The 48,986-nt window shown below is 69.5% G+C and carries 47 protein-coding genes and 3 pseudogenes; 21 read left to right on the plus strand and 29 right to left on the minus strand.

Annotated elements, in window-relative coordinates; genetic code table 11:
* The first annotated feature begins 139 nt into the window (after window positions 1–139).
* From ON27_RS22565 to ON27_RS22580, 4 genes are all read left to right on the plus strand, one after another.
* A complete protein-coding gene (locus ON27_RS22565) occupies window positions 140–997 on the plus strand; it encodes a hypothetical protein (RefSeq protein WP_043731362.1) in 858 nt (285 codons plus the stop codon).
* Window positions 998–1,329: 332 nt separating this feature from the next.
* Complete coding sequence (locus ON27_RS22570; protein ID WP_043731365.1) at window positions 1,330–1,668, plus strand: hypothetical protein; 339 nt, start codon at window positions 1,330–1,332, stop codon at window positions 1,666–1,668.
* A 93-nt stretch (window positions 1,669–1,761) separates the two neighbouring features.
* A complete protein-coding gene (locus ON27_RS22575) occupies window positions 1,762–2,838 on the plus strand; it encodes an XdhC family protein (protein WP_043731369.1) in 1,077 nt (358 codons plus the stop codon).
* 221 nt (window positions 2,839–3,059) lie between these two features.
* Entirely contained in the window at window positions 3,060–3,395 is a 336-nt protein-coding gene (locus ON27_RS22580) for a hypothetical protein (RefSeq protein ID WP_043731372.1), read from the plus strand.
* Window positions 3,396–3,426: 31 nt separating this feature from the next.
* Here the strand turns inward: ON27_RS22580 and ON27_RS22585 are convergent, their stop codons facing one another.
* The 6 genes from ON27_RS22585 to dapE form a co-directional block, all read right to left on the minus strand.
* Entirely contained in the window at window positions 3,427–4,365 is a 939-nt protein-coding gene (locus ON27_RS22585; RefSeq protein ID WP_043731374.1) for a glucosyl-3-phosphoglycerate synthase, read from the minus strand.
* A complete protein-coding gene (gene folP / locus ON27_RS22590; protein WP_043731376.1) occupies window positions 4,362–5,246 on the minus strand; it encodes a dihydropteroate synthase in 885 nt (294 codons plus the stop codon). Before folP ends, ON27_RS22585 begins: the two co-directional genes overlap by 4 nt.
* A 244-nt stretch (window positions 5,247–5,490) precedes the next feature.
* The gene (locus ON27_RS22595; protein WP_083887740.1) at window positions 5,491–7,260 is read right to left on the minus strand and encodes a long-chain-acyl-CoA synthetase; all 1,770 of its coding nucleotides are present in this window, start codon (window positions 7,258–7,260) and stop codon (window positions 5,491–5,493) included.
* A gap of 4 nt (window positions 7,261–7,264) precedes the next feature.
* The gene (locus ON27_RS22600; protein ID WP_043731379.1) at window positions 7,265–7,837 is read right to left on the minus strand and encodes an LOG family protein; all 573 of its coding nucleotides are present in this window, start codon (window positions 7,835–7,837) and stop codon (window positions 7,265–7,267) included.
* Entirely contained in the window at window positions 7,831–8,640 is an 810-nt protein-coding gene (locus ON27_RS22605) for an LOG family protein (protein WP_043731471.1), read from the minus strand. The genes ON27_RS22600 and ON27_RS22605 overlap by 7 nt, the downstream gene beginning before the upstream one ends.
* Window positions 8,641–8,784: 144 nt before the next feature.
* A complete protein-coding gene (gene dapE / locus ON27_RS22610) occupies window positions 8,785–9,888 on the minus strand; it encodes a succinyl-diaminopimelate desuccinylase (RefSeq protein ID WP_043731475.1) in 1,104 nt (367 codons plus the stop codon).
* Window positions 9,889–10,107: 219 nt separating this feature from the next.
* Between dapE and dapD the strand changes: the two genes are divergently transcribed.
* Window positions 10,108–11,055, plus strand: coding sequence for a 2,3,4,5-tetrahydropyridine-2,6-dicarboxylate N-succinyltransferase (gene dapD, locus ON27_RS22615; protein WP_043731381.1), 948 nt, complete (start codon window positions 10,108–10,110; stop codon window positions 11,053–11,055).
* 242 nt (window positions 11,056–11,297) lie between these two features.
* Here dapD and ON27_RS22620 read toward each other — a convergent pair whose 3' ends face one another.
* The 5 genes and pseudogenes from ON27_RS22620 to ON27_RS22640 form a co-directional block, all read right to left on the minus strand.
* Window positions 11,298–11,600 (minus strand): putative quinol monooxygenase, encoded by a 303-nt coding sequence (locus tag ON27_RS22620; protein WP_245560057.1) that lies wholly within the window; start codon window positions 11,598–11,600, stop codon window positions 11,298–11,300.
* Between the two features lie 172 nt (window positions 11,601–11,772).
* Window positions 11,773–12,057 (minus strand): hypothetical protein, encoded by a 285-nt coding sequence (locus ON27_RS22625; RefSeq protein WP_051046894.1) that lies wholly within the window; start codon window positions 12,055–12,057, stop codon window positions 11,773–11,775.
* Window positions 12,044–12,271 carry a hypothetical protein gene (locus ON27_RS40015; RefSeq protein WP_157227284.1) on the minus strand — a complete coding sequence of 76 codons (228 nt, stop codon included), beginning with the start codon at window positions 12,269–12,271 and terminating at the stop codon, window positions 12,044–12,046. Before ON27_RS40015 ends, ON27_RS22625 begins: the two co-directional genes overlap by 14 nt.
* 178 nt (window positions 12,272–12,449) lie before the next feature.
* Window positions 12,450–12,824 (minus strand): annotated as a pseudogene (locus tag ON27_RS22635) (PPOX class F420-dependent oxidoreductase); the annotation flags it as partial.
* A 33-nt stretch (window positions 12,825–12,857) separates the two neighbouring features.
* A complete protein-coding gene (locus tag ON27_RS22640; protein WP_083887742.1) occupies window positions 12,858–14,276 on the minus strand; it encodes an acyl-CoA synthetase in 1,419 nt (472 codons plus the stop codon).
* Window positions 14,277–14,420: 144 nt separating this feature from the next.
* Here ON27_RS22640 and ON27_RS22645 point away from each other — a divergent pair, with 144 nt between their 5' ends.
* Both ON27_RS22645 and ON27_RS22650 read left to right on the plus strand, forming a co-directional pair.
* On the plus strand, window positions 14,421–15,272 hold the full coding sequence (locus ON27_RS22645) for an oxygenase MpaB family protein (RefSeq protein WP_043731396.1): 852 nt from the start codon (window positions 14,421–14,423) through the stop codon (window positions 15,270–15,272).
* A 127-nt stretch (window positions 15,273–15,399) separates the two neighbouring features.
* A complete protein-coding gene (locus ON27_RS22650) occupies window positions 15,400–16,128 on the plus strand; it encodes a hypothetical protein (RefSeq protein ID WP_043731484.1) in 729 nt (242 codons plus the stop codon).
* A 6-nt stretch (window positions 16,129–16,134) separates the two neighbouring features.
* Here ON27_RS22650 and ON27_RS22655 read toward each other — a convergent pair whose 3' ends face one another.
* Window positions 16,135–16,767 carry a TetR/AcrR family transcriptional regulator gene (locus ON27_RS22655; protein ID WP_043731400.1) on the minus strand — a complete coding sequence of 211 codons (633 nt, stop codon included), beginning with the start codon at window positions 16,765–16,767 and terminating at the stop codon, window positions 16,135–16,137.
* Window positions 16,768–16,936: 169 nt separating this feature from the next.
* On the opposite strand from ON27_RS22655, the gene ON27_RS22660 reads away from it, so the two are divergent.
* On the plus strand, window positions 16,937–17,803 hold the full coding sequence (locus tag ON27_RS22660) for an oxygenase MpaB family protein (RefSeq protein ID WP_043731403.1): 867 nt from the start codon (window positions 16,937–16,939) through the stop codon (window positions 17,801–17,803).
* Between the two features lie 9 nt (window positions 17,804–17,812).
* Here the strand turns inward: ON27_RS22660 and pruA are convergent, their stop codons facing one another.
* The 4 genes from pruA to ON27_RS22680 form a co-directional block, all read right to left on the minus strand.
* A complete protein-coding gene (gene pruA, locus ON27_RS22665) occupies window positions 17,813–19,447 on the minus strand; it encodes an L-glutamate gamma-semialdehyde dehydrogenase (protein ID WP_043731407.1) in 1,635 nt (544 codons plus the stop codon).
* Window positions 19,448–19,565: 118 nt separating this feature from the next.
* Complete coding sequence (dapC, locus tag ON27_RS22670; protein ID WP_043731410.1) at window positions 19,566–20,687, minus strand: succinyldiaminopimelate transaminase; 1,122 nt, start codon at window positions 20,685–20,687, stop codon at window positions 19,566–19,568.
* A complete protein-coding gene (gene fdxA / locus ON27_RS22675) occupies window positions 20,684–21,007 on the minus strand; it encodes a ferredoxin (protein ID WP_043697397.1) in 324 nt (107 codons plus the stop codon). Before fdxA ends, dapC begins: the two co-directional genes overlap by 4 nt.
* A gap of 290 nt (window positions 21,008–21,297) precedes the next feature.
* Window positions 21,298–23,895, minus strand: coding sequence for a bifunctional FO biosynthesis protein CofGH (locus ON27_RS22680; RefSeq protein WP_043731413.1), 2,598 nt, complete (start codon window positions 23,893–23,895; stop codon window positions 21,298–21,300).
* Between the two features lie 436 nt (window positions 23,896–24,331).
* Between ON27_RS22680 and ON27_RS22685 the strand changes: the two genes are divergently transcribed.
* Window positions 24,332–24,829, plus strand: coding sequence for a PH domain-containing protein (locus ON27_RS22685; protein WP_051046897.1), 498 nt, complete (start codon window positions 24,332–24,334; stop codon window positions 24,827–24,829).
* Window positions 24,826–26,433, plus strand: a complete 1,608-nt coding sequence (locus ON27_RS22690) for a PH domain-containing protein (RefSeq protein ID WP_043731419.1) — start codon at window positions 24,826–24,828, stop codon at window positions 26,431–26,433. Before ON27_RS22685 ends, ON27_RS22690 begins: the two co-directional genes overlap by 4 nt.
* 227 nt (window positions 26,434–26,660) lie before the next feature.
* Here the strand turns inward: ON27_RS22690 and ON27_RS22695 are convergent, their stop codons facing one another.
* From ON27_RS22695 to typA, 5 genes are all read right to left on the minus strand, one after another.
* The gene (locus ON27_RS22695) at window positions 26,661–27,101 is read right to left on the minus strand and encodes a hypothetical protein (RefSeq protein ID WP_051046898.1); all 441 of its coding nucleotides are present in this window, start codon (window positions 27,099–27,101) and stop codon (window positions 26,661–26,663) included.
* On the minus strand, window positions 27,098–27,256 hold the full coding sequence (locus ON27_RS43945) for a hypothetical protein (RefSeq protein ID WP_169334215.1): 159 nt from the start codon (window positions 27,254–27,256) through the stop codon (window positions 27,098–27,100). Before ON27_RS43945 ends, ON27_RS22695 begins: the two co-directional genes overlap by 4 nt.
* Window positions 27,257–27,375: 119 nt before the next feature.
* Window positions 27,376–28,260 (minus strand): N-acetyl-1-D-myo-inositol-2-amino-2-deoxy-alpha-D-glucopyranoside deacetylase, encoded by an 885-nt coding sequence (gene mshB / locus ON27_RS22700; RefSeq protein WP_043731490.1) that lies wholly within the window; start codon window positions 28,258–28,260, stop codon window positions 27,376–27,378.
* Window positions 28,257–29,969 (minus strand): ABC transporter family substrate-binding protein, encoded by a 1,713-nt coding sequence (locus ON27_RS22705; protein ID WP_051046901.1) that lies wholly within the window; start codon window positions 29,967–29,969, stop codon window positions 28,257–28,259. Before ON27_RS22705 ends, mshB begins: the two co-directional genes overlap by 4 nt.
* Before the next feature lie 911 nt (window positions 29,970–30,880).
* Entirely contained in the window at window positions 30,881–32,779 is a 1,899-nt protein-coding gene (typA, locus tag ON27_RS22710; RefSeq protein WP_043731426.1) for a translational GTPase TypA, read from the minus strand.
* A 229-nt stretch (window positions 32,780–33,008) separates the two neighbouring features.
* Between typA and ON27_RS43950 the strand changes: the two genes are divergently transcribed.
* Together ON27_RS43950 and ON27_RS22715 are read left to right on the plus strand one after the other, a co-directional pair.
* Entirely contained in the window at window positions 33,009–33,185 is a 177-nt protein-coding gene (locus ON27_RS43950) for a hypothetical protein (RefSeq protein ID WP_085994939.1), read from the plus strand.
* A gap of 50 nt (window positions 33,186–33,235) precedes the next feature.
* Window positions 33,236–33,523 (plus strand): 4a-hydroxytetrahydrobiopterin dehydratase, encoded by a 288-nt coding sequence (locus tag ON27_RS22715; protein ID WP_043731428.1) that lies wholly within the window; start codon window positions 33,236–33,238, stop codon window positions 33,521–33,523.
* 402 nt (window positions 33,524–33,925) lie between these two features.
* Here the strand turns inward: ON27_RS22715 and ON27_RS22720 are convergent, their stop codons facing one another.
* Entirely contained in the window at window positions 33,926–35,125 is a 1,200-nt protein-coding gene (locus tag ON27_RS22720; RefSeq protein WP_083887743.1) for a mannosyltransferase, read from the minus strand.
* A gap of 351 nt (window positions 35,126–35,476) precedes the next feature.
* Between ON27_RS22720 and ON27_RS22725 the strand changes: the two genes are divergently transcribed.
* Both ON27_RS22725 and ON27_RS22730 read left to right on the plus strand, forming a co-directional pair.
* Window positions 35,477–36,277, plus strand: coding sequence for an Rv1157c family protein (locus ON27_RS22725; protein WP_043731431.1), 801 nt, complete (start codon window positions 35,477–35,479; stop codon window positions 36,275–36,277).
* A gap of 121 nt (window positions 36,278–36,398) precedes the next feature.
* Window positions 36,399–36,776 carry a hypothetical protein gene (locus ON27_RS22730; RefSeq protein WP_051046899.1) on the plus strand — a complete coding sequence of 126 codons (378 nt, stop codon included), beginning with the start codon at window positions 36,399–36,401 and terminating at the stop codon, window positions 36,774–36,776.
* A gap of 553 nt (window positions 36,777–37,329) precedes the next feature.
* Here the strand turns inward: ON27_RS22730 and ON27_RS22735 are convergent.
* The 3 genes from ON27_RS22735 to ON27_RS22745 all read right to left on the minus strand — a co-directional run bounded on the left by ON27_RS22735 (window position 37,330) and on the right by ON27_RS22745 (window position 40,184).
* Window positions 37,330–38,043 carry a DUF1906 domain-containing protein gene (locus ON27_RS22735; protein WP_043731434.1) on the minus strand — a complete coding sequence of 238 codons (714 nt, stop codon included), beginning with the start codon at window positions 38,041–38,043 and terminating at the stop codon, window positions 37,330–37,332.
* Between the two features lie 178 nt (window positions 38,044–38,221).
* Window positions 38,222–39,349, minus strand: coding sequence for a hypothetical protein (locus ON27_RS22740; protein ID WP_043731438.1), 1,128 nt, complete (start codon window positions 39,347–39,349; stop codon window positions 38,222–38,224).
* 229 nt (window positions 39,350–39,578) lie between these two features.
* Complete coding sequence (locus ON27_RS22745; RefSeq protein WP_043731441.1) at window positions 39,579–40,184, minus strand: CHAP domain-containing protein; 606 nt, start codon at window positions 40,182–40,184, stop codon at window positions 39,579–39,581.
* A gap of 195 nt (window positions 40,185–40,379) precedes the next feature.
* Here ON27_RS22745 and ON27_RS22750 point away from each other — a divergent pair, with 195 nt between their 5' ends.
* The 5 genes and pseudogenes from ON27_RS22750 to ON27_RS41450 form a co-directional block, all read left to right on the plus strand.
* Window positions 40,380–41,030 (plus strand): ABC transporter permease, encoded by a 651-nt coding sequence (locus ON27_RS22750; protein WP_043731444.1) that lies wholly within the window; start codon window positions 40,380–40,382, stop codon window positions 41,028–41,030.
* Window positions 41,023–42,222: an ABC transporter ATP-binding protein gene (locus ON27_RS22755; protein ID WP_043731448.1), complete on the plus strand. Its 1,200-nt coding sequence runs from the start codon at window positions 41,023–41,025 to the stop codon at window positions 42,220–42,222. Before ON27_RS22750 ends, ON27_RS22755 begins: the two co-directional genes overlap by 8 nt.
* A complete protein-coding gene (locus ON27_RS22760) occupies window positions 42,219–42,980 on the plus strand; it encodes an ABC transporter permease (protein WP_043731450.1) in 762 nt (253 codons plus the stop codon). Before ON27_RS22755 ends, ON27_RS22760 begins: the two co-directional genes overlap by 4 nt.
* Window positions 42,977–43,951 carry a glycine betaine ABC transporter substrate-binding protein gene (locus tag ON27_RS22765; RefSeq protein WP_043731453.1) on the plus strand — a complete coding sequence of 325 codons (975 nt, stop codon included), beginning with the start codon at window positions 42,977–42,979 and terminating at the stop codon, window positions 43,949–43,951. Before ON27_RS22760 ends, ON27_RS22765 begins: the two co-directional genes overlap by 4 nt.
* Before the next feature lie 27 nt (window positions 43,952–43,978).
* Window positions 43,979–44,315 (plus strand): annotated as a pseudogene (locus ON27_RS41450) (amidase family protein); the annotation flags it as partial.
* 134 nt (window positions 44,316–44,449) lie between these two features.
* Here ON27_RS41450 and ON27_RS22770 read toward each other — a convergent pair.
* Window positions 44,450–45,088, minus strand: coding sequence for a TIGR03086 family metal-binding protein (locus ON27_RS22770; protein WP_043731456.1), 639 nt, complete (start codon window positions 45,086–45,088; stop codon window positions 44,450–44,452).
* 89 nt (window positions 45,089–45,177) lie between these two features.
* On the opposite strand from ON27_RS22770, the gene ON27_RS22775 reads away from it, so the two are divergent.
* Entirely contained in the window at window positions 45,178–46,149 is a 972-nt protein-coding gene (locus ON27_RS22775; protein WP_043731499.1) for a helix-turn-helix transcriptional regulator, read from the plus strand.
* A 114-nt stretch (window positions 46,150–46,263) separates the two neighbouring features.
* Here ON27_RS22775 and ON27_RS22780 read toward each other — a convergent pair whose 3' ends face one another.
* Complete coding sequence (locus tag ON27_RS22780) at window positions 46,264–47,721, minus strand: MFS transporter (RefSeq protein ID WP_245560058.1); 1,458 nt, start codon at window positions 47,719–47,721, stop codon at window positions 46,264–46,266.
* Between the two features lie 71 nt (window positions 47,722–47,792).
* On the opposite strand from ON27_RS22780, the gene ON27_RS22785 reads away from it, so the two are divergent.
* The gene (locus ON27_RS22785; RefSeq protein WP_043731459.1) at window positions 47,793–48,275 is read left to right on the plus strand and encodes a MarR family winged helix-turn-helix transcriptional regulator; all 483 of its coding nucleotides are present in this window, start codon (window positions 47,793–47,795) and stop codon (window positions 48,273–48,275) included.
* A gap of 63 nt (window positions 48,276–48,338) precedes the next feature.
* On the opposite strand, the gene ON27_RS22790 is transcribed toward ON27_RS22785, so the two are convergent.
* A complete protein-coding gene (locus ON27_RS22790; protein ID WP_157227285.1) occupies window positions 48,339–48,560 on the minus strand; it encodes a hypothetical protein in 222 nt (73 codons plus the stop codon).
* Between the two features lie 243 nt (window positions 48,561–48,803).
* A pseudogene (locus tag ON27_RS22795) lies at window positions 48,804–48,986 on the minus strand (NADPH-dependent FMN reductase); the annotation flags it as partial.

The raw sequence follows: 48,986 nt of genomic DNA on the forward strand, positions 1-48,986 counted from the left end.
AGCGGCATGCCGGACTACCCGATGCCCAAGTTGGATAAGCCGTTGGAGCGCAACGAACGTCCGCCGATCGACACCGACGCCACCTGATTCGTCAAGTGGTCTAGACGCAATGCGCTGTTCAGCTGTCTAGACTTCGCACATGTCGGCCGATGACGTGGCGCGCGTGTTCGCGATCGAGGACAAGGTCGAGCGACTGAAGGCGGCCACCGACGGGGTGGCGGCGGCCCAGCAGACCATCAACGAACTGACCAGGATTCGGCGTGCCGTGATCCGCGAGCTTCATGCCGACGGCTGGACATTCGCCAGAATCGGTGCGGCGGCGGGGCTTTCCCGTGCCCGCATCCACCAGGTCAGTACGCAGGGGCCCGCGCCGGAAGGACTGTTCTTCGGGCACGGTTCGCTCACCGTGCTCGTCCCCGAGGTGCGCGCCGGACGGGTGATCGGCGCGCCGGATCCGGCGGCGCCGCAGCGCTTGGCCGAATTGCTGCGCGAACTCGGCTTCGGCGTCGCGGTCGAGCATTTCCTGCCCGGCCGCCCGATCGATCTGCGTCGCGACGGCCTGATCGTGTTGGGCGGCCCGGAACTCTCCCCGAGTCTGCGTCAGCTGGTCGCCGCCGATCCCCGGCTGCGCCGCGCGGTGGCCCGAATGGGCGACGCGCGCCGGGGAATCGAGGACCGAGCGGCCCGCCGGGTCTACCGGCCGGGCGGACCCGAGCCGCACGACATCGCCTACTTGGGCAGGCTTCCCCGGCCCGACGGGCGCGGCAGCATCCTGATGATCGACGGCATGCATCCGCCCGGCTCGCTCGGCGCCATCCGGCTGCTGGCCACCCGGCTGGCCACGCTGCACGAGCGGGCAGGCAATTATCTGTTCTCGGTGCTGATCTCCTGTCGTTTCGATCGCGCCACCGGAGAGCCGCTCGAAGCCGACCTGCTCACGCCGGTCTACCGGCACGATCCGGAAAACCGGTCGCACGCAGCGGGTCCGCGGCGCTGAGCCGAGACGGCGAAGCAGGACGGATCGATTCGGCCCGAAGCGTCGGCTGCGCGGCCACAACGAGTTTCAGCAAATCGTCGGCACTATCAGAGGGCGCATACCGCGCGGAGCGGCGCGCGGTGCCGCTTGTCCGCGCGAGCAGCGCTCCGCCCCGTCGAGCACCAGTTCACCGCGCTACTACATGCTGAATCGAGCATGTCCACCGCTGTGTGTCGCAGGTCACCAGCCCTCCCGTCAGCGGGTTCATACACTGATGATTGAATAGCTGCACGATAACCCTCATCTCCAGCTCCGCGAAACGGACGCGTGAAGCGTCCGGCAAGGAGGAAATCGTGAATCCGCTATTGCTCATCGGCGGCGCCGTCCTGGCGGTGGGTCTGCTCGGCCTGCTCGTCAGCGTGCTGCTGCGGCCCGCGGGGTCGAAGGCCCACCTGACCGTCGCCGATCTCCAGGCCCGGCTCGCCGACGAGCAGTCGGCCACCACACCCGAGCCGGACGAACCGGCGGCCGACCAGCCGCACACCGAAGACGACCAGACGGACGGCTCCGCGCGTCCGGACACCGACAACCCGCGCACCGACGACCCGCGCGCCGAGACTTCGAATCCGGCCGAGGCGTCCGACGCGGGAGCAGACCAGGTGCTGCTGCCCCACCGTCACCGCGCCGGATAGCTTCCGCATAACTACTCTGGCGGTACGGCGCGAATTCGCCGTAGGCCTCGGGCCCGATGCGCCGCGGACCCGCTCGGGAAAGGACCGGTCGCGGTGCGCGAGATACTCGGCCAGATGATCGCCCTGCTGCCGTACGGGCCGGTCGCGCTGGCACGCGTGGTGGACACCACCGGCCCCGGTCCCCGGGCCCCGGGCGCGGCCATGATCGTCACCGCCTCCGGCGCCGTGCACGGCTCACTGTCCGGCGGATGCGTCGAGGCCGCCGTCCTCGCCGCGGCGCAGGAAGTACTGGCCGGCGGCCCGGCCGTGACCGACCGGTTCGGCTATGCCGATGCCGACGGGCTCGCCGTGGGATTGCCCTGCGGCGGAGAGATCGAGGTGTTCGTCGAGCGGATCTCGTGTGAGCGACTCCCTCTGCTCACGACATTGCGGCGACGGATCGCCGACGGATCACCCGTCGCCGTGGGCACCACCCTGGACGCCGCACCGGAATGGCGACTGCTGGAACCCGAAGGCGCGGAACCCTGGCACGGCGTCGACCGCGACGCACGGGCGCTGCTCGCGGCGGGCCGCTGCGGCGTGGTGGGCGCCGACGAATGCCCCACCCACGGCACACCGCGCCCCCGGACGTTCGTGCAGGTCTTCGCAGCCCCGGCCCGCATGATCCTGGCGGGCGCGAACGACTTCGTGCGCGCGCTCAGCCGCACCGGCCGCCAGCTCGGCTACCGGGTGACCGTGGTGGACGCCCGCGAGACCTTCGCCACCACCGCCCGGTTCCCCGCCGCCCACGAAGTGGTCGTGGACTGGCCGCATCGGTATCTGCGCGCCGAACAGCAGGCGAGGCGGATCGACGGGCGCACCGTGGTCTGCGTGCTCACCCACGACGCCAAATTCGACGTCCCGATGCTGGCGACGGCGCTGTCGTGCCCACTTATCGGCTTTGTCGGCGCTCTCGGCTCGCGCCGCACCCACGCCGAGCGCGTCGGGCGCTTGCGCGCGGCGGGCGTCACCGACGACCAGCTCGCACGGCTGCGCAGTCCGGTCGGACTCGACCTCGACGCCCGCACGCCGGACGAGACGGCCATCTCCATCGCCGCCCAGATCCTGGCCGAGCGCGGCGGCGCGTCCGCCCTCGCGCTGGATCGCCTCGAGGGCCCCCTCCATCGCTGATCCCGGAAGTTCGACCCGCCCGGCGGATTGGATGCCGGATCGCCGGGAATACCTTGCCACAGAGCCGACATACCGCCCAGTGGCACGTCCCATTTTCATTTCGCAGCGCGGTACACGGCCGCACATTAGATTTGCTGAAAGTTAACTATGAGTAGGTGACGGTGCGTTGCGCGTCGGCCCCGCCACACTCTGCCCGGCCCACACCGAGAGGAGAAAGCGCCGTGACCGCCACCCAGATCGCCGTCCTCTGCTCGCTCGCCGGCGCCGCAGGCCTGGTCGCCACCATCGGGTTGCTGCACGGACCGGCGACCCGGCGCCGACGGCTCGGCCTCGCCCAGCACGTTGTCGCGGAGCGAATCCCCGCCCCCGTGCTGCCGACCTGCCCGATTGGCAGACCGCAGCGGATGCCCGTCGAACCGCTGACCGTGGCGGAGGCGCACGAACTCATGCAGCGCCACCGGATCTGTGAGCCCTCCGAGTGCGTCTACAAACTCGCGGCCTTCCGCACCTTGATCGAGGCGGGGTATATGCGCGACCCGCACGCGGAAGGGGCCTGAGCGATGCGCCCGCCGAGGGCGCGAGAGCGGTTCAGGCCGCCGCGCACGCGGGGCGCAGTGTGTTCATCGGCGGGCGGTCCACCAGCGACACTTCGGTGCTGTGCGCGGTGAATTCATTCCCGATCAGCGGGAATTGCGTCAGCGCCGCGCCGGAGTCCTGGACGCCGCTGCGACCGAGCACGGTGCCGAGGATCTGCCGGCTCATCACGCCGAGGTCGGCCAGCGGCCGGTTGCGATGCGTGCGCACGCCCAGATTGACCTGGCCGATCGCGGACATGCCGAGCCGGTCGTAGGTGTCGAGCAGCAGCCCGATCTCCACGCCGTAGCCCGGCGCGAACGGCACCGAAGTGAGCAGTTCGCGGGTGCCCGCGTATTCACCGCCGAGCGGCTGCAACACCTGTGCGAGCTCGGGTCGCAACGCCGCGAGCAAAGGCCGGGCGACCAATTCGGTGACGCGGCCGCCACCGTGCGCGTCCACCGCCGCACCTTGCCGCAGCGGCCTGCGATAGTAGGCCTTGGCCAGGTGCAGGTCATCGTTCGTGAGCAGCGGGCCGAGCAATTTCGGCACGAAGGCCGGATCCGGATCGATCAGGTCGGAATCGACGAAGGCGATCAGATCGCCGCTGGTCACCGCCAGCGAGCGCCACAGCACCTCGCCCTTGCCCGGCACCGGCTCCAGTTCCGGCACCGCCTGCTCCCGGCTGATCACCTCGGCGCCCGCGGCGCGCGCCCGCTGCGCGGTCGCGTCGGTCGAGCCGGAATCCAGCACGATCAGTTCGTCGACCAGCGTGCCGAGCAGGGGACGGATGCTGGCCACCACGTCGGCCACGGTGCCCTCTTCGTTCAGCGCGGGCAGCACCACCGACACGGTGCGCCCGGCTTTGGCGGAGACGAGTTCGTCCACCCGCCAGTCCGGGGTGTCCCAGGTATTGGTTGTCGCCCAGGCGGGCTCACGGTATTGGAATGTCATGCCAGACCTCGCAAGGTTCGTGCGGGGGGCCGGATGCCCTGGATCGCGGCGATCATGTCCACCACTCGCCGGGTCGCGGCGACTTCGTGGACACGAAAGACTCGGGCGCCGGCCGCTGCCGACCACGCTGTTGCCGCCAATGTGCCCTCCAGCCGTTCGGAAAGACCGACACCTAAAGTCTCCCCGATGAAATCCTTGTTGCTCAGCGCCATCAAGACTGGCCATCCGGTTTTTACAAGAACGTCGACTCCGCGCAACAGTTCGAGACCGTGATAAGTGTTCTTGCCGAAATCGTGGGTCGGGTCGATCAGGATCGAATCCCGCCGCACTCCGGCCGCGAGCGCGTTCTCCGCGGCGCGCACCACGGTTTCGGTGACTTCGCGCACTACGTCGGCGTATCGCACCCGATGCGGCCGCGTGCGCGGCACCGCGCCGCCGGTGTGGCTGCACACCAGTCCCGCGCCGTGCGCGGCGGCGACCGGAACCAGATCGGGGTCGGCTCCCGCCCACGTGTCGTTGATCAGATCCGCGCCCTCCCCCACCGCGGCCAGCGCCACCTCGGCGCGCCAGGTGTCGACGCTGATCAGTAGCTGCGGGTACTTCGCGCGAATGGCCGCGACGAACGGCACCACCCGGCGCGCCTCTTCGGCGGCGTCCACCTCGTCGCCGGGCCCGGCTTTCACCCCGCCGATGTCCACGAGATCGGCGCCCTCGTCCACCGCGCGCGCCACCGCGTCCATTGCCGCCGCGTCGGTGAAGGTGGCGCCGCGGTCGTAGAAGGAGTCCGGGGTGCGATTCACGATCGCCATCACCAGCGCTCGATCCGTCACCACCGGCCGTCCGCACAGCGTCGGAAGCGGCGCAACGGTCGAGCTGGACATGAGCTCTCCCGCCTCTCCGCGAATACCGGCCGTACCGTCAGGAGACGGGGATTCGCAGGTCATACGTCGGGTACCGGCACAGTTCCGGGCGTACCCGACGAGTTGCCCAGGTGGGTCCGAAACCCGTCGGCTCCTCCACATCTCCTGATCTGCAGACCGTACCAGTCGGGAGACGCGAGGCGGGCGCGCAGTCGTCGGGCAGGGAGGTAGACCACCGCCGCGACGTGCTGCCCGGCTCGGGCCGTCAGTTCTTCGGGGCGCGGCCTGCCGCTACGTCTGCCGCGTAGTCGTCGTAAGCGGGGACATAGCCCGCGCTGCGGCCCGCGAGTACGTACAGCGCGCTGTCGGAGTCCGGAGCGTAGCCCTGTTTGCGCAGCTCGACCTTGCGGCTCTTGAACGTCGAGGTCTGTTCCAGCTCATCGACGACACGGATGAACAGCGGAACGGCATAGCCGGGCAATTGCTCGTAGGCCACCTTCGCCAAGGCCGCCCCATCGAAGTCCGCGCCCGGGTGCAGCGTCACGGCCGCCATGCCCGCCTTGCCGTCGGTTCCGGGGATGTCCACGCCGTAGACCACCGCCTGCGCGATCGCTTCCGCCTTGCTCAGCGCGCCCTCCACCTCCGTGGTCGCCACGTTCTCGCCCTTCCAGCGGAACGTGTCGCCGAGCCGGTCCACGAACGCGATGTGGTGCCAGCCCTGTTCCCGGACCAGATCGCCGGTGTCGAACCAGACGTCGCCCGGTTCGAAACCGTCGCGCACCAACTTGGCCTCGGAGGCGGCCTCGTCGGTGTAACCGTCGAACGGGGAACGGTCGGTCACCTTGGCCAGCAGCAGCCCGACACCGCCGGTGCCGACCCGGCGCAAACGGCCGTTCTCGTCGCGCTCCGCCTTGCCGGTCTCGTCGTCGTACTTCACGACGGCGTACGGAAGCGGGCCGAAGCCCGCCGTGCGGTCCACGCCGAAGGCGTTGACGAACGCGATGTTCGCCTCGCTCGCCCCGTAGAACTCCACGATCCGCTTGATGCCGAACCGGGACTTGAACTCGTCCCACAGTTCCGGGCGCAGCCCGTTGCCGACCGCGAGCCGGACCGAGTGCTTCCGGTCGGTCGGCGCGGCGGGCTGGTTGACCAGATAGCGGCACAGCTCGCCGATGTAGATGAACGCCGTCGCCTGCTCGCGAACGACCTCATCCCAGAAACGGGACGCGGAGAACCCCCGGCCGAGGGCGAACGTGCCGCCGGAGGCCAGCACCGCGGACAACGCGACGGTGAGCGCGTTGTTGTGATACAGCGGCAGGCAGCAGTACAGCGTGTCGTCGCCGCGCAGGCGGATGCCGAGGCCGCCGAGCCCGGCCATGCTCTTGGTCCAGCGCAGATGCGTCATCACGCTGGCCTTCGGCAGACCCGTGGTGCCGGAGGTGAAGATGAGGAACGCCCGCTCGCGCGCGGTCACCTCCGCGCAGCTCGGCGGATCGGTGTCGGCGGCGCCGCGGGCCGCCTGCTCGAGTTCGTCGGCGGGGAGAACGTGGGCGGGCGGCTCGGGCAGCGAGTCGATCGCGTCGGCGCATTCGGCGCCGACCACGTTGAGCACGCTGTCGAGCAGGCCGAAGCTGTGCGCCAGCACTCGGTCGCGCTGATGATGGTTGAGCAGGCCCACGGTGGCCCCGAGCTTGACCGTGGCCAGCACGACGAACATCGTCTCGGGCCGGTTGGTCATCAGCACGCCCACCACGTCACCGCGCCGAACCCCACGCGCCGCCAGCACGCTCGCATACCGGTTCACCTGCGCGTTGGCCTCGCCGTAGGTGTAGAACGCACCCTCGAACCGCAGGAAAGGACGGTCCGGATGCCGGTGCGCGGTGCGCTGGAAGTACAGCCCCACCGAGGCCTCGGAATCCGGCGTCACCAGCATGCCCAGCGCGTTGCGCAGCATGCCCGGCGCGTCCAGCGCCATCGCGGGCAGGTTGCGGGCGAGGTCGAACAAACTCACCGTCGATCGCGCGTCGGTGCTCACGTCGTCAGCTCTCCTCTTCCCGGGGACGGGTCCGCTCCAGTGCCGCGAAGGCGGCCGGGAGATCGGTCACCACGGTAATCCGGGCGAGGGCTGTCCGGGGCACGAACTTCCGCTCGTACAACTCGTCCAGCCAGGAGAACAATCCGCGAAAAAATCCATTGGGATCCAGCACAACAACGGGCTTCTCGTGCTGTCCCAGATAGCCGCCGGTCCAGGTCTCGAAGAACTCTTCCAACGTGCCGATGCCGCCGGGCAGGGTGAGGAAGGCGTCGGCGCGATCCTCCATCACCTGCTTGCGCTGGCGCATCGTGTCGGTGACCACCAGTTCGTCGGCGTCGACGTCGGCGACCTCGCGGTGCACCAGATGCTTCGGGATCACGCCGATGGTGTTGGCGCCGCCCGCGCGCGCCGCTGTGGCGACCGCGCCCATCATCGAGACGTGCCCGCCGCCGGACACCAATTGCCAACCGCGCCGGGCGATCTCGGTGCCCACTCGGGCAGCCAGCGAGAGATAGTCCTGATCGGTCGTACTCGCCGAACAGTAGACACAGACGGCGAAAGGCTGTTCGCTCACCACTGATCCTCCGTCCCGATCGCGTCCTCGGCGCCGCCTGCCTGGGCGGCGGACTGGATGATGTGCACGACCTCCTCGACACTGTCGGTCACGTGCAGCAGGCCGAGGTCACCCGGCGAGATCTTGCCGGAGCCCCCGAGCGAATCACGCAACCAATCGACCAGCCCCGACCAATACCTGGTGCCGAACAAGATGATCGGGAACCGGGTGATCTTACGGGTCTGCACCAGCGTCAGCGCCTCGAACAGCTCGTCGAGGGTGCCGAAACCGCCGGGCAGGCAGATGAACGCCTGGGAGTACTTCACGAACATCGTCTTGCGGACGAAGAAGTACCGGAAGTTGATGCCCAGGTCGACCCACTCGTTGAGGCTCTGCTCGAACGGCAGCTCGATGCCGAGACCGATCGAGTAGCCGCCCGCTTCGCAGGCGCCCCGGTTGGCCGCCTCCATCGCCCCCGGGCCGCCGCCGGTGATCACCGCGAAGCCCGCCCTGGCCAGCGCGGCGCCGATCGCCATGCCCGCCTGGTACTCCGGATGGTCGGCGGACGTGCGCGCGGAACCGAAGACGGTCACCGCCCGGGGCACTTCGGCCAGCGCGCCGAAGCCCTCGACGAATTCGGCTTGGATGCGCAGCACGCGCCAGGGATCGGTGTGTACCCAGTCCGTGTCACCCCGCTTGTCCAGCAGGTTTCGGTCGGCGGTGCCCACGCCGTCCGCACGGTCGCGGCGGAACATGATCGGCCCCCGGAACTTCGGTGTCGACTTCGGAGTGTGGGCGACCTCGCGGTCCGCGGCGTCGGTGGACATGCGTCCCACGCTACCGCCCGGCCAGGGCCGCTCACGGGCCGGACGAGAGAAGTCGTCCGACGTTCAGCCGGGCGCAGCGGGGGCGAGACACAGTCGCGATCCCAGCGCTCGATGCGCACCGATTCCGGCGGCTCCTGGCGCTGTTCAGGCCGGAGTGCCGCTCAGGTAGCTGCGCAGCATGCCGGTGACAGCGGTGATCTGGTCGAGGGGGACATGCTCGTCGCGCTTGTGCGCGAGGTTGGGATCGCCCGGACCGAAGTTGACGGCGGGAATGCCGCGCGCGGCGAAACGCGAGACGTCGGTCCAGCCGTACTTCGCGCGCACGCCACCGCCGCCGTGGCGCCGCACCGAGGCGATCAGGTCCTTGGCCGCGGGCGCCGTCAGCCCCGGCAGCGCGCCCGGCGCGGAGTCGGTGACCTCGAAGGACAGTTCGAGTCCGGCGAAGACCTCGCGCACATGGTCGACGGCCTGGTCGACGGTGCGGTCGGGCGCGAAGCGGAAGTTGACGTCCAGTTCGGCGGCGTCCGGCACGACATTGCCCGCCACGCCGCCCTCGACCCGGACCGCGGACAGGCCCTCGCGAAAGACGCAGCCGTCGATGTCCACTTCCCTGGCCCGGTAGTCGGCGAGCCGTTGCAGGATCGGAGCCAGCCGATGGATCGCGTTGTCGCCCAGCCATGCTCGTGCCGAGTGCGCGCGCACGCCGGAGGTGCGCAGCCGAGCGCGCAAGGTGCCCTGGCAACCGGCCTCGATCCAGCCCCCGGACGGTTCGCCGAGCACGGCGAGGTCGCCGGTGAGCCAGTCGGGCAGATCGCGCTCGATGTGGCCGAGCCCGTTGAACTCGGCGGCGATCTCCTCGCCGTCGTAGAAGATCAGCGTCAGGTCGTGCACCGGGTCGGTGACCGTCGCGGCCAGGTGCAGGAACACCGCGTCACCGGACTTCATGTCCACCGAACCGCAGCCGTAGAGCACCTGATCGCCCGCCGGGCCGACGGCGAACCGGCCGGGCACGTTGTCGGCGATCGGCACGGTGTCCAGGTGCCCGGCCAGGATCACCCGGGTCGGCAGGCCGCGGTGGGTGCGCGCCAGCACCACGTTCCCGTGGCGCAGGATCTCGAATCCCGTCGTCTGCTCCCGCAGCGCGCGTTCCACCGCGTCGGTGACGGCCGCCTCGTCACGCGAGACGCTCGGGATGTCCACGAGCGCGGCGGTCAGCGTGATCGGGTCGGCATGCAGGTCGATGGTCACGCGCTTCACCCTACGACCGCTCACCCGCCACGCCGGTCACTTCCCTCCGGTCGGCCCCGATGCGCGACGCTCTCGGCGGGGCGGGCGAACGCCGAGAAAACCTCCGGCCCTGCGGCGGCGTCACGTGCCGACCCGGGCGACCGGGACGCGAAGCCAGGTGATCGGTGTCTCCCGGAGCAGCCGCACCGTTGTCCGCAGCGGGTCGGTAACCTCTAGGCCGTGAGCATCCAGGGAGCAGCAGCAATCGGTATCGCCAACGTGACCGCGGACGGGACCGTACTGGACACGTGGTACCCGAACCCGCAGCTGGGCGAGTTCGCCGAGACCGGCACCAAGCGGCTGGATGAGGCGCCCGCCGAGTACGCGGCGCTGCTCGGCTTCGACGACGCGCGCGGAGTCGACGTGATCGCGGTGCACACCACGATCGCCGACCTGTCCGCCGCCCCGGTCGACGCCCACGACGTCTACCTGCGCCTGCACCTGCTCTCGCACCGCTTGGTCAAGCCGCACGAGGTGAGCCTGGACGGCCAGTTCGGCCTGCTGACCAACGTGGTGTGGACCAACCACGGCCCCGCCGCGGTGGAGGGCTTCGAGGCCACTCGCGCCAAACTGCGCGCCCGCGGCCCGGTCACCGTCTACAGCGTGGACAAGTTCCCGCGCATGGTCGACTACGTGCTGCCCTCCGGCGTCCGCATCGGCGACGCCGACCGGGTCCGTCTCGGCGCGCACCTGGCCTCCGGCACCACCGTCATGCACGAGGGCTTCGTCAACTTCAACGCGGGCACGCTCGGCGCGTCCATGGTCGAGGGCCGCATCTCCGCGGGCGTCGTGGTCGGCGACGGCTCCGACATCGGCGGCGGCGCGTCCACCATGGGCACGCTGTCCGGCGGCGGCACCACCGTCATCTCCATCGGCGAGCGGTCGCTGCTCGGCGCGAATTCCGGCCTCGGCATCCCGCTCGGCAACGACTGCGTCGTGGAGGCGGGCCTCTACCTGACCGCGGGCACCAAGGTGACCACACCGGACGGCGCGCTGATCAAGGCCGCCGAACTGTCCGGCCGCGACAACCTCTTGTTCCGCCGCAACTCCACCACCGGCGCGGTGGAGGTGGTCCCCCGCAAGGGCACCGGCATCGAACTCAACGCCGACCTCCACGCCAACGACTGAGCGCCCACCCGCGAGCGGGCGCTCGAGACCTCCCGCACTCCGCCGCTCTCTGCGCGCCCGGTCAGCTGCCCCTTGGATCGGGGCCGGTCATCGGGCGGTTCGAACGGCTGGAGTTGCCGCCATTCGACTACGCCCGCGCGCTGCCTTTCCGGGTAGCTCGATGGACCCGGGAGCCCAGCTGTGGCTGACCCCGCCAGCTCCCTGTCCGATACCGCGACGGATCGGGTCCGGGACGCGGGCGGTCAGCCGGCGGCGGGCAGACCTTTCGCGGTGACCGGAGACAGGAACTCCACGCGGAACGAGGCGACGTAGTTCTCCCGCTGGCTCAGGAAATGCCGCGTGTGCGGCTGCCGCTCGTGCTCCTTGAACGCCTCGCGGTCGCGGTACACCTCGTAGAACACCCGCGACAACGGCTCCGACTCGACGGTGTGCGTGGCGTACACCAGCGTTCTGGGCTCGAATTGGGTCACCGCCGCGACGGTTTCGGCGACCAGTTGGTCGAACTCGGCAGCCTTCTCGGCGTCCTGCAGGTCGAACCTCACCACGAGCGCGAACATAGCCCTCCTCAGCACCGGTTGGACTCGGTCACCGTACCGGGCGACAGGAGCTGCCCGCGCTGATCCGAGTGTCGCGTCGGCTCGTCGCCGTCGCCGGGTGGACAGACCGAAGGCGACGACCCGCTGGGGACGGTGCGCGGAGGCGCCGGTTGCCAGCCTGTCAGAGAGCGTCGACGAGAACGACCTGGACGATGATCTGGATCAACAGCGGACCGGTTTCGATCAAGTTGTAGAAGATCGTCACGCCGCCGATGTCCCACTCGTATGCGTCCGGTATCTCGTCGCCGTCAGCCCGAAAGGGGATGACCCCTTTTGCAAGCGGCAGCGGATCGTCCAATAGGTCGAGCAACGCCAAGCGGACTTTGAAGCGCAATTGCTCGGGGAGGTCGTAGATCTGCTGCTCGGCTCGTGCACCGACTTCGATGAGAACCCTACGGTCGGTCAAAGATGTCCGTCCGCAGCAGATCCTCGCGGGTCAGGGTCCGGAAGGCATCCGGGTCGGCTTCGAATTGCACCACCCCTTCGCGCATCTGCGCCGCGATCGCACTGCGCGTCCGTTCGTCACGAAGACGACGAAGTTCCTCACGTGCCTTTTTGAGCTGCTGGTACTCACTCAAGCTGACGATGACTTCAACCACACCGTCTGGTCCGGTGATCACACGGTGTGGGTCGCCGGCAGGCAGGGGACTCGCGGGGGGCATGGCCCGATCATAGGCGATACGGCTCGTCGGCCAGCCGGAACATATCGCTCTTCCCGATGAGGGCCGATCTGCTGGCTTCAAGCCCAGCGCCAGGTCCGTCCGGACTTGCGCCGGCGGATCGGGTCAAGTCGGGAACCTCGCCGGAAAGTCCGAAAGCGATGATTCGTTGGGGATGGATGCGGATCATCTCGCGGGAGACGCCGGAGATATACGGCTCGACGTCGGTGAGCGCTTCGGCGGTGCCGCGGATCTCCAAGCAGCGGACGCGCCACGGCTGAACCGAGGCCACGTCATCGACGACGAACGCGACGCGGTCGTTGGTCGCGAGGTTGCGGAACTTCCAGGAGGCGCCCATGTTCCAGCCCGCGATGTCGATCGTGCCGAGTTCGGCGTTGTAGCGGAAGCCGACCGGGTTGTTCTGCGGCGCGCCGTCGGGCCGGACGGTGGCCAGCCGGCCCAGCCGCTGGGTGCGCAGGTAGTCGATCTGTTCGGAGGTCAGGGTCGCAGTCATGGGGCGACCGTAGAACCTCTACCGAACTCGAGGTCAACCGAGCTTCTTCTTCTGCACCTTGCCCATGGCGTTGCGCGGCAGCGCCTCGACCACGCGGACCTCGCGCGGGCGCTTGTGCACCGAGAGCTGCCCGGCGACGTGATCGATCAGTTCGCGTTCGGTGGCGGGGTCGCGCAGCACGACGAAGGCGGTGATGCGCTGACCGAGGTCGTGGTCGGGCAGGCCGACCACCGCGGCCTCCGCGACCGCGGGATGACCGAGCAGCGCCGTCTCCACCTCACCCGCGCCGACCCGGTATCCACCGGACTTGATCAGGTCCACCGATTCCCGGCCGACGATGCGGTGGAAGCCCTCCGCATCGATGGCGGCGACGTCGCCGGTCCGGAACCACCCGTCCTCGGTCCAGCTCTGCGCGGTCGCTTCCGGGCGGTTCAGGTAACCGTCGAACAGCATGGGCCCGGCGACCTCGAGCCCGCCGATGCTCTCGCCGTCGTGTGGGACCGGTGCGCCGGATTCGTCCCGCAGCCGGGTGCGCACCCCCTGCACCGGCGTGCCGACCCAGCCCGGCCTGCGCTCGCCGTCGGCCCGGGTGGAGAGCGTGATCATGGTCTCGCTCATGCCGTAACGCTCGACCGGCGCGTGCCCGGTCAGCTCGCGCAGGCGCTCGAACACCGGCACCGGCAGCGGCGCGCTGCCGGAGACCAGCAGCCGCGCGCCGGACAGTCGCCTGGCCGAATCCGGGTCCTCGACCACCCGCGACCACACTGTCGGCACGCCGAAGTACAGCGAACCGTCGGCCGCCGCGTACGCCTGCGGTGTCGGCTTGCCGGTGTGGATCAGGGGGCTGCCCACGCGCAGCGGCCCGAGCACGCCGAGGATCAGCCCGTGCACGTGGAACAGCGGAAGTCCGTGCACCAGAGTGTCGCTCGCGGTCCACGCCCACGCGTCGGCGAGGGCGTCCAGACCCGCGGCGATCGCGCCACGACTGAGCATCACACCCTTGGGCAGGCCGGTGGTCCCCGAGGTGTACAGCACGAAAGCCGTTGTGGCCGGATCCGGTTCGGGATAGGTGTGCCAGGATCTGGCGTGCCGCCGCACCGGCACCACGGGCAGGTCGGCGCCCTCCGGCGCTTTCCCCAGCCACGCCTGAGCGCCCGAATCGGCCAGGATGTGCGCACGCTCCGCGGCGCCGGAGTCGGGGGGCACCGGCACCACCGTGACACCCGCGATGAGGCAGCCGACCACCGCGAGCACGGTCTCCACCGTGGGCTCGGCCAGCACGGCCACCCGATCGGCGCGCGCGACGCGTTCGGCCACCGACGTGGCCGCGCCCAGCAGGTCACTGCGCGAGAGGGTGATCCCATCGATGGTGACGGCGTCGGGGATGTCCGCTCCGCCTGCGACGGCGAGCGGGTTCAGGGAACTGAGCAGCAGCGGCGGGCCGAACGACATCCGATCACGCTACTTCCCCCGCTTCCCCGGCGGCTGCGCGACGTCCCTTGCCGAGGTCGCGGAGCCGAGGATGTGGCGGTTGACACAGCCGCTGAAGCGGTGAGAACGTTGTCGCATAGCTTTCTCAGTCCTGCGAGGTCGACGATGACCAGGCCACTTCCCGCGACGCATCATCCCGAATCGCCGGACTCCTTCGATGTCGGGCAGTACATCGACGGCATAGCGGGTCTCTTCGGCGGCGTGGCGAACGTCGTCATGCAGCTGAGCACTCCGCCGGTCGGCTACGGCGTCCTGGAGAGCACGGTCCACAGCGGGAACGTGATGCTGCACCCGGTCAAACGGCTGCGTACCACCCTGACCTACCTGTCCGTGGCGATGCTCGGCACCGACGAGGAACGCGCCGCGTATCGCGAGGCGGTCAACGTCTCGCATCGCCCGGTGCGCTCCACCGCGTCGAGTCCGGTGCGCTACAACGCGTTCGACCCCGCGCTGCAACTGTGGGTCGCGGCCTGTCTGCATTGGGGAGCGCAGGATCTGTACGAGCGCATGCACGGCCCGATGGACGAGGCGACGGCCGACGCGTTCTACCGCTCGGCCGCCCGGCTCGGCACCACCCTCCAGATGCCCGAAGCGATGTGGCCCGCCGACCGTCGCGCGTTCGACGAATACTGGACGACCAATCTGGCGAAGACCAGCATCGACCCGGTCGTCCGCGCCTACTTCGACGACCTCATCGATCTGCGCATGCTTCCGCGTCCGGCCCAGCTGGCGTTCGGGCGCGTGCACCGCTTCTTCGTGACCGGTCTGCTGCCGCAGCACCTGCGCGACGAAATGGGAATGACCTGGACCGACCGCGACGAGCGCACACTGAGCCACATCCTGCGTGCCGTCGGCGCCACACAGTCGTGGCTTCCGCGACCGATTCGCACGTTTCCCCTGAACGCCTACCTCCTCGATATGCGCGTTCGGCGGCGGCTCGGCCTGCGCCTGGTCTGAAGGATCGGCCCGGACCCGTTTCACCGCAGCAACTACTGGGCAATCGCATCCAGTGTTCCCGGACAGCGCCCGTGCGCCGTCGCGAGCCACCGCCCGACGACGCGTCACAGTGAGCCAGGAGGAGACGATGGGCTACCGAATGACGACGACCACGCTGGTCGCCTGCGCGTTCCTGGCATTGTCCGCGCCGGTCGCCTGCGCCGAAGAACCCGCCGAAACAGCCGAAGTCGAAGTGGCCGAGATACCGCCCCGCACCGCGATCTCGGTACGTACCGTGCTCGGCCCCGGCTGGGGGACGGCGAACGAACACGAGTCGCGCTCGAGTTTGTCGCTGTCCAAGCTGTTCCTCGCCGACTACGCCCTGCGCCACGGCGACGGGTCGCCCGAGGATCGCTTCCTGGGTGAGCAAATGATTCGCTACTCGGATGACGGAGCGGCGACCGTGATGGAGGCCAGGTATCCGCAGGCCATCGCCGCCATCGCCGCCGAATACGGCCTGCGCGAGACGGTTCCGGGGCCCAACTGGGGCGCGAGCGCGACGAGCGTCGCGGACGTGTCCGACTTCCTCGCCACCAAGCTGCGCACCGATCCCGGATCGCCGATCTTCGAATGGATGGCCGCGGCGGGTTCGACCGCTCAGGACGGCACCGAACAGGACTGGGGCACCGCGCGATGGCCGTTCGTGCTCGGCACCAAGTGGGGTTGGTCGGATCTGGGCGAGCCGGAGGTCGCCTCGGCGTCCTACGGTCCCGGCTTCGCGGTGACCGCGCACACCCGCGGCACCGCCGCCGAGCAGACCGCCGACGTGCTCGGCGCGCTCTGGGCGATGCTCACCGGACTACCGCAGCCCCGCTGACCCGCGTCACGGCACCCGGAACGACACCACCACGTGATCGCGGGCGAACTTCCGGATCGACGCGTCGTCGCCGAGCGGGATGACGGTCTGCGGCGTGAGCGCCAGCGACAGCGCGGTGCGGGCGATCATCTCGGCCAACGGCTCCGGGTCGTACTCGGGCAGCTTGCCCTCCCGCTGCAAGCGCGTGATGAATTCGGCCAGGTAGTCGCGGCCGAGTTCGATGACCGGCGCTCCCTGGGTGGTGAGGTAGGGCAGCACGAGTTCGGGCTCGGTGGCCAGCAGCCGGTGGATCAGCTGGTTTCCGCGCAACCCGTTGATGAACGCCGCGAACAGCTCGACGATCTGGTCCTGCGCGCTCGCGTCCCGGTCGACGTGCCGCTCGAGCGCGGCGTCGACCTCCTCGATGAACTCGCGGGTCTGCCGCAGCCCGACGGCCCTGATCAGATCGGACTTGCTCGCGAAACGGCGATAGAGGGTGGCCAGCGACAATCCGCCGCGCCGCGCGACTTCGACCATGCTGGTGCGCTTGATGCCGAAGTCAAGGAACGCCAGCAGCGCCGCGTCCAGCACCCGGGTCTGGTTGCGATCTTCCGGGGCGGCGCTGCGCACCAGCGGTAACAGTCTGGTCAGCCTGGCCATGCCTCAACCCTATCCGCGACAGCGAAACGATGACACTTTCAGCATTGCACACCGTCACGGGTGTTCTCGCGACGATTGACAGCTTCACGAGTCGATGAGAAAGTTAGGGCATAACCTTCTCATCGACCGATTCTCCGGGATCGGGCGGACACGAAAGACGAGGTCGACGATGACCGCGCCACTGCGCACCGCCGAGCACGAGCCGGACCCGAGCGAGACAACACTCACCCCGGAGACCGTCGGAGAATACGTCGACGGCATCGCCGCCTTCCTCGGCGGCGCCGCCAACGTCATCATGCAGCTGAGTCTGCGCCCGGTCGGCCGCGGCGTCTTGGAGAGCACCGTCGACAGCGGCAAGGTCACCCTGCATCCGATCAAGCGGCTGCGCACCACGCTGACCTATATCGCCGTCGCGCTGCTCGGGTCGGACGCCGAACGCTCGGCCTACCGCGCGGCGGTGAACGTCTCGCACCGCTCGGTGCGCTCCACCGCCGCGAGCCCGGTGAAGTACAACGCCTTCGACCCGAACCTGCAGTTGTGGGTCGCCGCCTGCCTGTACTGGGGCATCGACGACCTCTACACCCGGATGCACGGCCCGATGGACGCCGCCACCGCCGACGCCTTCTATAGCTACGCGGCCCGGCTGGGCACCACCTTGCAGATGCGGCCGGAGATGTGGCCGGCGAACCGCGCGGAGTTCCAGCGGTACTGGGACGAGAACCTGAAGCAGCGCGGCATCGAGCCGGAGTTGCGAGAGTACTTCGACGGCCTGATCGATCTGAAGATGATGCCGCGTCCGGTGCAGATACTCTTCGCGGGGTTGCAGCGCTTCGTCGTCACCGGGTTGCTCCCGCAGCACCTGCGCGACGAGATGGGCATGACCTGGACCGACCGCGACCAGCGGCGCTTGGACCGGCTGCTGCGGGCGATCGGGGCGGTGCACCGGCGGCTGCCCGCGACGGCCCGGATGTTCCCGCTCAACGCCTACCTGTTCGACCTGCGCAGGCGGTTGCGGCACGGAAAGCCGCTGGTCTGAGACCGCGCCTCAGCTACCCATGTGCGGATAGCGGTAGTCCACGGGCGGTACGAACGTCTCCTTGACCGTCCGGGGCGCGACCCAGCGCAGCAGGTTCAACGGCGAGCCCGCCTTGTCGTCGGTGCCCGAGGCCCGCGCCCCGCCGAAGGGCTGCTGCCCCACCACCGCGCCCGTGGGCTTGTCGTTGACGTAGAAATTGCCCGCCGCGAACCGCAACGCGGCATCGGCCTGCTCGATCGCGTACCGGTCCTGCGCGAACACAGCGCCGGTCAGCGCGTAGGGCGCGCCCGACTCGACTTCCGCCAGAATCGCGCTGTACGCGCCGGGTTCGGAGTCGTCGTAGACGTAAACCGACAGGATCGGTCCGAAGTATTCGGTGGCGAACGATTCGTCGTGCGGGTTGTCCACCGCGAACACCGTGGGCCGGACGAACCAGCCTTCGCTGTCGTCGTAGGTTCCGCCCACCGGGATGGTGACGCCCGCGTCCCGGGCGCGCCGGATCGCCGCCACGTTTTTGTCGAACGCGCGCCGGTCGATAAGCGCCCCACCGAAATTCGACAGATCGGTGACGTCGCCATAGCTCAGCTCGCCCGCCTCGTGCAGGAAATCTTCCCCCATCGCGCGCCAGACCGACCGCGCGATGTAGGCCCGCGACGCCGCGGAGCACTTCTGGCCCTGGTACTCGAAGGCTCCGCGGATCAGCGCGGTGCGCAACGCGTCCGGATCGGCCGAGGAGTGCGCGACGATGAAGTCCTTCCCGCCGGTCTCGCCGACCAGGCGCGGGTAGCCGTGATAGCGACCGATGTTCGCGCCGACCTGCTGCCAGAGGTACTGGAATGTCCGCGTGGAGCCGGTGAAATGGATTCCGGCCAAGCGCGGATCGGCCAAGGCCACCTCCGACAGTTGCGCTCCGTCGCCGGTGACCATGTTGATCACGCCCGGCGGCAGGCCCGCCGCCTCGAGCAGCCGCATCGTGTGGAAGGCCGACAACGTCTGCGTGGGCGAGGGCTTCCACACCACCGTGTTGCCCATGAGAGCGGGGGCGGTCGGGAGGTTGCCCGCGATAGCGGTGAAGTTGAAGGGCGTGATGGCGTAGACGAAGCCTTCCAGCGGCCGATAATCCATCCGGTTCCACACCCCGGCGCTCGACTGGGGCTGCTGCTCCAGGATTCCGCGCGCGAAGGCGACGTTGAACCGCCAGAAGTCGACCAGCTCGCAGGGCGCGTCGATCTCGGCTTGCTGGACCGATTTCGACTGCCCGAGCATGGTGGCCGCCGCGACCGTCTCCCGCCACGGCCCGGCCAGCAGGTCGGCGGCGCGCAACAGCACCGCGGCGCGCTCCTCGAACGGCAGGGCCCGCCAACCAGGAGCCGCCCCGATCGCGGCGTCGATGGCCCCGTGGGCTTCGGAGTGGGTGATGTCGGTGTAGGTGCCCAGCACCTGCCGATGCCGATGCGGTGCGACGATGTCGTGCCGCGCGCCTATGCCGGGTCGGTGCTTGCCGCCGATAACCAACGGCACGTCGACGGGTTCGGCGGCCAGCTCAGCCAGCTTGCCGACCAATAACTCCCGTTCGCGGCTTCCGGGCGCGTACGAGTGCACCGGTTCGTTTTCGGGCGTGGGGACAACCGTGACAGCGTCCATACCTCAGGCTAGCTCTCCTGGCCCGCCCTGAACGGACGCCGACACACCCCGATCGGATCAGGAAGCGCCTTGCGCGGGACCGAGGTCGCCGCGCGCGTGCGCGAAGATCCCCCGAGGGTCAGCCCGCGGCCAGTCGTTCGGCCGCCGCCGCGATCCGCTCGTCGGTCGCGGTCAGCGCGATCCGGACGTGCTCGCTCGCCCCGGGGCCGTAGAAGTCGCCGGGCGCGGCGAGGATTCCGCGCTCGGCCAGCCAGTCCAAGGTGGTCCGGCACGACTCACCGCGCGTGGACCACAGGTACAGGCCCGCCTCGGAGTGATCGATCCGGAAACCCGCTCCCTCCAGCGCCTTTCGCAACAGGTCCCGACGGGCCCGGTACCGTTCGCGCTGCCGCGCCTCGTGCGCGTCGTCGCTGAGCGCGGCCGTCATCGCGGCTTGGATCGGGAACGGCACCATCATGCCCGCGTGCTTGCGCACTTCGAGCAGTTCGGCGACCAGCGCCGGGTCACCGGCCACGAACCCGGCACGGTAACTGGCCAGGTTGGAGGTCTTGGACAGCGAATGCACGGCGAGCAGGTTGGTGTGGTCGCCGTCGCACACCTCCGGGTCGAGCAAGGAGACGGCGCGCCCCTCCCACGTCAGACCCAGGTAGCACTCGTCGGAGGCGACGATCGCGCCGCGCTCGCGGGCGAAGGCCACCACCTTGCGCAGATGCTCCACGCCGAGTACCCGGCCGGTCGGGTTGGACGGCGAGTTCACGTAGATCAGCCCGGGCGTCTGCGGGCCGAGCCTGGTCAGTCCGTCCGCGCGCAGCACCTGCGCGCCCGCCAGCAGGGCGCCGACCTCGTAGGTGGGATAGGCGACCTCGGGGATGACGACCAGGTCGCCCGCGCCCAGGCCGAGCAACCGGGGCAGTCCCGCGATCAGCTCCTTGGTGCCGATCGCGGGCAGCACGGCCGCGGGCTCGAGTCCGGTGATCCCGTACCGCCGCTTCAGCGCGTCGACCGCGGCCGCGCGGAGTTCGGGGGTGCCGTGCGTGGTCGGGTATCCCGGGACCGCGGCGACGGAGTTCAACGCCGTCCGGATCAGCGGGTCGACCGGGTCGACCGGAGTGCCGACGGACAGATCGACGATTCCGCCGGGGTGGGCGGCCGCTCGAACCTTCACCGCGGCGATGGTGTCCCAGGGAAAATCGGGCAGCAGGCTGCTGACCCGGCCACGCGGTGACACGTCAGGTCTCATTCACTCGCCATCGGGGGCAGTTCCTTGACGAACGGCGGGTCGTAGTCCACCTTGCCGACCTTCGTGGCGCCGCCGGGCGAGCCCAGCTCGTCGAAGAAGTCGACGTTGGCGTTGACGTAGCCGCTCCACTGGTCCGGGGTGTCGTCTTCGTAGAAGATCGCCTCGACCGGGCACACCGGCTCACATGCACCACAGTCCACGCACTCGTCGGGATGGATGTACAGCATCCGGCCACCCTCGTAGATGCAGTCCACGGGGCATTCCTCGATGCATGCCTTGTCCTTCACGTCAACGCACGGTTCAGCGATGATGTACGGCACTGCCGCTCTCCTAGTCTGTCCTCGCCTGCGGGATAGTCCGCCCGGCGAAACCCTATCCCGGCAACCCCACGTTACTACTGGTCAGCCTGCCCTAACTTCGGGAGTCGCGCACGGTGACGCGAGGGGCGAATTCCACTCCGCCACCCGGCTTACTCGGAGGTCACCGCGTCTTCCGAGGTCGCGGCGGAGCGTGGAGGAAGCGATCGGTCATTGCGCCGGTCTCCGGCGCCGCGGCGAACCGGGAAAACCGATCGCACCGCGGGCCGGAACCTATCGCCGTGGCCAGCGGACTAACCCACCGTCAACGGCAACGCCGACAGTTTGCGTTCCGGCACGCCGTAGGTCGTCGTACGCTCGCGGGCCGGACGATCGATGCCCGCGGCGATCTCCACCAGCTCCGCCACCGTCTTCGCCGAGCCGTGCTGCGAACCCGCCATCCGGGAGATGGTCTCCTCCATCAACGTGCCGCCGAGATCGTTGGCGCCGCTGTTGAGCATCACCCGGGTTCCGGTGGTGCCGAGTTTGACCCAGCTGGTCTGGATGTTCCGGATCCGGCCGTGCAGCATGATCCTGGCCAGCGCGTGCGCGGCGCGGTTGTCGCGGTTGGTCGGCCCGGGCCGCGCGGCGCCCGCCAAGTACAGCGGCGCGCTCTGGTGCACGAACGGCAGCAGCACGAATTCGGTGAAGCCACCGGTCTCGTCCTGGATTCCGCGCAGCACCCGCAGATGCCCGACCCAGTGCTTCGGATTGTCCACGTGGCCGTACATCATCGTCGAGCTGGACCTGATCCCCACCTGGTGGGCGGTGGTGATCACCTCGATCCACGCCGAGGTGGGCAGTTTGCCCTTGGTGAGCACCCAGCGCACCTCGTCGTCCAAGATCTCCGCCGCGGTGCCCGGAATGGTGTCCAGTCCGGCCTCCTTCAGCGCGACCAGCCAGTCCCGGATGCTCTGGCCGCCGCGCGAGGCGCCGTTGACGATCTCCATCGGACTGAACGCGTGCACGTGCATCGAGGGCACCCGCCGCTTGACCGCCCGCACCAGGTCGGCGTATCCGGTGACCGGCAGGTCCGGGTCGATGCCGCCCTGCATGCACACCTCGGTGGCGCCGTCCACGTGCGCCTCCCAGGCCCGGTCGGCGACCTCGTCCGTACTCAGCGTGAACGCGTCGGCGTCGCCTTTGCGCTGGGCGAAGGCGCAGAACCGGCACCCGGTGTAGCAGATGTTGGTGAAGTTGATGTTCCGGTTGACCACGTAGGTCACGTCGTCGCCGACCGTGTCCCTGCGCAGCTGATCCGCCAGCGCGGCCACCGCCTCCAGCTCGGCGCCGTCCGCCGTGGCCAGCGCGAGGTATTCCGCGTCGCTGAGCCCGGCCGGGTCGCGCTCGGCGGCGCGCAGCGCGGCGAGCACGTCGGCGGCCAGCCGTTGCGGCGCGGCGGCGAGGTCGCGCGCCTGTTCCCGGATGGTGTCCCAGTCGCCGAACGCGCCGACCACGTCCTGCCCGAGCGCCGCGTCGCTGCGGGCCTCGGTGTTGCGGCCCTCGATGTCGATGGCGGTGTTGAGGTCGACGCGGCCGGCCGAATCCCAGGACTCGTCCGGTTCCTGCCAGGGCAGACCGACCGGGAGGGCGTCCGGATTCGCCAGCCCCGTCGCCGGGTCGGTGAGCGCCGCGACGTGCGCGCCGATGCGCGGATCCACCCACGGGTTGCCCGCGCGCACGTACTTCGGGTGCGCGGAGGTCCGCTCGACCAGCTGATAGCCCGCCGCCTCGGTGATCTCCCGCAAGGTGTCCAGGTTCGGCCACGGCCGCTCCGGGTTCACGTGGTCGGGCGTCACCGGCGAGACGCCGCCCCAGTCGTCGATGCCCGCCTCGATCAACGCCCGGCACTCCTCGTGCGACACCAGGTTCGGCGGCGCCTGCACCGGCACGTCCGGCCCGAGCAGCAGGCGGGTGACGGCGATGGTGGCGAGGAATTCCGCCAGGCCCGCGTCCGGAACGTCCCGCATCGCGGTGTCGTCCTTGGCGCGGAAGTTCTGGACGATGACTTCCTGGATGTGCCCGAACGCCTTGTGCTGCTTGCGAATCGCCATGATCGAGTCGGCCCGCTCGGCCATCGTCTCGCCGATGCCGACCAGGATGCCGGTGGTGTAGGGCACCGAGAGCCGGCCCGCGTCGGTGATGGCGCGCAGCCGCACCGCGGGGTCCTTGTCCGGGCTGCCGTAGTGGCAGTTGCCCTTCTCGGTGAACAGCCGCGTGGAGGTGGTCTCCAGCATCATGCCCATGGACTGCGCCACCGGCTTGAGCCGCGCGATCTCCGCCCAGGACAGCACACCCGGGTTCAAGTGCGGCAGCAGGCCGGTCTCCTCCAGCACCATGATCGACACGGCGCGCAGGTAGTCCAGCGTGGAGTCGTAGCCGCGCTCGTCCAGCCACTGCGCGGCCTCGGGCCAGCGGTCCTCGGGGCGGTCGCCCAAGGTGAACAGCGCCTCCTTGCAACCGAGCGCGGCGCCGCGACGGGCGATGTCGAGCACCTCGTCGGGTTCGAGGAACATCCCATTGCCCTCGGCGCGCAGCTTGCCGGGCACGGTGACGAAGGTGCAGTAGTGGCACTTGTCCCGGCACAGCCGGGTCAGCGGGATGAAGACGTTGCGGGAGTAACTGATCGTCTCGGGACGCCCGGCGGACGCCAGCCCGGCATCGCGCACCCGCGCGGCGCTGCGACACAGGTCGGCGAGGTCGTCACCGGTCGCGTGCAGCAGCACCGCGGCCTCGTCCACGTTCAACGTGACGCCGTCGCGGGCCCTGCGCAGCGCCCGGCGCATGGCCGATGGACTGGGCGGCGCGGACGGGACGCTCGGGTTCGGTAGGTCGATCACGCCCTCGATCATGCGCTACACATCCGGAACTGTCTCCCTCCAGTGCTGGTTGCGGCGAAGCGGACGGGCCACCGTGCCGCTCGCCACGGAGCCCCCGCGGGGACGGGAGCGCCGTTGAGCGTTGACAACTGCGGGCTGCCCGAGGCTATTCCAGGGCACCGCGCCGGCTCCTGCGCGACCGCCGGCGGGGCCGCCGCGCCGAGGACGATCTCCATTGGAGCGGCTGCACCGGGGCCGCGCCCGTAACGACGACTCATCGCGCAGTCTCCTATCGCGCACTCGACCGGCGATCCGACGTATGCCTGATGCGTTGCGACCCAACGAAGTTGATCGCCTCGCAAGACTCCGGCGGTCTCGCACGCAACCGCCTGCCCACTCGGGGACGTCGCCCTGAGCCGCTGACGATTGCCTGCGACAGCACTCGCGTGGTCGTGCAAACATTGGCAACATGTCGCAGCCGCGCACGATCATGGCCGACCCGGCCTGGCGCCCGAGTCCGAAAGCCAAGTTGCTGTGGACCGCGCAGGCCGTGCTGGCCTGGGTGGTTCCGTTCGCGGCTCTGCTGGTGTGGGCGTTGCTCGACTCCGCGCACCGCGGGTGGCAGCTCGGATTCTTCCTGGCCGCCCTCGTACCGGCCGCGCTGAACATCGGGGTGGCGCCGTGGTGGCGATACGCCGTGCACCGCTGGGAGGTCACCGACGAGGCGGTCTACACCCGGGTCGGCTGGCTCACTCAGGAGAGCCGGGTCGCGCCGATCTCGCGAGTACAGACCGTCGACACCGAGCGCGGCCCGCTGGAGCGCCTGCTCGGACTGGCCACGGTCACCGTCACCACCGCGTCCTCCGCGGGAGCGGTGCAGATCAGCGCACTGGATCTCCCGGTCGCCGAGGAGACCGTGACGCGGCTGACCCGGATCGCCGCCCAGCACCGCGGTGACGCGACATGAGCGGCGAACCGGACGCGGGCATCGCGCGGGCCGAGCAACCGTGGCAGCGGCTCGACAAGCGGATGCTGCTGGTCCACCCGATCACCGAGGTGGTGAAGTTCATCCCGGTGCTGATCGGGTCGGTGATCCTCGGTACCAGCAGCGGCAACCACGGGTGGAGCGTCATCCCGGTCGTGCTGATCGTCGGGTTCGCGCTGACCCGCTGGTTCACCACGACGTATCGGGTCGGGCCGACGCACGTCGAGTTGCGAACCGGACTGGTGGCACGGAAGAAGCTGTCGGTGCCGCGATCGCGAATCCGCTCGGTGGACATCGAGGCGGACCTGCTGCACCGGATGCTCGGGCTCGCGGTGCTGGCGATCGGCACCGGCCAGCAGGCCGATTCGGGTGAGCAGTTCAAGCTGGACGCCTTGGCCGCCCGGGTGGTGCCGCCCTTGCGCGCCGCGCTGCTCGCCCATACCGCCGAGCGGGCGGACGAACCCGAGGAGCGAAAAGAACCGCAGGACAGTGCATCCGGTGGTTTCGCTGGGACGCGGACCCGGGCGCGCGAGATCGGGCACTGGCGTCCGGTCTGGGTGCGCTACGCCCCGCTGTCGCTGACCGGGTTCGCGATCGTCGCGCCGATCGTCGGCCTCGCGTTGCAATACGGGCTCGGGGAGGTCGTGTTCCGGTCGGACGCGGTGCACGACGTGGAAGACGGCGGCGCGCTCGTCCTCGCGCTCGCCGGAGCCGCGCTGTTGTGCGGCATCGTGCTCGTGGTCAGCGCTGCCGCGTGCGCGCACTATCTGACCACCTATTTCGGGCTGCGCGTGCGCGACGACGGCAAGACCTTGCAGCTGCGCCACGGCCTGTTCACCACCCGCCAGATCACCCTCGACCGGGCGCGGCTGCGCGGGGCGACGGTGAAGGAACCGCTGCTGCTGCGCCTGGCGGGCGCCGCCGAACTCGAAGCGATCATGACCGGCGAGAACCCGCGGCAGAAGATCCTGCCGCAGGCCCCGCGCAGCGCCGTCGAGCACACCCTCGGCCACTTGCTCGCCCCCGGCGAGGTGCGCGCCGACGAATTGCCCGCCGGTCCGCACGCGTGGCCCACCGGAGCGGGGGCGTCCGGCGTGCGCACCGTCCCCGCGCCGGGCAGCGCTCCGCTGGTCCTGCACGGCCCGGCCGCACGGCGCCGCAGGTACACCCGCACGCTCGCGCCGGTCGTCTTCCTCGCACTGGTGATGGCCTATGTCTCTCTTGCGGGCCAGCATTATTCGCCGTGGTGGTGGCTGCTGCCCGGGCTCACCCTGCCGATCGCGATCGCGCTCGCGGAGGACCGCTACCGCGGCCTCGGGCACTCGGTGCTGCCCCGCACGGCCGCGGGCCCGACCTGGCTGATCACCCGGACCGGATCGCTCGACCGGGACCGCGACTGCTTGGAAGCGCCCGGCGTGATCGGCTGGACGGTGCGCCAGACCTGGTTCCAGCGGCGCGCCGGAGTCGCCACGGTGGTGGCGGCGACCGCGGCGGGCAAGAAGCGCTACGCGGTGGTCGACCTTCCCGCCGACGCGGCATGGCAGCTCATCGAAGCGGTCACTCCGGGGCTGACCGCAGCCCGCTGACCGAGCGTCATGCGCCGGTGGCGCGTGCGCGGCCCGGGGTGGTGCGGCGCGCACTGCTGAACCGACCCGGCGCACTGCTGAACCGACCCGGTGCACTGTCCACCGACCTGCGCACCGCTGAACCGACCGGGCGCACTGCTCACCGTCCGGCGCGCCGCTCACCGACCTGCGCGCCGCTCACGGACGCCGTGCCACCCTGGCGGTCCGGCTCGCTCGCCCCGCCCGGCTCAGCCGCGACCGAAGAGGTGGCTGTTGGCCTGAATGTAGATGTAGGCCAGGGGCGGAAGCAGCCCACTGAACAGCAGCAGCGCCGTCCGCCAGTCACTGCCGAGCAGGATGTCACCGCCCGGTCCCCTGCTCGCGCAGACCAGGAAGCCGAACGCCCAGGCCACCACGGGAAGCCCCAGCACCGCGGGACGCCGGGTGACCGTTCGCACGCCCGCGACGAGCAGGACGTTCACCACCCCGGCCGCTACGACGGAGATCGGGAACGCGAGGGAGCCCAGATAGGCCGGCAGGTACAGCACCTCGAGCGCCAAGGTGAGCAGGGCGTCGAGAATCAGCAACACGACGATCACCTGCCCCAGGAGCACGCCCGCGGGAAGCCGGGCCGCGCCGGACGCCACGGGAACGTGATCGCCGGTGTGGTCGTTCACCTTGGTCGTCACGGCACCGGCGGGTAGCCGAGGAGGGTCAACAGGTGGCTCTGCATATCGGCGAACGCGTACAGCACGGTCATATACAGGTCGTGCTGCTCCTGCCAGTGCGGCCGCATACTGTCGACGAACGCCGCGATCGCGTTCTGGAGCTCCCAGTTGTACATACTGCCGAGTCTATTCCGGGGTTCCGAGGCGCATGATCAGTTCTCCTGGCCGGCCGGAGAGCTCGGCGATCGCCGGGAACTCGCCGGTGGGATCGCCACGTTTCGCCGCACGGTACTCGTCATTCCGTTCCGGCGAACAGATCGTGTTCCCGGCCGTCCGGCCCGAGCGGTCCGCGGCGGCCTCGCACCAGAATGAAATGCTCCTCCGGCAGCACGGGCTGGGCGACATTGTTCGACAGCGCGAATTCCCGCCCGGACGGCGCGACGGTGACCTGGGTGGCGTGCGCCCGCAGCGCCGCGCGCTTGGCCGCCAGCACGTCGGAGACGTCGATCGTGGTGGTGACCTCGTGGCTGGGCACGCTCGCCAGTTCGCCCTCGGCGGGCAGCCGCCAGCCGGGCGGCAGCGCGCCGGGCAGCCCGGCGGCCGTGCGCCGGGCCAGCGCGGTGGTGTGCGAGCGCAGCATGTCGGCGTCGGTGACGGTCCAATAGAACTTCGCGATGTCCCAGCCCTCGCCCGCGGCGGCCCGCACCGCGGACGTGGTGATCTCGTGTGCGCGGATGTGGTCCGGGTGGCCGTAGCCGCCCTTGGGGTCGTAGCCGACCACCACGCGCGGGCGCACGCGGAGCATCACGTCCGTGAGAGCCCGCACGGCTTCGTCTCCGGAGCGCACGAAGACGCGCGGCTTGTTGGCGGCGGGAGTTCCCGCCATTCCGGAATCGCGCCAGCGGCCCGCGCCGCCGAGGAACAGCGGCGGCCCCGCGTCCAGCGCCTGGAGTGCACGGGTCAGCTCCAGCACGCGGTAACCACCGAGCTGGTCGGCGTGCTGCGCGGCGAGCAGTGCCCAGTCCTCGCCGATCACCTCGCCCTCTTCGCCGAGGGTGCAGGTGACCACCGTGACCGGCACACCGCGACGGCGGTAGTGCGCGATCGTCCCTCCGGTGGTGATGGACTCGTCGTCCGGATGGGCGTGCACCAGCAGCAGCCCGCCGGTCGCCGCCGTCACGGGATCCGGCGCCACATGGACGCGTCGCCGAAGATGCCGACCTGGATCGCGCCGCTGAGCGAGGCGCCGTCCACCCGGGGACCGGAGGCGGCGACCGCGTTGTCCTGCACGATCGGCAGCACCGTGGCCATGGCCCACAGCTTGGGCTCCGCCTCGGCGAGCACCCGTCCCACGTCGCCGCCCCGCAAGGCCTCGTCGATCGCGGGTTGCAGGGCCGGATCACAGACGCCGGACAGATTGCTCGGAGCGCGCTGCGCCGCCTCGGCGATGACTTGCGCCGGGCCGGTGACCCCCGGCAGGGCGGGCGGCGGGCACCCGTAGCGGGACGCCAGCACGGTCGCCGGGTCGGAACCGGCCACCTCCCAGCCGACGATCGCGTCGACCGTGCCCTCGATCAGTTCCTTGCCGTAAAGCTCGTCGGCGGCGACGCTGCGCACCGTCGCGTCGATGCCCGCGCTGCGCAATTGGTCGGCGGCGGTGTTGGCCACCGCCAAGGCGGTAGCGTCCCGGTCGACCGCGCCGATGCGCACGACCAGCGGCTTGCCGTCCTTGCCGACGGTGCGCGGCTGCGGCGCGGGGGAGGTCGGTGAGGTCGCGGGCGGTGGTTCGGGCGCACGCCCGTATCCCGCGGCGGCGAGCAGGGCGAACGCCTCCTCCGCGGACGGCCGCGGCGGGGCGGTCGGGGTGTAGCCCGGGTCGGACGGCGCCAGCACCTGCGCGCGAGCCGGTTCCACCCAGTTGCCGGTCTGCGCGCCGACCGTCGCCAGCAGGGCGGGATCCAGCAGCGCCAGCACACCCGAACGCACTCGCGGATCGCTCAGTTCGCCTTTGCGCCCGTTCAGCGCCAGTTGCAGCACCCGCGACTGCGGCATGATCGCGGTCCGCACCGAGGGAATCGCCCCCAGCTGCGCCTGCGTCGCCACGCCGCCGTGGACCAGCGCCATCTGCACGTCACCGGTGCGCAGCGAACCCGCCAGCTGGGCGGTCGTGCCGCCGCGGCGCAGCAGGATCTGCCCCGGCATCGCCGGTGTGCCCCAGAAACGATCGTTGCGTTCCAGCAGCATCTCGTCGCGGCCCGGGTCCGCCGACCGTATCCCGAACGGTCCCCCGGACACGCGGACGCCGTTGACCTGGCCGTTCATTCCCCGGGCGAATCCACCGGGGGCGTCCTTGAGCAGGTGGGACGGCAGCAGATCGCGGAACAACTCCGGCCACCCGGGATACGGCTGCGACATCACGACGGTGACGGTCTTGCCGCCGGCCGACGAGTTCACGTCCGAGATCAACCGATATCCGGCCGGGTCGACCACGCCCGGTTCGGAGATCATCTCCTGCCACAGGTAGCGGAAGTCCTCGGCCGCGATCGGCGCCCCGTCCGACCAGGACGCTTCGTTGCGCAGCTTGTAGGTGATCGTGAACGGTTCCTGCGCGGTCACCTCGGCGGAGATCAGCAACGACGAATCCGGCACCCAGGTGGTCGCTCCGGGACGCGCCGGATCGAGCACCGGCCGGAACGGGCTGGGCAGCACGAGAGAGGCGATCGCCGAGGTGGCCGGGGACTGGTCCGAGCGCAGATGCGGATTGAACGCGGTGCCGATGGTGTCCAAGGCGACCACGACGGTCGTCTCCGCGGGCTTGACCGGTGTGGTCTTCGGACTGTCGGTGCTCTCGATGGGCGGCGGCGGGTTCGCCGCACAGCTGCTGATCATGGTCAGCGCTGCCACGGCCGGCAACAACGTGCGCCACGCTGCGCGTTTTCCTGCGCCCACTTTCACGCTCGGGAACTCTACCGTACGGGCGCGTTCGTTCGCAGATTACTGCCGTGGTCGGGGGAAACACGGGCGCGAGTGGATATCGACGCCGGAGAAACGGCAGAGCGCCGCCGGTCGGCGAGGTGGCGCGACCATACAGTGTCCAGCCTCGGCAAATATTCGGTTTACCGGCTGCGGCCGCAATACTCGGGCGCGGATCGTTCTACAGAAGGCCAGGGGGCGCACGGCGGCAGCTTCTGCGGAACGGATAAGTCGCCTCTCTACGCCGAAAGTGAACGATTGCGTCGACACCATGAATGGCTGGGTAACCAGTTCCTGCTGCGCAGTGCCCGGCAACGCCCGCGCAGGTCCGTGCGACCTGATCGTCGCATGTCAAGCCCACTTCGACCCGTCACGCAGCTCGTCGCACCAGGACGCCTCTCCGCCGCGTGCGCGGAGCGAGGAAACGCCGAACAACACACTTCCGCCGACAATTCCCACTGAGCCATGGATCACCGCGACGAGTTTTCTGGCACTGATACGACAGGGCCCGCGAGCTCACCGGAAATCAATTCGCTATGCACTCGCTCGATTTCCACATCCGCGTGCCGAACGATCTGAAAACCAGACGAATTACTTCGGATCAGCTATTGCAGAAGGAATGCGATTCACATATTGCATCAATCCAGCTCCGAGCTGTTTCGAATTTCTGCTGGACTATGCGGAGTAAGATTCGGCCTGCGGAACGATTAGCTACATCGGACGGCCCGCGCCCGGTATGGCGAACACACGCAGGACTCCACCAGGCACTTCACCGACACGGAATCCGGCGCGCCGCGGCGACACCGGATTCCGTTCAGCGGATTCGGTTACAGGGCCGCGCGGTCGCGAGCCTTACGCCGCGACAGTTCGCGCGCGCGCTCGTTCTGCCCGAGGATCACCTTGCGCACGCGGACCACTTCCGGAGTGACCTCCACGCACTCGTCGGCGGCGCAGAACTCCATGGCGCCTTCCAGATCCAGTTGCAGCGGCTTGGCCAGGGTCTCGATCACGTCGGCGGTCGAGCTGCGCATATTGGTCAGCTTCTTCTCTCGCGTGACGTTGATGTCGAGATCCTCCGCGCGGGGGTTGACGCCGACCACGTGCCCCTCGTAGGTGTCCGCGCCGGGCTCGACGAAGAACTGCCCGCGGTCGGCCAGCTGGATCATGGCGAACGGCGTCACGGTGCCCGACCGGTCCGAGACCAGCGAGCCGGTGTGCCTGGCCCGGATCTCGCCCGCCCACGGCGCGTAGCCGTGCGACACGGCGTTGGCGATGCCGGTGCCGCGGGTCTCGGTGAGGAAGTCGGTGCGGAAGCCGATCAGGCCACGCGAGGGGACGATGAACTCCATGCGCACCCAGCCGGCGGCGTGGTTGCTCATCTGCACCATCTTGCCCTTGCGCGCGGCCAGCAACTGGGTGATCGCGCCGAGGTACTCGTCGGGGCAGTCGATGGTCAGCTCCTCGTACGGCTCGTGCACCTTGCCGTCGACCTGCTTGGTGACCACCTGCGGCTTGCCCACGGTCAGCTCGAAGCCCTCGCGGCGCATGGTCTCGACCAGGATGGCCAGCGCCAGCTCGCCGCGGCCCTGCACCTCCCAGGCGTCCGGGCGGCCGATGTCGAGCACGCGCAGCGACACGTTGCCGACCAATTCCTGGTCCAGGCGCGCCTTCACCATGCGGGCGGTCAGCTTGTGCCCCTGCACCCGGCCCACCAGCGGCGAGGTGTTGGTGCCGATGGTGACCGAGATGGCCGGCTCGTCGACGGTGATGCGCGGCAGGGCGACGGGCTCATCGATGTCGGCGAGGGTGTCGCCGATCATGATGTCCGGAATGCCCGCGATGGCGACGATGTCGCCCGCCACGGCGAGTTCACCGGGCTGGCGCTCCACGCCGATCGTCTGCAGCAATTCGGTGATCTTCACCTGCTTCACGCCGTCGGCGTGCATCCACGCCACGTTCTGCCCCTTGCGCAGCTCGCCGTTGTGGATGCGGACCAGCGCGAGGCGGCCGAGGAACGCCGAGGCGTCCAGGTTCGTGACGTGCGCCTGCAGCGGCGCGGTCGGATCGCCCTTCGGCGCGGGGATGTGTTCGAGCAGCACGTCGAACAGCGCGTCGAGATTCTCGGCGGCGGGCGCGTTGCCGTTCTCCGGACGTTCCTTGGACGCCTTGCCCTCTCGGCCGGAGGCGTACAGCACCGGAAGGTCCAGTGCGAGTTCGGCGGCTTCGGCGGCGGCGTCGTCCAGATCGGAGGCCAGGTCCAGCAGCAGGTCGTGGCTTTCCTCGACGACCTCCTCGATGCGGGCGTCGGGACGGTCGGTCTTGTTCACCACCAGGATCACCGGCAGCGACGCGGCCAGCGCCTTGCGCAGCACGAACCGGGTCTGCGGCAACGGCCCCTCGGACGCGTCGACCAGCAGCACGACGCCGTCCACCATGGACAGGCCGCGCTCGACCTCACCGCCGAAGTCGGCGTGACCGGGGGTATCGATGACGTTGATGACGGTGACCGAGCCGTCCGGATGATGCCGGTGCACCGCGGTGTTCTTGGCGAGAATGGTGATGCCCTTCTCGCGTTCCAGATCCCCGGAGTCCATCACGCGATCGACGGGCTCGGCCCGCTCGGCGAAGGCGCCCGACTGGCGCAGCATGGCGTCGACCAGGGTCGTCTTGCCGTGGTCGACGTGGGCCACGATGGCGACGTTGCGGAAATCGCGTGCAGACGACACGCCTGAATCCTCCTGCTGTTCGGTGTGGGGCGCCGACGGTGCTCGGTGCCGGCATGAGTGGACCCTACGTGGTTACGCAGGCTGCCGCCTCCGGGTCCTGACGCTCACGCCGGGCTCCTGCAAACGGGTGAAGAATCGAAACTCACCGGGCATCGCGGCCAGATACACCCTACCGGCAGTCCGTTTCGCGCCGCGTTTCAGGCTTTGTAGTTAGGGTAAGCTAACCGCCGTGGGCAAGGTCAAAGCAAAGAAGGTTTCGAGCCTGAAACCGAAGAAGAAGTGCTGTCGGAAGAAGACGCGCTGCTTGAAGTGCCCCGTGGTCATCATGCGGATGAAGAAGTGCGAAGCAGCCGGTGTCACCGGCAAGGATCTGAAGAAGGCACTCAAGCAGGCGCGCGCAGCCTGACCCCCGCCGCCCCTCTCCCGGGGCGGCCCGAGGCGCTAGTAAGGAGTGTTATGGCCCAGCAGACACTGCTTTCCGATACCGAGATCGCCGAGGCCCTCACCGAACTGCCGGACTGGACCCGATCAGGGGACAACCTGGTCCGCACCGTCCAAGCGCCCACTTTTCCCGCGGGTATCGACCTCGTGCGCCGGGTCGCCGAAGCCGCCGAACAAGCCGACCACCACCCGGACATCGACATCCGCTGGCGCAAGATCACCTTCCGTTTGTCCACCCACTCCGCGGGCGGCCTCACGGCACTGGACGTCGCCCTGGCGCATGAAATAGATCGGTTGTGTTGATTGGCCGCGACTTCGTCGCGGCGTGTTCGCGGCCCCCTTGTGGCTCGCGTCCGAGCGACCGCCGCTGGCGACTGCGTCGCGGACGCGGCGGCCGCTCGGACGCGAGCCGGGCCGCGAACGGCGGATGCTCGGTCTCGCTTCGCTCGGAAGACGTGGTTGGGGTGTGCTGGGTGCGTCGCGTGGTGATCGCACCACCTCGGTCTACCGTCGCCGGTGGCGGCGGTGCTCGCTTCTCCCTCGGGGACGCGGCGCACAGGCACGCCATGCTCGGTAACGGCGCACGCTCGATCACGCTCTGCTCGAAACCTATGGCCGCGATGTTGCGTTCGAACATGGAGCCGGATTTCTTCGCCTTTATCGCAGCGAGGTCTCGGATAGCTCGGGGTCTCGTCGCGGTGGCGTTTACCTGGCGCGCGTAGGTCCTTCGGTGGTTACGCGAGTTTCCTGGTCCGGGTCGGTATTCGCGTGCCGGGGTCCGAAGCGGATCACCCAGAGGTAGAAGACGACGACGCCGAGCACGTCGACGGCGCCGAGCCAGGCCAGCACGCCGGGGCGGGAAATGGTCCAGATCGAATCCTGGAAGAAGGACAGCACCCACGGCACGCCGACGAGCATGGTCACCAGCCAGTACCCGGCCATGATCCGCGCGCCGGACGCCCGGCGCAGCGGCCCGTAGATCAGCCAGAGCACCGTCGGCAGCAGCCAGACCCAGTGATGCGACCACGAGATCGGCGAGATCATCAGCCCGAACAACTGCACGACGATCAGCGTGCCGAGCCGGTCGTCGGAGCCGAGCGCGCGCCAAGCGAAGAACGCCAGCGCGGCGACCAGGACCACCGCCGCGAGCCACCACGGGCCGGATTCCACGTCGTATCCGAGGATGCGGCTCAGCGTGCCGCGCAACGACTGGTTCCACACCGAGCCGACCGGGCCGATCCGATCGGCGTCCCCGAGCAACGTGCCGAAATATCGGCGCGCCTCGACCGGCGCGATCAGGAAACTCACGCCGACCGTCGCGCCGAAAACCACCGCCGACCACGCCACCGTGGCCCAGCGCCCGCGCGCCGCGAAATACAGTCCGGTGATGGCGGGGGTCAGCTTGATACCCGCGACGATCCCGACCAGCCCGCCGGAGACCCACCACCGCGAACTGCGCACCGCGAGCATCCCGCCGAGCACCAGGAACACATTGACCTGGCCGTAGTCCATCGTGGTTCGCACCGGCTCCAGCCACAGTCCCACCGCGGTCCAGCCGACGGTCGCGGCTCGCCACTGCGGCGTGCGCAGCCGCTGCGCCCCGAAGATCAGCTCGAAACTGATGTGCACCACCGCGTACAGCGCCGCGGCGATGGCCAGCAACCAAGCCACCGCGACCACGGTGAACGGCAGATAGTGCAGCGGAAAGAACACCAGCGCGGCGAACGGCGGATAAGTGAAGGGCAGCGGGAAGTCCGGCGTCTTCTCCGCATAGGTGAAGTCATAGAGCTGATCGGTCAGCAGCGCGGCCGACCCACCGACATAGACGTGCAGGTCGACCAGGTTCATCCCGTTCGGGGACAACAGCATCCAGAGCAGCCGGGCCAGCACGGACAAGCCGAGCATCGACACAGCCCATCGAAGGTGACGATTCAAATCGCAGGCTTTCGGCTCGGGTGCGGTGCGGCGTTTCGGCACGCCCGGACTTGGATGTTCCGGCGACAGCGCGGACGGCACCGATTAGATTAACCGCAGCGCGGATCCGGTCGGCGCACCCCTGGAACCACCCGTAACATTTACATCAACATTCACACCAGTAACACGAGGGCGCGGTATGTTCTGCTGACACTGATCGGTCCACGGCGCCTTTCGGACGACGCGGCTGTACACGTAGCCGCAATGTCCCTAGAGTGACCCCGAAACGATGGCTTTTAGCAATCGAACCCAGATGTACCCGAGGTAAGGACGGCCAGACCAGTGCTTCGCACCCGAGGATCGCGGATCGCATTGTCCGCACTCGCCATCGCGGCGAGTGCCACGCTCGCCGCGCCGACGACAGCAATCGCGGCCCCCGCGACCGCCCCCGCGGCGGCAACGTACAGCGTTCCCATGGTCCCCGAGGGTGTTCCGGTGGACGCGCTGGCCGCGCTCGCCCCAGCCATCGTCGGCGCCATCGCAGGCCCGGCGGACATCGCGAGCCCAGCCGGTATCGCGGGCCCGCAGTCGGCCATCCTGGATCAGGCGCGCGCGCTGCTGGCCACCTTGAACCTGCCGCCGCAGATCAAATCCACGCTCGAGCGGATCATCACCTTCCTGGACGGCAGCGGCGGCGGTGGCCCCGAGGTGCCGCAGGACGGCCCGGTGATCGCGCAGTTCCTGTACCCCACCATCGGCAAGGGCTGCATCGGCCCGACCTCCGACTCCGTCGGCACCGCGCTGGCCGTGCCCGGTCCGGCCACGCTGCCGCCGCCGGGACCGCAGGCGGGTCAGACCGGCTTCGTCTTCACCGCCCTCGGCACCAAGTCGCCGACGCCGGTGCAGAACCCGCCCATGACGGTGCAGTGGCTCAACCTGGACACCCGACAGTCCGGCGTCCAGCCGCTGACCGACGAGGCCAAGATCAACCCCGACGGCCCCGCCACGCTGTCCGCGATCGCGAACACGGGCTTCGGCCGCGTCGTCGCGGTGGTCTCCGGCTCGCTGACCACCAAGTCCGGTGACGACGCCCCCCGGACCTGCTCGTTCCTGCCGACGCTCGGATTCTTCACCGTAAGCTGAGATCCCCGACCGGAGGCGGCGATTCCACTGGAATCGCCGCCTTCGTCGTTCTCCCGCGAGACCTCGAACAGATCCGCGGCCCCGCCACATGAGCGGTCCGGACTGTGGTAGACCGCTAACTATGGCGACCACCGATTGCTCGAAATCCACGCAGTGTTCGACACGGCCGGGTCATTCGATCCGGAGCAGGCGCTCGCACCGATCAATCCTGTCGATCCGCTCGGAAGGCTCGATCCTGTCCATCGGATCTGCCTACTCCATCCTGTCCATCGGCAGCGTCGGATCGGTGCTGTCGATCGGATCGGTGGGCTCGTTCGGGTCGGGAATCTCGTCGTTCTCCTTCGCCAGCCTCGGCTCCGCGTTCTCCGGCCTGTCCCGGTGGTCGCTGTTCGCCTGGCTCGGCGACCACGAGGCGCCGGACAGCCGCCCGTCACTGCGGGTGGTGCCGGACGACGAACCCGACTTGCGCGTCGCCCCGATAAGCCACTGCCAGACGTAACATTTGCCAGCGCCTGCGGCGCTGGGTGTTCGCGGCCCCCTTGTGGCTCGCGTCCGAGCGGCCGCCGCTGGCGACTGCGTCGCGTGCGCGGCGGCCGCTCGGACGCGAGCCGGGCCGCGAACGGCGGATGCTCGGTCTCGCTTCGCTCGGAAGACGTGGTTGGGGTGCGCTGGGCGCGTAGGAATGGGTCCCGCGATACTCACCGACTCGCGGAGGACGCGCGCAGCGATCAGAAGGCTCACGCCACTGGACCGATGACCTGACAACCGGGCAGGGCGAGACCCTCTCGCTTCCGCTCGCGGTCGCGAATATCGCCAGCACTGTCACAGGAAGGGTCTCCGAGACTCGCTGGTGGCGCAGGAGTACCGGCCATGCTGCCGGAGCAGGGCCGGTGGTGGCAGCTGATCTGAATCTGCTTCGAACTCTGCGCTGTCGGCACAGTCTCGGACAGCTGGGCGGCATGATCGCCTCGCTGGGCGCGGCCTGGACAGCCCTGGCGCGTGGATAACGCTGGGCTACGCGGGCGCCGCGGTCCGCAGAACGGGATTCCGTTTCACCACTGCCCGTACTCGGGCGTGAGCACGTTGTTCACATCGATCCCCACCCCGTCGAGGGTTCGCTTGTCGATCTCGAACTGGTGCAGGTTGGCGGTGGGGTGCACGAAACCTTTCGGGGTTCCCCAGTTGTGCTGCCAGTACCAAGAGGCCAGTCCGGCGGTTTGCGCGAGTTCGATGGTGGGGGTGTTCGCGTAGACGCCGGTGTTCTCCTTGCCGAGCACCGACTGCCAGCCCAGCAGGTACGGCGCGATCATGGTGGCGAAGTCGACCGGGGAGGGGTTGTCGTCGATGGACGCGTAGATGGGCACGTTGTCGGGGCCGCCCGCGGCGCGGTGCAGCGCGAGCCCGCGCTCGGCGTGCCGCTTGCCCGCCTCCAGCCCGCCGCGCCAGTCCGCGGTCGGCCCCTTACCGAACTGGTAGCACGAGACGATCTGGAGACCCGCCGCCTTGAGATCCTCCACTTCGGCGGAGCGCAGCGGTTTGCCCGCCATCCACTCGGCGCCGGGTCGTCGGTCGGAGACATAGCGGATCACGCCGAGATGTCCCGCGTCGCGGATCGCCGTGGCAGCGGGAACGCCGCCCGAGTAGTCGATCAGCGTGCCGAGCGAGGGCCGGGCGGAGGCCGCGGCCGCCGTCGCGGTCACGCCGACCACGGCCGCGGCGGCCGCGTAGGCGAACAGATCACGCCGGGATACCGAGCTGGAACGCATCGTGGACTCCTTCGCGCGACCCGACCTGGATGGCAGCGTGCCCGGCGCACCTTCCCCATACCTGATGTGCGCCGGGAGCCTCGAACGTGAACTCATTTCACCACATTCACATTGGAACCGCTAGACCCAGGAGAAACACGTTTCACATTCGCCACAGAAGCACGGGGCGGTGCGCGGCTCAGGCGATGCCGTCGATGCGCGCGGCCACATCGATGGTGCGCATCGCAGGGTCGGCCAGTTCCCTGCGGATCACCGCCGCCACCTGCGCCACGACCTGTTTCCTTATCCCGGCGAGCGCGCCGAGAGCCGCTGCTCGCGCGCCGTGCGCGGTGAACTCCATCCGGATGTCGGCCGGGTCCGGCGGCGGCACGTCGATCACCACGCGCAACGGATCGGCGGCTCCGGCGGTGAGCACCAACGGCACCTCGAGGTCGGCGCGATAGCGATTGGCTTTCAGCACGTCCACCGTGATGTCCAAGCTCACTGGCAACATCAGGTCGAAGGCGACCAGGTCGGCCGACCGGTCCACCAAGCGCGGCAGGCGGACCGCGCCGCGAACGGTCACCACGGCGCTGGCACGCGGCCCGGTCCGCAGCGGCCCGACCTCGATCGGCCGCCCCGCCAACCGCTCCACTACGTCGAGCACCCGCTCGCGCGTCACGAGGCGGGAGAAGAAACGATGACCGAACCGCCCGTAGTCGATCCAGTCGAACGCGGTCTTGTCCCGGTGCTCCGAGCGCTTTCCCGCGACCATGGCCTCGACGTCGAACACCAGGCCGCGGCGGGTGTGCGGATCGGCCAGCATGGCGTTGACCCGGGAGGCGACCTCCCGCTGCACGACGCCCGCGATCGGGTCGAGCAGCCATTCCCACGCCGAGTCCACCGCTTGGGCGCGCAGGACGAAGCTGATGTCGCGCTGGGTGATCGGCGGGATGTCGATGATGACGAGCACGGGTTCGGCGGTGCGGGCGTGCAGCGTGAGGTCGATTTCGACCCGCGCCTCCAGGCGTAGCTTCCGGCCGCCGAGCAGCACCTTCAGCGTGAGCGACACCGGGACGGTGACCGCGAACGACACGCGCGGACCGCTGTGCAGGACGCGCGGGGTGCCGACCTTGCCCTCGGCGACGAAACCGGCGAGCCCGGCGGGGCCGATCGAGACCGGGCCGATGATCATGCCGCGGCCCGCCATGCCGGATACGGCGGACTCGATGCGCGCGGCGTTCACGGCGTGCGTGACGAAACGCTCACCGAACTCGGCGTAGTCGATCCAGACAGGCGCACTACCAGCGTCGTCGATCGGATGCATCAGTAGTTCCTGAACCCTCACCTCTCGATGGACACCCGACACGGTACGCGACCGATCTTGCCCGGCTGTGGAACGCGCTGCTCAGCCCGGGATCCCCGTCCTGCCGATGAGGGGGAAGCAGGGCGGGGACCGGCGGCGGCGCTGCCGGGCGCCGCCGTCTCCATCGTAGGACTATCCGGCGCGCTGTTTCACCCGCATATCGGAGGGTCCGGGCGCGCCGAGTTCGATCTCACAATCGCCCGAAACCGACCACGCCGGGAAGGTCGGCCAGGGTGAACCGGTAGATGCGGACCTCGTCGAATTCGTTGCCGCCGATGGTGGTGACCCGGCCGTCGTCCGCCCGAAGGACGATGTTCGTGTGCTGACCATAGGGGCTGGACTCTCCGTACAGCAGGACGTCACCCGTGCGCGGGACGTAGCCCGACCCGATCGGGGAGAACCGCCCGTTGCTCTCGTAGTACTCCTGCAGCGTGTACACGCCGGGGATCCGCCACGAGCCCGAATTCGGATTGGAAAGCGGCACACCCGCCTCACGGAACACCCAGCTGACGAAGTCGGCGCACCATGCCTCGTCGACACCCTCGGCGTATTTCGGGCCGGCTCCAGGCGCGCTGAACTCACGCTCGGCGACCGCCACGATCCCGGCCTGAGCCGGATCGAGCGCGGACCGATCGAGAGCGGGGAACTCGGTGAGCCGCTCTTCCCCCACCGCCAGACCGTCCCGGCGGTCCTGCCACGTATAGAGCCCGGCCACCGCGGCGGCAGCCACACCCAGCGCCACCAAGACCAGCGCGATCCACCGTCCGGACCGTGACCTCGGTTCTCGTCCCGTCATCTCCCGGCTCCTCCCTACCGCGAACTTTCGAGTATGCGGGATGCAACGCGCGAATCGGCCGAACAGTTCCAATTCCACCGCACGGCGGTTTCGCTTCCCCCGCGACGGGGCGCCCTCCACGAGCCGAAATCGTTTACGGCGCCGGGGCAATCGCGCTAGTCTGCGGGAGAGACCAGCCGATGGGGAGGTACGGCCCTGGACACGCTGTGGACATTCATCGTGCATCGTCGGCACCAGTTGCTGGTCGACTCCTACCTGCACGTCTCGGCCGTGGTGCAATCGGTGCTGCTCGCCACGGTGGTCTCGGTACTGATCGGGATTCTGGTCTACCGCAGTCCGTTCGGCTCCTCGATCGCCTCCGCGCTGGCCGGCGCGGTGCTCACCGTGCCGTCGTTCGCGCTGCTCGGCCTGCTGATCCCGGTGCTCGGACTCGGTGTCGCACCGACGATCACGGCGCTCGTGGTGTACGCGCTGCTACCGATCATGCGCAACACCATCATCGGACTCGCCTCGGTGGACCCCGCCGTGACCGACGCGGCGCGCGGGGTCGGGATGAACCGGCTGCGCGTACTCGCCCGGATCGAGCTGCCGCTGGCCTGGCCCGCCATCCTGGCCGGAATGCGGGTGAGCACCCAGCTGATCATGGGAATACTCGCGCTCGCCGCTTACGCCAAAGGTCCCGGGCTCGGCAATCTGATCTTCTCCGGACTCGCTCGCCTCGGCAGTCCGAACGCGGTGCCGCAGGCGCTGGTCGGCACGATCCTCGTCGTCGTGCTCGCCCTCGCGCTCGACGGGATCTACGTCCTGATCGGACGGCTCACCACCTCGAGGGGAATTCGTGACTGACACCGAAACCAGCGGCGGCGCGGCCGCATCGGTCGTCTCCGGCGTCGAGATCGTGCTCGACTCGGTGACCAAACACTATCCGGGTCAACGCGACCCGGCCGTCGACCGCGTCTCGCTGACCATCCCGGCCGGTGAGATCGTGGTCCTGGTCGGCCCCTCCGGTTGCGGCAAGACCACCACCATGCGGATGATCAACCGGTTGATCGAGCCCACCTCGGGGACCGTCACGATCGACGGGCGCGACGCGGCCACGATGCATCCCGACCGGTTGCGCCGCGGCATCGGCTACTCGATCCAGCAGGCGGGCCTGTTCCCGCACCTGACCGTCGCGCAGAACGTCGCGACCGTGCCCGGCCTGATCGGGTGGGACCGGCGGCGCATCGCGGCACGGGTCGAGGAGATGCTGGAGCTGGTCGGCCTGGACCCGGCCACCTTCCGCGACCGCTATCCCCGGCAGCTCTCCGGCGGACAGCAGCAGCGGGTCGGCGTGGCCAGGGCGCTGGCGGCCGACCCGCCCGTACTGCTGATGGACGAGCCGTTCGGCGCGGTCGATCCGATCACCCGGGGCCTGTTGCAGGACGAGTTGCTGCGCCTGCAAGGCGAACTCGGCAAGACGATCGTCTTCGTCACCCACGATTTCACCGAGGCGGTCAAACTCGGTGACCGCATCGCGGTGCTGGGCGACCGTTCCAGCATCCTGCAGTACGACACGCCTGCGGCGATCCTGGCCGACCCGGCCGACGAGACGGTCGCCGGCTTCGTCGGCGCGGACGCCTCGCTCAAACAGCTCACGCTGACCCGGGTCCGGGACGTCGAACTCGACGACTGCCCCACCGCGACCGAGCAGGAGCCGGTCGAGCAGCTGCGCGCCGCGCTCGCCGACCGACCCCGGCCGTGGGCGCTGGTGCTGGACGCTCAGCGCCGCCCACGCCGGTGGGTTTCGGCCGAACAGCTGGCACACGCCGGGTCGCTGCGCGAGATCGGGTCGCCGGTGCCGGGGACGCTGTCGCTGCGATCGACTTTGCAGGACGCGCTCGAGGCACTGCTGACGCAGCAGAACGCGACCGCGGTGGTGACCGGGACGCGCGGCGAGTACGCCGGGCTGATCACCATCGACACCCTGATCGGCCACCTGTCGGCGCTGCGCGCCGAGCACGCCGCCGACCGCGCCGCCACGGACGGCACGCCATGACCACCGTCGCGTCACCCGCCGCCCAGCGCAGAGCCGAACACGTCCGGCTGGTCGCCCAGCCCGCGCTGGTGTTCGCGCTCACCGCGGGCGTGCTGGTGTGGGCCTACGCCCGCGACCTCACCGTCACCCAGCGGGCCAGTCTGAACGCGGGCAACGTCGCGACCGTCACCTGGCAGCACGTGCTGATCACCGCGACCGTGGTGTCGATCGTCGTCGCGGTGGCCGTCCCGCTCGGCACCCTGCTCACCCGGCCGGGATTCCGCCGTCTGGCGCCGGTTTTCGTCGGTGTCGCGAACATGGCGGCGGCCGCACCGGCCATCGGCCTGATCGTGCTGTTCTACCTGGTCACCCGCACCACCGGATTCTGGATCGGCGTCGCGCCGATCGCGCTCTACTCGCTGCTTCCGGTGCTGCGCAACACGATCCTGGGCTACCAGCAGGTGGACCGGACGCTGATCGATGCGGGCCGCGGTCAGGGGATGTCGGCCGCGACGGTGCTGCGGCGCATCGAATTCCCGCTCGCGGTGCCCTACATCCTGGCCGGGCTGCGCACGTCGCTGGTGCTCGCGGTCGGCACCGCGACACTGTCGTTCCTGGTGAGCGCGGGCGGTCTCGGCATCTTGATCGACACCGGCTACAAGCTGCGCGACAACGTCACCCTGGTGGTCGGCGCGGTGCTCGCGGTGGCACTGGCGCTGCTGGTGGACTGGCTCGGCGCGCTCGCCGAAGCGTTCCTCGGGCCAAGGGGGCTGAAATGACCCGGGCTCGGCGCGCGTTCGCGCTCGTACTCGGTGCGGCGCTGCTGGCCGCGTGCGGGCTGCAATCCGGCGGCTCGGTGCCGCTGCTGGTGGGTCCGGGCAGCATCGGACCGGTGCCCGAACTCGACGGTGTGCGCGTCACGGTGGGTTCCAAGGACTTCACCGAGCAGAACATCCTCGGGTATCTCATCGAGTTCGCCCTCTCGGCGGCGGGCGCCGACGTGCGCGACCTGACCAACATCCAGGGCTCCAACAGCGTGCGCGACGCCCAGCTGCACGGGCAGATAGACCTCGCCTACGACTACACCGGCACCGGCTGGATCAACTACCTCGGCAACGAGACGCCGGTGCCCGACGAGATCGGCCAGTTCGAGGCCGTGCGCGACGCCGACCTCGCCGAGCACGGCATGGTGTGGGCGGCGATGGCGCCGATGAACAACACCTACGCGCTGGTCATGAGCGCGCGCACCGCGCAGGAGACGGGCGTGCGGACACTCTCGGACTACGCCGGGCTGGTCGGAACCGACCCGGCCGCCGCATCCCTCTGCGTCGGTACCGAATTCAACGTCCGCCAGGACGGATTCCCGGGACTGACCCGCAAATACGAGATCGACGCGGGCAAAGTGCGCAAGCAGATCGTCCAGGACGCCTTGGTGTACCAGGCGACCGCCGACGGCAGACAGTGCCGCTTCGGCTCCGTCGCCGCCACCGACGGACGCATTCCGGCGCTGAATCTCGTCCTGCTACAGGATGACCGCGGTTTCTTCCCGAAGTACAACGCCGCGCTGGTGATGCGCAAAAGTTTCGCCGACGCGCATCCGCAGGTCGTCACCGTGCTGGCCCCGATCTCCCAGCGCCTCACCAACGAGGTCATCACCGAACTCAACCGGCAGGTCGACGTGGACGGACGTGAACCCGCGGATGTGGCGCGGGACTGGATGGTCGCCCAGGGTTTCGTCACCGCGCGTTGATCCGAAACCTCGTCCCGCGTGGCGGCCCAGGCGCCGCTGGTCATCGGCACGGACACCGGCGGACCCATCCGCCAGCCCCGCGACCGTCGGCACCGAGCCGACCTACGGCACGGTGTCGCGCTTCGGCCTGGTCACGTGCGGGTCGTCGCGGGACGAGGGCGGACCGTGTGACCGGACGGTGCTGGACACCGCCCTGCGGCAACGGCATATCGCACATCACCGCAACGCCCCACCAACACCGGATTTCCGCACTGACATTCGTGATCACCACCTGCTGCACGAGGTGATCGCCGGATTCGACCCGCGCGACGCCACGGAGCGCAGCGCCGACCGGCCCGGCCGGAGGGCATACAGGGGCACCCGGCACATTCGGTCCGCTACACCTGCCGAGCGAAGAACATATCCCGCCACGCAGCACAGTCGGCCTGCCGCGCTGCCGACATATCGCCGGGCGCCGACCCCGCATCAGGTCGGCGCCCGGCGATCCGCCACCGGCGTTCAGGCGCGCGGGTCACGCCCCAGGTAGCGCAGCAGGTCCGCCACGGCAGTGCCGTCGGCCGGGCCGTCCACGATCGCGGCGTACGCGCCCCACTGGCGCAGCGGTTCGACGATCTCGGCCGCCTCGCCGCTACCGGGCGCCGGGTGGATGGCGCGGGCGGCGGCGAGCAGGTGGGTGGCGAGTTCGTCGGTCAGCGGCGAGGGCTGGCCGGTGGCGACCGCGATGTCCCAGGCGTGCACGGCGGCGTCCAGCGCGCACATCACCGCGGCGACCGGGGTGGCGAGCGCGCCGTGCGGCAGCGGCGTCGGCACCGTCTCGGTGGCGTCGTCGACCGTGGCCCAGGCGACGGAGGTCTGCTCGATCGCCTCGCGCACCAGCTCCGACGCGGTTCCCTCGATCACGCCGGAAGGCGCGAAGGGGTTGTACGCCGGGCCGGCGCCGATCCCGAGGGACTCGGCGAAGGCCAGCTGATCGCCCGCGGCGTGCTGAACCACCTGCGTGACATCCCATTCCGAGCACGGGGTGGGCAGGTGCCACTGGTCCGCGCCGACGCCCGCGACAACGGTCTCCAGCGCGCGGTAGGAGTCGGTGAGCACGTCGCGCCAGACGGTCGGGAGGGCGGGGGTGGTGGCGTTCATGTCGGAGCCTTTCGAGTCGTACTTGCTGCTGACATCAGCCTATGCGGCCATTAGGCTATTTCTGTTCCTAATAAGAAATGGAGTGGAAAGTGGCGTCGACCACAACGCGCCTGCTGCGGTTGCTCGCGCTGCTGCAGGACCGCGCATACACCGGTCGTGAACTCGCCGAGCGACTCGGCGTCACCGATCGCACCCTGCGCCACGACATCCAGCGGCTGCGCGAGCTGGGCTACCCGGTGCACGCCGCCCGCGGCGCGATCGGCGGCTACCGGCTCGGCCGCGGCACGACCATGCCGCCCCTGCTGCTGGACGACGACGAGGCGGTGGCCGTCGCGGTCGCGGTCGGGCTCGCCGAGGACGGTTCCACCGGCATTTCGGACATCGCCGAGCACGTCACGAAAGCCTTGGGCAAGCTGGATCAGATCTTGCCGAAACGTCTGCAGCGCAAAGTCTCCGCGCTGCGCGAAGCGACGGCGATCGGCCCGGCCACGACCGGATCGCGGGAGCCGGACGCCCCGGTGCCCGCCGTCGTGCTCACCACCCTGGCCGGCGCCGTCCGCGACGGCGCGACGGTCCGGATCGCCGAAGCCGCAGTCGGGTCCTCCGTCGAGATCGAGCCGTACCGGCTGATCAATTGGCAGCGCCGCTGGTACCTGGTCGCCTACAGCCTGGAAGACCACACTTGGCGCGCCATTCCGCTGGCCGGTGTCCTTCGCGCCGAGGCGACTTCCCGCCGTTTCGCGGCCCGCGCACTCCCCGACGACGATCTGGTCGCGTTCGTCATGCGCCACATCGCCACCACGGGGTGGAAGGTGCAGGCCCGGGTCACCGTGCTCGCCCCCGCCGAGACGGTGATCGCCCGGATCAATCCCGCGGTCGGCGTGGTCGAGGCAGTGGAGGCGAACACCTGCGTCCTCTACACGGGCGCAGACGCGTTGGAGACGATCGCCATCTACCTGTCCATGCTGATGATGGACTTCCGAGTCGACGGCCCGCCCGAACTCGTCGCCCATATCCGCACCTTGGGCCGCCGGTACACCGATGCGGTCGCCGATGCGTGAATGCGCGTCCGAGGAACGAAATCCGGATCCTGAGGTCTCTCGTCATCTCGCCTGAACTGGAGTGTTCTCCAGGATTCGCGGTGCGCCCCGAGTCCGTGAGCAGTACTCCGGTCGTCAGGCGTGCCCGGTGGTGGTCGCCGCGTCGGCCGTCTTGCGCATCGGGATCAGCGCGGTCAGGCCGATCGCGGCCAGCGCCGCCGCCATCGCGATGAGGAAGGTGGTGTGGAACCCGTCGCGCGAGGGCAGCAGGTGCGGGCCGAACTCTATGGTCATGTGGGCCAGCACCACGCTCATCACCGCCGCCGAGGTCGACGTGCCGATCGAGCGCATCAGCGAGTTCAAGCCGTTGGCCGCCGCGGTCTCGGTGATCGGCACCGCGCCCATGATCAGCGCGGGCATCGCCGCGTACGCCAGGCCGACGCCGCCCGCGACGATCACCGCGGCGAGCATGATCTGCCAGACGCTGTTCATCAGCACCACCGCGCACAGGTAACCGACAGCGATCACCGCCGACCCGAGGGCGAGGGTGACCTTCGGCCCCCGGCTCGCCGACAGCCGCGCCGACACCGGGGACAGCAGCATCATCACGAAACCGGTCGGCGCCAGCGCCAGACCCGCGCTGACCATGGACAGTCCGAAGCCGTATCCGGTCTGCTCCGGCGCCATCAGCAACTGGGGGAAGGTCAGCGACATGCCGTAGAGCGAGAATCCCACGGCGATCGAGGCGACGTTGGTGAACAGAACCCGAGGGCGTGCCGATACCCGCAGGTCCACCAGCGGCGAGCGCTGCCGCAGCTCGAAAGCGCCCCAGCCGAGGAACACCACCACCGAAACCGCGAAAAGGGTCAGGATGGGCGCGCTGGTCCAGCCCCAATCCGCGCCCTTGGTGATCGCGACGAGCAACGTGAGCAGGGCTGCCGAGAGCCCGATCGCGCCGCCGAAGTCGAACCGCGCGGGCGTCCGTACCGGCGACTCGGGCACGAACAGGAGGACCAGTGCGGCGCAGCCGACTCCGAGCCCGGCGGACGTCCAGAACAGTACGTGCCAGTCCGCGTTCTGCGCGATGGCCGCCGCCACCGGCAGGCCGATCGCGCCGCCGACGCCGAGCGTGGCGCTCATGATCGCCATCGCCGAACCCACCCGCTCGACGGGCAATTCGTCCCGCATGATGCTGATGCCCAGCGGGATGGCCCCGACCGCCGCGCCTTGCAGGGAGCGGCCCACGATCTCGGGCAACAGCGTGGAGAACGACGCGCAGACCACCGAACCGGCCACCAGCAGAAGCAGGTTCACGAACAAGACACGGCGCTTGCCGAACATGTCGCCGAGCCGTCCGCTGATCGGGGTCGCCACCGCGCCCGCCAGCAGCGTGGCCGTGACCACCCAGGAGGCGTTGGACGCCGAGGTGTGCAGCAGGGTGGGCAGCGACGGAATGATCGGAATGACGAGCGTCTGCATCAGCGAGACGACGACACCGACCATGCCGAGCGTCGCGATGAGCAGGGCCGGCGCGGGACCGCGCCGATCGCCGGAACCGGAAACGGTCGAGCACGCGTCGGCAGCTACAGTCACATATGCACGGTACATATCATGTGTATGGTGCACAATTTGATCTCGGCGTGATGCGCGCGACATAGTGGGGCATGTCCGATTCCGGCCCAGGCGACAGCGCGGCGCTGACCCGCCTCGCCTTCGAACTCTCGCTGCTGTCCAGGCACTTCCCCGCCGCCCTGCTGCGGCGCCCTGGCTTCCGGCTCGACCGCTCGGCGTATCTGATCCTGACCCGGCTGGAACTGGACCACCCGCTGAGCCTGCGCGAGCTGTCCGAGGCGTTCCGATTGGACATCTCCACGATCAACCGTCAGGTCGGCGCCATGCTCAAGCAGGGGTTGGTCGACCGGGTGCCCGACCCGGACGGCGGTATCGCGCGCAAGATCCGCGCCAGCGCCAAGGGATTGGACTTGCTGGCCTCCGACCGCAAGCAGAGCCGTCAGGGCATCGGCGCGGTGGTGGCGGAATGGACCGACGACGACGTCGACCAGTTCAGCAGGCTCATCGCGCGCTTCAACCAGTCGGTCGAGAACAGAGAGGACAACCCTTGGCCCCGCCCGCCAGGGCTGGAGTGACGCCCATCCCCAGCCCCGCACGGCGATGGGAAAGAAGCGGTGGCAGCGCCTGAGGTAGCTCGGCTACCCGCCGCAAACCTGCCGGTGCGCGTTGCGCAATGCGACCGCGAGCGGATCCTGCGACAGGCCGTACGGGTCGATGCTGTTGCGCACCAGGTAGATGGCTCCACCGACCACCAGACACAGCGGAGTCGGCGGCTGCGACGGCGGGTTCGCGTGCGCGATCGTCGTCGCCCCTGCCGTGAACGAACCGGCGATCACCAACGCCGCGAGCATTTTTCGCATCGTGGAGTCCTTTCGTCGCCGCACAGCGTACGCCGTATCCCGCTACCGGGCCGACGTATCCGGAGTCCCCTATCGATCCGGTTCACAGATCAGCGTCCCTTGTCCCGGCCGGGCGCACGGGCCGCCGACGTCGGCTTCGGCGGCGGCTGGTCCAGCATCGCGCCGGCCAGGGCCTTTCCGGAGCTGACCGTCGACGGCTACGACCGCCTGATCCCCTGAACGCGCGAGCCGAACCCCGAACCGTCAGGCGGCGTACGGGTGTTCGGCGCGGGCCGAGCGCAGCGCCCGTCCCCACCAGACCAGCTGGCCGAGCAGTTGATCGGCGGCGGCGACGGGCAGCTCGGGGTCGGTCGGCTGTCCCGCGGCGTCGAACCGCCTGCCCACATCGTGGAAACTCACCGTGTCGCGCACGGTGACCGCGTGCAG

The organism is Nocardia asiatica NBRC 100129 (genome assembly GCF_000308415.1).
In the GTDB taxonomy this organism is placed as follows: Bacteria; Actinomycetota; Actinomycetes; order Mycobacteriales; family Mycobacteriaceae; genus Nocardia; species Nocardia asiatica.

Bases quoted from the DNA above. Each gene is read 5' to 3' on its own strand.
- ON27_RS22760 (WP_043731450.1), top strand. From the start codon at position 42,219: ATGACCACCGTCGCGTCACCCGCCGCCCAGCGCAGAGCCGAACACGTC.
- ON27_RS22765 (WP_043731453.1), top strand. From the start codon at position 42,977: ATGACCCGGGCTCGGCGCGCGTTCGCGCTCGTACTCGGTGCGGCGCTG.
- ON27_RS22720 (WP_083887743.1), bottom strand. From the start codon at position 35,125: ATGCTCGGCTTGTCCGTGCTGGCCCGGCTGCTCTGGATGCTGTTGTCC.
- ON27_RS22745 (WP_043731441.1), bottom strand. From the start codon at position 40,184: ATGACGGGACGAGAACCGAGGTCACGGTCCGGACGGTGGATCGCGCTG.
- ON27_RS22730 (WP_051046899.1), top strand. From the start codon at position 36,399: ATGGCGACCACCGATTGCTCGAAATCCACGCAGTGTTCGACACGGCCG.
- dapC (WP_043731410.1), bottom strand. From the start codon at position 20,687: ATGAGACCTGACGTGTCACCGCGTGGCCGGGTCAGCAGCCTGCTGCCC.
- ON27_RS22770 (WP_043731456.1), bottom strand. From the start codon at position 45,088: ATGAACGCCACCACCCCCGCCCTCCCGACCGTCTGGCGCGACGTGCTC.
- folP (WP_043731376.1), bottom strand. From the start codon at position 5,246: ATGTCCAGCTCGACCGTTGCGCCGCTTCCGACGCTGTGCGGACGGCCG.
- ON27_RS22740 (WP_043731438.1), bottom strand. From the start codon at position 39,349: ATGCATCCGATCGACGACGCTGGTAGTGCGCCTGTCTGGATCGACTAC.
- ON27_RS22655 (WP_043731400.1), bottom strand. From the start codon at position 16,767: ATGGCCAGGCTGACCAGACTGTTACCGCTGGTGCGCAGCGCCGCCCCG.
- ON27_RS22585 (WP_043731374.1), bottom strand. From the start codon at position 4,365: ATGACATTCCAATACCGTGAGCCCGCCTGGGCGACAACCAATACCTGG.
- ON27_RS22685 (WP_051046897.1), top strand. From the start codon at position 24,332: ATGTCGCAGCCGCGCACGATCATGGCCGACCCGGCCTGGCGCCCGAGT.
- ON27_RS22690 (WP_043731419.1), top strand. From the start codon at position 24,826: ATGAGCGGCGAACCGGACGCGGGCATCGCGCGGGCCGAGCAACCGTGG.
- ON27_RS22605 (WP_043731471.1), bottom strand. From the start codon at position 8,640: ATGTCCACCGACGCCGCGGACCGCGAGGTCGCCCACACTCCGAAGTCG.
- pruA (WP_043731407.1), bottom strand. From the start codon at position 19,447: ATGGACGCTGTCACGGTTGTCCCCACGCCCGAAAACGAACCGGTGCAC.
- ON27_RS43945 (WP_169334215.1), bottom strand. From the start codon at position 27,256: ATGTACAACTGGGAGCTCCAGAACGCGATCGCGGCGTTCGTCGACAGT.
- ON27_RS22735 (WP_043731434.1), bottom strand. From the start codon at position 38,043: ATGCGTTCCAGCTCGGTATCCCGGCGTGATCTGTTCGCCTACGCGGCC.
- ON27_RS22645 (WP_043731396.1), top strand. From the start codon at position 14,421: ATGACCAGGCCACTTCCCGCGACGCATCATCCCGAATCGCCGGACTCC.
- ON27_RS22785 (WP_043731459.1), top strand. From the start codon at position 47,793: ATGTCCGATTCCGGCCCAGGCGACAGCGCGGCGCTGACCCGCCTCGCC.
- ON27_RS22680 (WP_043731413.1), bottom strand. From the start codon at position 23,895: ATGATCGAGGGCGTGATCGACCTACCGAACCCGAGCGTCCCGTCCGCG.
- ON27_RS22660 (WP_043731403.1), top strand. From the start codon at position 16,937: ATGACCGCGCCACTGCGCACCGCCGAGCACGAGCCGGACCCGAGCGAG.
- ON27_RS22640 (WP_083887742.1), bottom strand. From the start codon at position 14,276: ATGTCGTTCGGCCCGCCGCTGCTGCTCAGTTCCCTGAACCCGCTCGCC.
- ON27_RS22705 (WP_051046901.1), bottom strand. From the start codon at position 29,969: ATGATCAGCAGCTGTGCGGCGAACCCGCCGCCGCCCATCGAGAGCACC.
- ON27_RS22650 (WP_043731484.1), top strand. From the start codon at position 15,400: ATGGGCTACCGAATGACGACGACCACGCTGGTCGCCTGCGCGTTCCTG.
- ON27_RS22715 (WP_043731428.1), top strand. From the start codon at position 33,236: ATGGCCCAGCAGACACTGCTTTCCGATACCGAGATCGCCGAGGCCCTC.
- ON27_RS22565 (WP_043731362.1), top strand. From the start codon at position 140: ATGTCGGCCGATGACGTGGCGCGCGTGTTCGCGATCGAGGACAAGGTC.
- ON27_RS22790 (WP_157227285.1), bottom strand. From the start codon at position 48,560: ATGCGAAAAATGCTCGCGGCGTTGGTGATCGCCGGTTCGTTCACGGCA.